56 protein-coding genes and 1 pseudogene (1 of these 57 cut by a window edge) are annotated in these 56115 nt (G+C 63.4%); 6 read left to right on the top strand and 51 right to left on the bottom strand.

Annotated features, from left to right (window positions below):
- The 3 genes from AC3WJP_RS10905 to AC3WJP_RS10895 form a co-directional block, all read right to left on the bottom strand.
- Nucleotides 1-756 carry the 5' portion of a substrate-binding domain-containing protein gene (locus AC3WJP_RS10905; RefSeq protein ID WP_493721274.1) on the bottom strand. Its footprint begins 24 nt before the window's first position, so the window shows 756 of its 780 coding nt (coding positions 1-756); the start codon lies at nt 754-756; its stop codon lies beyond the left edge, outside the window.
- A 130-nt stretch (nt 757-886) separates the two neighbouring features.
- Nucleotides 887-2182: an MFS transporter gene (locus AC3WJP_RS10900; RefSeq protein WP_493721273.1), complete on the bottom strand. Its 1296-nt coding sequence runs from the start codon at nt 2180-2182 to the stop codon at nt 887-889.
- A 286-nt stretch (nt 2183-2468) separates the two neighbouring features.
- Nucleotides 2469-3386: a DUF808 domain-containing protein gene (locus AC3WJP_RS10895; RefSeq protein WP_493721272.1), complete on the bottom strand. Its 918-nt coding sequence runs from the start codon at nt 3384-3386 to the stop codon at nt 2469-2471.
- Nucleotides 3387-3560: 174 nt separating this feature from the next.
- Between AC3WJP_RS10895 and AC3WJP_RS10890 the strand changes: the two genes are divergently transcribed.
- From AC3WJP_RS10890 to AC3WJP_RS10880, 3 genes are all read left to right on the top strand, one after another.
- Nucleotides 3561-4169, top strand: a complete 609-nt coding sequence (locus tag AC3WJP_RS10890) for a TetR/AcrR family transcriptional regulator (RefSeq protein WP_493721271.1) — start codon at nt 3561-3563, stop codon at nt 4167-4169.
- A gap of 170 nt (nt 4170-4339) precedes the next feature.
- Complete coding sequence (locus tag AC3WJP_RS10885) at nt 4340-5374, top strand: sulfate ABC transporter substrate-binding protein (RefSeq protein ID WP_493721270.1); 1035 nt, start codon at nt 4340-4342, stop codon at nt 5372-5374.
- 327 nt (nt 5375-5701) lie between these two features.
- Nucleotides 5702-7726 (top strand): acyltransferase family protein, encoded by a 2025-nt coding sequence (locus AC3WJP_RS10880; protein ID WP_493721269.1) that lies wholly within the window; start codon nt 5702-5704, stop codon nt 7724-7726.
- Nucleotides 7727-7828: 102 nt separating this feature from the next.
- On the opposite strand, the gene AC3WJP_RS10875 is transcribed toward AC3WJP_RS10880, so the two are convergent.
- The 3 genes from AC3WJP_RS10875 to AC3WJP_RS10865 form a co-directional block, all read right to left on the bottom strand.
- Nucleotides 7829-8464 carry a hypothetical protein gene (locus tag AC3WJP_RS10875; protein WP_493721268.1) on the bottom strand — a complete coding sequence of 212 codons (636 nt, stop codon included), beginning with the start codon at nt 8462-8464 and terminating at the stop codon, nt 7829-7831.
- 80 nt (nt 8465-8544) lie between these two features.
- A complete protein-coding gene (locus AC3WJP_RS10870; RefSeq protein ID WP_493721267.1) occupies nt 8545-9303 on the bottom strand; it encodes a molybdopterin-dependent oxidoreductase in 759 nt (252 codons plus the stop codon).
- Nucleotides 9296-9919 (bottom strand): cytochrome b/b6 domain-containing protein, encoded by a 624-nt coding sequence (locus tag AC3WJP_RS10865; RefSeq protein WP_493721266.1) that lies wholly within the window; start codon nt 9917-9919, stop codon nt 9296-9298. The genes AC3WJP_RS10870 and AC3WJP_RS10865 overlap by 8 nt, the downstream gene beginning before the upstream one ends.
- Before the next feature lie 173 nt (nt 9920-10092).
- On the opposite strand from AC3WJP_RS10865, the gene AC3WJP_RS10860 reads away from it, so the two are divergent.
- Nucleotides 10093-12126 (top strand): acyltransferase family protein, encoded by a 2034-nt coding sequence (locus AC3WJP_RS10860; protein WP_493721265.1) that lies wholly within the window; start codon nt 10093-10095, stop codon nt 12124-12126.
- Between the two features lie 151 nt (nt 12127-12277).
- Here the strand turns inward: AC3WJP_RS10860 and AC3WJP_RS10855 are convergent, their stop codons facing one another.
- The 10 genes from AC3WJP_RS10855 to ccmA all read right to left on the bottom strand — a co-directional run bounded on the left by AC3WJP_RS10855 (nt 12278) and on the right by ccmA (nt 19816).
- Nucleotides 12278-12673 (bottom strand): hypothetical protein, encoded by a 396-nt coding sequence (locus AC3WJP_RS10855; protein WP_493721264.1) that lies wholly within the window; start codon nt 12671-12673, stop codon nt 12278-12280.
- A gap of 179 nt (nt 12674-12852) precedes the next feature.
- A complete protein-coding gene (gene ccmI, locus AC3WJP_RS10850; RefSeq protein ID WP_493721263.1) occupies nt 12853-14064 on the bottom strand; it encodes a c-type cytochrome biogenesis protein CcmI in 1212 nt (403 codons plus the stop codon).
- Nucleotides 14061-14531, bottom strand: coding sequence for a cytochrome c-type biogenesis protein (locus AC3WJP_RS10845; protein ID WP_493721262.1), 471 nt, complete (start codon nt 14529-14531; stop codon nt 14061-14063). Before AC3WJP_RS10845 ends, ccmI begins: the two co-directional genes overlap by 4 nt.
- Nucleotides 14528-15064 (bottom strand): DsbE family thiol:disulfide interchange protein, encoded by a 537-nt coding sequence (locus AC3WJP_RS10840; RefSeq protein ID WP_493721261.1) that lies wholly within the window; start codon nt 15062-15064, stop codon nt 14528-14530. The genes AC3WJP_RS10845 and AC3WJP_RS10840 overlap by 4 nt, the downstream gene beginning before the upstream one ends.
- Nucleotides 15061-17034 (bottom strand): heme lyase CcmF/NrfE family subunit, encoded by a 1974-nt coding sequence (locus AC3WJP_RS10835; RefSeq protein ID WP_493721396.1) that lies wholly within the window; start codon nt 17032-17034, stop codon nt 15061-15063. The genes AC3WJP_RS10840 and AC3WJP_RS10835 overlap by 4 nt, the downstream gene beginning before the upstream one ends.
- Before the next feature lie 19 nt (nt 17035-17053).
- The gene (gene ccmE / locus AC3WJP_RS10830; protein WP_493721260.1) at nt 17054-17527 is read right to left on the bottom strand and encodes a cytochrome c maturation protein CcmE; all 474 of its coding nucleotides are present in this window, start codon (nt 17525-17527) and stop codon (nt 17054-17056) included.
- Nucleotides 17524-17700, bottom strand: coding sequence for a heme exporter protein CcmD (ccmD, locus tag AC3WJP_RS10825; RefSeq protein WP_493721259.1), 177 nt, complete (start codon nt 17698-17700; stop codon nt 17524-17526). The genes ccmE and ccmD overlap by 4 nt, the downstream gene beginning before the upstream one ends.
- A complete protein-coding gene (locus tag AC3WJP_RS10820) occupies nt 17697-18455 on the bottom strand; it encodes a heme ABC transporter permease (RefSeq protein ID WP_493721395.1) in 759 nt (252 codons plus the stop codon). The genes ccmD and AC3WJP_RS10820 overlap by 4 nt, the downstream gene beginning before the upstream one ends.
- Nucleotides 18456-18515: 60 nt before the next feature.
- Nucleotides 18516-19187 carry a heme exporter protein CcmB gene (ccmB, locus tag AC3WJP_RS10815; protein WP_493721258.1) on the bottom strand — a complete coding sequence of 224 codons (672 nt, stop codon included), beginning with the start codon at nt 19185-19187 and terminating at the stop codon, nt 18516-18518.
- Entirely contained in the window at nt 19184-19816 is a 633-nt protein-coding gene (gene ccmA, locus AC3WJP_RS10810; protein WP_493721257.1) for a cytochrome c biogenesis heme-transporting ATPase CcmA, read from the bottom strand. Before ccmA ends, ccmB begins: the two co-directional genes overlap by 4 nt.
- Nucleotides 19817-20149: 333 nt before the next feature.
- On the opposite strand from ccmA, the gene fliK reads away from it, so the two are divergent.
- Nucleotides 20150-21733 (top strand): flagellar hook-length control protein FliK, encoded by a 1584-nt coding sequence (gene fliK / locus AC3WJP_RS10805; RefSeq protein WP_493721256.1) that lies wholly within the window; start codon nt 20150-20152, stop codon nt 21731-21733.
- Nucleotides 21730-22077 carry an EscU/YscU/HrcU family type III secretion system export apparatus switch protein gene (locus tag AC3WJP_RS10800; RefSeq protein WP_493721255.1) on the top strand — a complete coding sequence of 116 codons (348 nt, stop codon included), beginning with the start codon at nt 21730-21732 and terminating at the stop codon, nt 22075-22077. Before fliK ends, AC3WJP_RS10800 begins: the two co-directional genes overlap by 4 nt.
- Before the next feature lie 19 nt (nt 22078-22096).
- Here the strand turns inward: AC3WJP_RS10800 and AC3WJP_RS10795 are convergent, their stop codons facing one another.
- The 35 genes and pseudogenes from AC3WJP_RS10795 to AC3WJP_RS10625 form a co-directional block, all read right to left on the bottom strand.
- Nucleotides 22097-22339 carry a cold-shock protein gene (locus AC3WJP_RS10795; protein WP_493721254.1) on the bottom strand — a complete coding sequence of 81 codons (243 nt, stop codon included), beginning with the start codon at nt 22337-22339 and terminating at the stop codon, nt 22097-22099.
- A 132-nt stretch (nt 22340-22471) separates the two neighbouring features.
- On the bottom strand, nt 22472-22864 hold the full coding sequence (locus AC3WJP_RS10790) for a DUF2802 domain-containing protein (protein ID WP_493721253.1): 393 nt from the start codon (nt 22862-22864) through the stop codon (nt 22472-22474).
- Nucleotides 22865-23344, bottom strand: coding sequence for a chemotaxis protein CheW (locus tag AC3WJP_RS10785; protein WP_493721252.1), 480 nt, complete (start codon nt 23342-23344; stop codon nt 22865-22867). It abuts the gene before it with no gap.
- Nucleotides 23345-23426: 82 nt separating this feature from the next.
- Nucleotides 23427-24527, bottom strand: coding sequence for a CheW domain-containing protein (locus tag AC3WJP_RS10780; RefSeq protein WP_493721251.1), 1101 nt, complete (start codon nt 24525-24527; stop codon nt 23427-23429).
- On the bottom strand, nt 24527-25315 hold the full coding sequence (locus AC3WJP_RS10775) for a ParA family protein (protein WP_493721250.1): 789 nt from the start codon (nt 25313-25315) through the stop codon (nt 24527-24529). The genes AC3WJP_RS10780 and AC3WJP_RS10775 overlap by 1 nt, the downstream gene beginning before the upstream one ends.
- 58 nt (nt 25316-25373) lie before the next feature.
- Complete coding sequence (gene motD, locus AC3WJP_RS10770) at nt 25374-26261, bottom strand: flagellar motor protein MotD (RefSeq protein ID WP_493721249.1); 888 nt, start codon at nt 26259-26261, stop codon at nt 25374-25376.
- Nucleotides 26262-26271: 10 nt separating this feature from the next.
- Nucleotides 26272-27012 (bottom strand): flagellar motor protein, encoded by a 741-nt coding sequence (locus AC3WJP_RS10765; protein WP_493721248.1) that lies wholly within the window; start codon nt 27010-27012, stop codon nt 26272-26274.
- Nucleotides 27012-28178: a protein-glutamate methylesterase/protein-glutamine glutaminase gene (locus tag AC3WJP_RS10760; RefSeq protein ID WP_493721247.1), complete on the bottom strand. Its 1167-nt coding sequence runs from the start codon at nt 28176-28178 to the stop codon at nt 27012-27014. The genes AC3WJP_RS10765 and AC3WJP_RS10760 overlap by 1 nt, the downstream gene beginning before the upstream one ends.
- A gap of 49 nt (nt 28179-28227) precedes the next feature.
- Nucleotides 28228-30477: a chemotaxis protein CheA gene (locus AC3WJP_RS10755; RefSeq protein WP_493721246.1), complete on the bottom strand. Its 2250-nt coding sequence runs from the start codon at nt 30475-30477 to the stop codon at nt 28228-28230.
- A gap of 45 nt (nt 30478-30522) precedes the next feature.
- On the bottom strand, nt 30523-31308 hold the full coding sequence (locus AC3WJP_RS10750; RefSeq protein WP_493721245.1) for a protein phosphatase CheZ: 786 nt from the start codon (nt 31306-31308) through the stop codon (nt 30523-30525).
- A gap of 22 nt (nt 31309-31330) precedes the next feature.
- Entirely contained in the window at nt 31331-31705 is a 375-nt protein-coding gene (locus AC3WJP_RS10745) for a chemotaxis response regulator CheY (protein ID WP_493721244.1), read from the bottom strand.
- A 213-nt stretch (nt 31706-31918) separates the two neighbouring features.
- The gene (gene fliA / locus AC3WJP_RS10740) at nt 31919-32662 is read right to left on the bottom strand and encodes an RNA polymerase sigma factor FliA (protein ID WP_226505728.1); all 744 of its coding nucleotides are present in this window, start codon (nt 32660-32662) and stop codon (nt 31919-31921) included.
- Nucleotides 32659-33492: a flagellar synthesis regulator FleN gene (gene fleN, locus AC3WJP_RS10735; RefSeq protein WP_226505729.1), complete on the bottom strand. Its 834-nt coding sequence runs from the start codon at nt 33490-33492 to the stop codon at nt 32659-32661. The genes fliA and fleN overlap by 4 nt, the downstream gene beginning before the upstream one ends.
- Nucleotides 33493-33613: 121 nt before the next feature.
- On the bottom strand, nt 33614-34936 hold the full coding sequence (gene flhF / locus AC3WJP_RS10730; protein WP_493721243.1) for a flagellar biosynthesis GTPase FlhF: 1323 nt from the start codon (nt 34934-34936) through the stop codon (nt 33614-33616).
- A gap of 12 nt (nt 34937-34948) precedes the next feature.
- Nucleotides 34949-37078: a flagellar biosynthesis protein FlhA gene (flhA, locus tag AC3WJP_RS10725; protein WP_493721242.1), complete on the bottom strand. Its 2130-nt coding sequence runs from the start codon at nt 37076-37078 to the stop codon at nt 34949-34951.
- Between the two features lie 183 nt (nt 37079-37261).
- Nucleotides 37262-38422 carry a flagellar biosynthesis protein FlhB gene (gene flhB, locus AC3WJP_RS10720; protein WP_493721241.1) on the bottom strand — a complete coding sequence of 387 codons (1161 nt, stop codon included), beginning with the start codon at nt 38420-38422 and terminating at the stop codon, nt 37262-37264.
- A 3-nt stretch (nt 38423-38425) separates the two neighbouring features.
- Nucleotides 38426-39202 carry a flagellar biosynthetic protein FliR gene (gene fliR / locus AC3WJP_RS10715; RefSeq protein ID WP_493721240.1) on the bottom strand — a complete coding sequence of 259 codons (777 nt, stop codon included), beginning with the start codon at nt 39200-39202 and terminating at the stop codon, nt 38426-38428.
- A gap of 6 nt (nt 39203-39208) precedes the next feature.
- Nucleotides 39209-39478 carry a flagellar biosynthesis protein FliQ gene (gene fliQ, locus AC3WJP_RS10710; protein WP_226505734.1) on the bottom strand — a complete coding sequence of 90 codons (270 nt, stop codon included), beginning with the start codon at nt 39476-39478 and terminating at the stop codon, nt 39209-39211.
- 30 nt (nt 39479-39508) lie between these two features.
- Nucleotides 39509-40261: a flagellar type III secretion system pore protein FliP gene (gene fliP, locus AC3WJP_RS10705; protein WP_493721239.1), complete on the bottom strand. Its 753-nt coding sequence runs from the start codon at nt 40259-40261 to the stop codon at nt 39509-39511.
- On the bottom strand, nt 40261-40722 hold the full coding sequence (gene fliO, locus AC3WJP_RS10700) for a flagellar biosynthetic protein FliO (protein WP_493721238.1): 462 nt from the start codon (nt 40720-40722) through the stop codon (nt 40261-40263). Before fliO ends, fliP begins: the two co-directional genes overlap by 1 nt.
- Nucleotides 40722-41189: a flagellar motor switch protein FliN gene (gene fliN / locus AC3WJP_RS10695; RefSeq protein WP_493721237.1), complete on the bottom strand. Its 468-nt coding sequence runs from the start codon at nt 41187-41189 to the stop codon at nt 40722-40724. The genes fliO and fliN overlap by 1 nt, the downstream gene beginning before the upstream one ends.
- Nucleotides 41190-41242: 53 nt before the next feature.
- The gene (gene fliM / locus AC3WJP_RS10690; protein ID WP_493721236.1) at nt 41243-42211 is read right to left on the bottom strand and encodes a flagellar motor switch protein FliM; all 969 of its coding nucleotides are present in this window, start codon (nt 42209-42211) and stop codon (nt 41243-41245) included.
- A gap of 9 nt (nt 42212-42220) precedes the next feature.
- Entirely contained in the window at nt 42221-42730 is a 510-nt protein-coding gene (gene fliL / locus AC3WJP_RS10685) for a flagellar basal body-associated protein FliL (protein WP_493721235.1), read from the bottom strand.
- 173 nt (nt 42731-42903) lie between these two features.
- Entirely contained in the window at nt 42904-44406 is a 1503-nt protein-coding gene (locus AC3WJP_RS10680; protein ID WP_493721234.1) for a flagellar hook-length control protein FliK, read from the bottom strand.
- An 85-nt stretch (nt 44407-44491) separates the two neighbouring features.
- Nucleotides 44492-44851, bottom strand: coding sequence for an Hpt domain-containing protein (locus AC3WJP_RS10675; protein WP_493721233.1), 360 nt, complete (start codon nt 44849-44851; stop codon nt 44492-44494).
- 59 nt (nt 44852-44910) lie between these two features.
- Nucleotides 44911-46614 carry an ATP-binding SpoIIE family protein phosphatase gene (locus tag AC3WJP_RS10670; protein ID WP_493721232.1) on the bottom strand — a complete coding sequence of 568 codons (1704 nt, stop codon included), beginning with the start codon at nt 46612-46614 and terminating at the stop codon, nt 44911-44913.
- An 8-nt stretch (nt 46615-46622) separates the two neighbouring features.
- Nucleotides 46623-46934, bottom strand: coding sequence for an STAS domain-containing protein (locus AC3WJP_RS10665; RefSeq protein ID WP_493721231.1), 312 nt, complete (start codon nt 46932-46934; stop codon nt 46623-46625).
- 106 nt (nt 46935-47040) lie between these two features.
- On the bottom strand, nt 47041-47490 hold the full coding sequence (fliJ, locus tag AC3WJP_RS10660; protein WP_493721230.1) for a flagellar export protein FliJ: 450 nt from the start codon (nt 47488-47490) through the stop codon (nt 47041-47043).
- Between the two features lie 6 nt (nt 47491-47496).
- Nucleotides 47497-48855, bottom strand: coding sequence for a flagellar protein export ATPase FliI (gene fliI, locus AC3WJP_RS10655; RefSeq protein ID WP_493721229.1), 1359 nt, complete (start codon nt 48853-48855; stop codon nt 47497-47499).
- Nucleotides 48856-49183: 328 nt separating this feature from the next.
- Nucleotides 49184-49924: pseudogene (fliH, locus tag AC3WJP_RS10650) on the bottom strand (flagellar assembly protein FliH); the annotation flags it as partial.
- A 151-nt stretch (nt 49925-50075) separates the two neighbouring features.
- Nucleotides 50076-51098, bottom strand: coding sequence for a flagellar motor switch protein FliG (gene fliG / locus AC3WJP_RS10645; protein ID WP_493721228.1), 1023 nt, complete (start codon nt 51096-51098; stop codon nt 50076-50078).
- Complete coding sequence (fliF, locus tag AC3WJP_RS10640) at nt 51091-52908, bottom strand: flagellar basal-body MS-ring/collar protein FliF (protein ID WP_493721227.1); 1818 nt, start codon at nt 52906-52908, stop codon at nt 51091-51093. Before fliF ends, fliG begins: the two co-directional genes overlap by 8 nt.
- Nucleotides 52909-52922: 14 nt before the next feature.
- Entirely contained in the window at nt 52923-53255 is a 333-nt protein-coding gene (gene fliE / locus AC3WJP_RS10635; protein WP_226505747.1) for a flagellar hook-basal body complex protein FliE, read from the bottom strand.
- Nucleotides 53256-53370: 115 nt separating this feature from the next.
- Nucleotides 53371-54804, bottom strand: a complete 1434-nt coding sequence (locus tag AC3WJP_RS10630; protein WP_493721226.1) for a sigma-54-dependent transcriptional regulator — start codon at nt 54802-54804, stop codon at nt 53371-53373.
- A gap of 5 nt (nt 54805-54809) precedes the next feature.
- Nucleotides 54810-56021 carry a sensor histidine kinase gene (locus tag AC3WJP_RS10625; RefSeq protein ID WP_493721225.1) on the bottom strand — a complete coding sequence of 404 codons (1212 nt, stop codon included), beginning with the start codon at nt 56019-56021 and terminating at the stop codon, nt 54810-54812.
- Between the last annotated feature and the right edge of the window lie 94 nt (nt 56022-56115).

Raw genomic sequence — 56115 nt, 5'->3', positions numbered from 1 at the left:
CAGCCCGGTGTCGCGCACTTGCGCCTGCACTTGCGGCGACGACAGGTACTCCAGCAGCGCCTTGGCTTCCTTGGGGTGCGGGGCGTTGGCGGGAATGGCGGCGGCAAAGCGCGTCACCGACTGCAGGGATTCGGGGATCTTGTCGACGAAGGTCGCGCCCTTGACCGGCAGCAATTCGCTGACCTGCTGCAGGCCCAGTTCATACTCTCCCGCCGCGACCTTCTCGGCCACCGGGGTGCGCTGGACCATGTGCTGTTTGTCCTTCATCTGCGCCGCGATGCCCATTTTGGCGAACATCTCCTTTTCCACATAGACACCGCTGGCGCTGTCCGAATAGGCCACCGACTGCGCCTTCAACAAGGCCGCCTTGAAGGCCGACGGGGTGTGGATATCCGGCTTGGGCGCGCCATCCTTGACCACCATGCCGATCCGCGAATCCGCCAGCTCGACCCGCGAGCCAGGGAGGATCTTGCCTTGCTTGATCAGGTCGTCGAGGGCATAGCCGACCATGATCACCACATCGGCCTGTTCCCCACGGGCCAGGCGGTTGGGAATGGCTTCGGGGGCCTTGCCCATGGACGGGCCGAGGATGGTGTCGAGGGTGTCACCACTTTTTTGCGCGTAGCCGGGGGCGAGGATCTTGTAGGCGGCGGTGAAGCCACCGGAGGTCATGACCTTGAGGTCGGCGGCCTGAGCGGCCACGGCAAGGCTGGCCGCCAGGGCGCCGGCAGCGAGTTTGAGCAATAAGGGTTTCATCGCAAGGTTCTCTTTTTTATTGTGAAGATGATGTAGCGAGGGGGCTTGCCCCCGATGGGCCTGACCTGCAATGCGCGGTGTCAGTACCGGCCTATCGGGGGCAAGCCCCCTCGCTACAGGGGACCGGATCTCAGGCAGCGGCGCTGAGCTGGGCGTTTTTGGCGCGGCGATAGATGTACAGCGTCGCGATCAAGGCACAGGCGGCGGCGAAGCTCATCCAGTAGCCCGGCGCGGCCTTGTCGCCGGTCTCGTGGATCAACCAGGTCGACATCGCCGGGGTGAAGCCGCCGAAGATCGCGGTGGCCAGGCTGTAGGCCAGCGAGAAGCCCGCCACGCGCACTTCCACCGGCATGATTTCAGTCAGGGCCACGACCATGGCACCGTTGTACATGCCATACAGGAACGACAGCCACAGCAGCACCACCAGCATGCGCGAGAAGCTCGGTGCGGCGGCCAGGTACGACAGCGCCGGGTAGGACGTGGCGATGGCCAGCACGGTCATGCCCACCAGCAGCGGTTTGCGGCCGATACGGTCGGACAGCGCGCCGCCGATCGGCAGCCAGATGAAGTTGGAGATGGCCACCAGCAAGGTCACCAGCAAGGCGTCCGAGGTGCTCAGGTTGAGCACGGTTTTGCCGAAGGTCGGTGCGTATACGGTGATCAGGTAGAACGCCGTGGTGGTCATGGCCACCATCAGCATCCCGGAAATCACCAGGCGCCAGTTGGTCAGCAAGGTCGCGAACACCTGCTTCATGGTCGGACGAACGGTGCGGTTCTTGAAGTCCTCGGTTTCGGCCAGCTTGCGACGCAGGATGAAGATGAACGGCACGATCACGCAACCGACCGCGAACGGAATCCGCCAGCCCCAATCGGCCACTACACTGGCGCCCATCCACTGGTTGATGCCATAGCCCAGAGCGGCCGCGACCACGATGGAGATCTGCTGGCTGGCGGACTGCCAGCTGACGTAGAAGCCCTTCTTGCCCGGTGTGGCCATTTCCGCCAGATACACCGACACCCCGCCCAGTTCCGCGCCGGCGGAGAAGCCCTGCAGCAGGCGACCCAGCAACACCAGCAACGGCGCTGCCAGGCCGATGGTGCCGTAGCCCGGCACCAGCACGATCAGCAAGGTACCGCTGGCCATGATGCTCAAGGTCACGATCAGGCCCTTGCGACGGCCGACGTCATCGATATAGGCGCCAAGGATGATCGCGCCCAACGGACGCATCAGGAAGCCCGCGCCGAACACGGCAAAGGTCATCATCAAGGAGGCGAATTCATTGCTCGACGGGAAGAACGCCGCGGCAATGTAGGTCGCATAGAAGCCGAACAGGAAAAAGTCGAACTGTTCCAGAAAGTTACCCGAGGTCACACGGATAACGGCACCGACTTTCGACGGGCTCTGGGTGGATGGGCTGGTGCTCATCAGGGGGTCTCCAACGCTGTTGTCTCGCACGCGGTCACGGGCGGGTTTTTATTGGGGTCGGATACTGGCGCAGTGCCTCAAAAATGATAAGTGCATATTTATTATAGATTGATGTTAAAAAACTATTAATAAATGTTTCAAACGACACCAATGACCGTCGCGCAAGGGCCAAAACGTCGCAGCCTGCGCTGGCTGCGGGCTGGCGGCCACCCTCAGAAACCGCGTCCCAGAGCGGCTGAGTCATCGGCTAAGAAATCTCGGGGCGGGGCCAGAAACGGTCAAAAATTTACCGACGAACGGTCTTTATCAGCTTGCCGCCCAAGGCGACGGCGCCCAGCACCACTGCGCCGGCGACGATTCCGAATAGCGCATTGACCAACGGTGGGACAACGCTGGCCAATATCCCGCCCAACCCAGCGCTGAATGCTTCGACGGCGTGATGCAACGGCCCGATGCCATGCACCAGTATCCCGCCGCCTACCAGGAACATCGCCGCCGTGCCTACCACCGAGAGGGTCTTCATCATGTAAGGCGCGGCGCTGAGGATCGCTCGGCCTATGCCCTGCGCCGCCGCGCCGGGTTTCCTGCTTAGCCACAGGCCCAGGTCGTCGAGCTTGACGATGCCAGCCACCAGACCGTACACGCCGATGGTCATGACGATGGCGATACCGCACAGCACGATGATCTGCTGGGTCAACGCCGAGTCCGCGACGATGCCGAGGGTGATGGCAATGATTTCCGCCGAGAGGATGAAGTCGGTGCGCACCGCGCCCTTGATCTTGTCCTGCTCGTAGGCCACCAGATCGACCTGCGGATCGGCCACTGCCTGAGCCAAGTGGCCATGGGCGGCCTGGTCTTCTTCAGCACTGTGCAGGTACTTGTGCGCCAGCTTCTCGAAGCCCTCGAAACACAGAAAGGCACCGCCGACCATCAACAGCGGCGTCACCGCCCACGGGATGAAGGCGCTGATGGCCAGAGCCGCTGGCACCAGGATCGCCTTGTTGCGAAACGAGCCCTTGGCCACGGCCCAGACCACCGGAATTTCCCGCTCGGCGCGCACACCGGTGACCTGCTGGGCGTTGAGCGCCAGGTCATCACCGAGCACCCCTGCGGTCTTTTTGGCGGCCAGTTTGGTCATCAGGGCCACGTCGTCGAGCACTGCGGCGATGTCGTCGAGCAATACCAGCAGGCTGCTTGCGGCCATAGAGATGAGGTCCTTTCAGGAGAATGCGCCAAAGGCGGAGCCTGCAAGCATACCGCGCCTGTGGATAAATCGCTGCCTTGAGCGCCGCGCGAGGCCGGTGCTACCATGCCGCTCCGTTCGCCAAGGCCCGGCGTTGCCGGGGCCGAGGCCACCGCCACAGGAATGCCGGGCCACATGAGCAGTATCCGCGAGCGCAATAAAGAGCTGATCCTGCGGGCGGCCAGCGAAGAGTTCGCCGACAAGGGTTTCGCCGCCACCAAGACCAGCGACATCGCCGCCAAGGCCGGGGTGCCCAAGCCCAACGTCTATTACTACTTCAAGTCCAAGGAAAACCTCTACCGCGAGGTGCTCGAAAGCATTATCGAGCCAATCCTGGCGGCATCGACCCCGTTCAACGTCGACGGCGACCCGAAAGTGGTACTCAGCGCCTATATCCGCGCGAAGATCCGCATCTCCCGCGACCTGCCCTTCGCCTCCAAGGTGTTCGCCAGCGAAATCATGCATGGCGCGCCGCACCTGGCCCCCGGCCAGGTCGAGCAGCTCAATGCCCAGGCTCGCCACAATATCCAGTGCATCGAGCGCTGGATCGAGCGCGGCGCCATTGCCCCGATCGATGCCCAGCATCTGATGTTCAGCATCTGGGCGGCGACCCAGACCTACGCCGACTTCGACTGGCAGATCGCCGTGGTCACGGGCAAGGCGCGTCTGGAAGAGAGCGATTACGAGGCGGCGGCGCAGACCATCATCCGCATGGTGCTCAAAGGCTGTGAGCCGGATAAGTGAACCCCTGTAGCGAGGGGGCTTGCCCCCGAAAATACTGTCCGATATTTCGTTGTGACAGGTATGCCGCCATCGGGGGCAAGCCCCCTCGCTACAGGGTTGTTAGAGGTTATAAGGACAGACGCTTTGGTTATTTCGGCCGCGCGTTCGCGGCGGCTATAGTCGCTGGCATAATGCTGCCACTTAACACCCACAAGGACGCCCCACCAGTGAACAAATTGTTAACTGCCACCCTGCTGGCCGCCGGACTCTCGCTCGCGGGCGTCGTCCAGGCCGCGCAACCAGCGCTGCTCAACGTTTCCTACGACGTGATGCGCGATTTCTACAAGGATTACAACGCCGCATTCACCAAGCACTGGAACGCCGAACATCCCGAGCCGGTCACCGTGCAGATGTCGTTCGGCGGCTCCAGCAAGCAGGCACGCTCGGTGATCGACGGCCTGCAGGCCGATGTCATCACCATGAACATGGCCACCGACATCAACGCCCTCGCCGACAACGGCGCACTGGTGCCCAAGGATTGGATCACCCGCCTGCCGAACCACAGCGCCCCGTTCACCTCGGCGACCGTATTCATCGTGCGCAAGGGCAACCCCAAAGGCCTCAAGGACTGGAACGACCTGGTCAAGGATGGCGTGCAGGTGATAGTGCCCAACCCCAAGACCTCGGGCAACGGCCGTTACACCTACCTGTCGGCCTGGGGTTATGAGCTCAAGCAAGGTGCCGACGAAGCGCATGCCAAGGACTTCGTCGCCAAGCTGTTCAAGAACGTGCCGGTGCTCGATACCGGCGGCCGTGGCGCGACCACGACCTTCATGACCAACCAGATCGGCGACGTGCTGGTGACCTTCGAGAACGAAGCCGAGATGATCGCCCGCGAATTCGGCCGCGATCAGTTCGAAGTGGTCTACCCGAGCGTTTCCGCCGAAGCCGAGCCGCCCGTGAGCATGGTCGACAAGGTGGTCGACAAGAAAGGCACCCGGGCCCTGGCCGAGGACTACCTGAAGTACCTCTGGTCGCCCGAAGGCCAGAATATCGCCGCCGAAAACTACCTGCGCCCGCGTGACCCGGCGGTGCTGGCCAAGTACAAAGACCGCTTCCCGAAAGTGGACTTTTTGTCCGTGGAAAAGACGTTCGGTGACTGGCCAACCGTGCAGAAGACCCACTTCGCCGACGGCGGGGTGTTTGATCAGATCTACAAGCAGTAACCGTGAATTCGGCTTGATCGCGATAGGGCCGTGATGGCCTCTTCGCGGGCAAGCCCTGCTCCCACAGGCGTACAACCCCGCATTGTGGGAGCAAAGCTTGCTTGCGAAGGCGTCAGAGCTGCCAACCTATCACCCCAGATACAATCACGTTACATATGGACAACACTGCCCGCCTGGGGTAAAAATTCGCTTACAACGCTCGACCCTTCTCGCACCACCCCCTTCTTCTCTACGAATCTCGTCAGGCGGTAGCCTGCCCGCGCGCCAGCCGTGTGCCTGCGCGCGCGATCATTCCTGTCCAGCACCACAGCCACGGGGCCGTCGCACATGAGCGCACGTCATCACCCTGCTCTGCACTATCGTCCGGAAATCGACGGCCTGCGCGCCTTGGCGGTGCTGCCGGTGATGTTGTTCCACGCGGGGTTCGGCCTGTTCGGGGGCGGCTTCATCGGGGTGGATATCTTTTTCGTGATCTCCGGCTACCTGATCACCACGATCATCCTCGCCGAGCTGCAGGCCGGGCGGTTTTCCCTGATCACCTTCTACGAGCGCCGGGCGCGGCGGATCCTGCCGGCACTGTGCGTGATGATGCTGGTGTGCGTGCCGCTGGCCTGGCACTGGCTCGACCCGCAGGATCTGAAATCCTTCGCCAAAAGCCTGATCGCCGTGCCGCTGTTCTCGTCCAACCTGCTGTTCTGGCGCGAAACCGGCTATTTCGACACCGGCGTCGAGCTCAAACCGCTGCTGCATACCTGGACCCTGGCCGTCGAAGAGCAGTACTACGTGCTGTTCCCGTTGCTGCTCATGGCCGGCTTCAAACTGGGCAGGCGCTGGATCGTACCGCTGCTGGTGCTGCTCGCGCTGATCAGCCTGGCCCTGGCGCAACGCGGCGCGCAAGCGGATTCCTCGGCGGCCTTCTACCTGCTGCATGCCCGCGCCTGGGAGTTGCTGGTGGGCTCGTTCATCGCCTTTCATTACGCACGCAACCCGCTCGCCCAGGATGCGCCCGTCACGGCGTGGCAGCAGTTGGGTGCCGTGGCCGGGCTGGGCCTGATTGCCTTCGGCGTGTTCGGTTTCGATCGCAGCACGGTGTTCCCCGGGCTCAACGCCTTGGTGCCGACCCTGAGCGCGGCGCTGGTCATCGTCTGCGCCCGGCAGCACACCTGGGTCGGCACGCTGCTGGCGAGCCGGCCGCTGGTAGCCATCGGGCTGATCAGCTACAGCGCCTACCTGTGGCATCAGCCGGTCTTCGCGTTTGCCCGCAACAGCAGCCTGGTGGCGCCCCCGCCGCTGACCATGCTGGCGCTGACCGGGTTGTCGCTGGTATTGGCGTGGCTGAGCTGGCGTTTCGTCGAGCGCGCCTTTCGTGATCGCCAGCAGGTCAGCCGCGGGCAAATTTTCCGCTACGGTGCCTTGGCGTCGGTATTGTTCATCGGCCTGGGCGCAAGTGGTTTTCTCGGCAACGGCTTTGCCAATCGCTTCAATGTCGACCCGGCGCTGATGAGCGCTTTCGACGACCCGGACATCCGCAGCGCCTGCGACGTCAACTACGACGGCCAGGGCTGGGGTATCGATTTCTGTTTTTTCGGTACGCCCAAGGCCCAGGCCAGCAGCGCGGTGGCGGTGTTCGGCGACAGCCACTCCGAAGCGCTGCTGCCGGCGTTCGACAGCGCCGGCAAACGCCTGGGCGTCAATATCGCCCACCTCGGCGTCGGTGGCTGCCCGCCGCTGCTGGGCGTGGACGTGGTGGTCGGCAACTACAGCCCCGGCGCCTGTGCCAATCTGGCCCAGCGCCAATACGACTACGTCAAGCGCAACGGCATCAAGAAGGTGATTCTGGTGTCGCGCTGGACGCTGTACACCGATGGCGATTACGACCATGAGCGCATGACCGGGTACTTTCTGGTCAGCCCCGACAGCCAGGCACGCAGCAAGCAAGCCTCGCGGGCGGTGTTCGCCAAGGCGCTGGAAGCCACCATCGATGCGTATCGGGCGCTGGGCGTGCAGGTGCTGGTGGTGGCGCAGGTGCCGCAGCAGTTGGCCAACCCGAAGAATCTGTATTACCGCCTGGCGCGCGAGACCGCCGAGAGTCCGGCCGAAAAACAGGCGACGGTGAACGCGCTGTCGGTGTCGCTGGACAAGCATCGGCAGCTGCAGCAATACACTCGTCAGCTGTTCGCCCTGGATGATCGACAGCGACGGATTCGCCTGGTGAGCCTGGATGACGCGCTGTGCCAAGGGCAAAGCTGCCTGATCGGCGATCAGGATTCGTACTACAAGGACTACAACCATCTAAGCGCCAAAGGCGTGGCGCGGGTGAGCGGGGACATTGCGCAGATGCTGACGCAGTAGCGGGCTTGCACTGTAGCGAGGGGGCTTGCCGCCGATAGCGGTCTTCAGCGACGGGGAGCCGCCGGCACGATTTTTCGGGGGCAAGCCCCCTCGCTACAGGTGTTACATCGGTGGCTTGACGCCATCCTTGCCCGCCGAGACGAACTTGGCGCTCAAGCTGCCATCGGCGTCTTTCTGCGCAAACAGGACGATCTTCACCCCCGGCTTGAGCAGGCTGCGATCACCAGGCAGCAGGTTGACGATCGGCACGTCTTCGGGGACGAACACCTTCTTGTCGCCGCCTTTGTAGGTCAGGGTCAAGGTGCGGCCGTTGGCAACTTTGAGGTCGCCGACGCTGCCGTTGGTCATGGTGCTGTCCTTGGTCAGGTCGAAGGCGCGGTGGCCATCGCCGGTACCGGCCATCGCTGGCGGGAACACGTGGACTTCAAGGGCCTTGAGGGTGCCATCGGGCTGCGGTATCGCCGCCGTACCGATATAGCTGCCTTGTTTGATCTCATCGATGCTGCCCAGGGTCACGGCGCGCACCTGCACATCGTCGCTCAGGTGCACGGTGAGGTCTTCGCCACGGGTGGTGTGGACCTTGAGGTCGTTGCCATCCAAAGCCGTGATCGCGCCGCGCACGCCTTGCGGCGCGGGTGCATCGGCGGCGCTGGCAAAGCTGCTGCCGAGCAAGGCGGTGGCGGTGAAGGCACACGCCAGGGCAGTCTTGTGAAACAGGGTTGAAAGCTTGGTTTGCATGAGGTTTGGACCTTCTTGGTTGAGTTTGAGAGCTTCGAGCATAGAGGCCGTACGCGCCCCTGGTGGTTCCATAGCCAACATCAGATACCGCTGAACCAGTTGTAGCCTTGATCCTCCCAATAGCCGCCGGGGTACTGGTTGGTGACGAAAATCTCGCCGATATGCTTGGGGTTCTTGAAGCCGAGCTTGGTCGGCACCCGCAAGCGCAGCGGATAACCGTAGTCCGGCGGCAACGCGACCTTGCCGAAGTCCAGCGCCAGCAGGGTCTGCGGGTGCAGCGCAGTGGCCATGTCGAGGCTCGAGTAATACTTGTCCGCACACTTGAAGCCGACGAAGTTGGCCGTCAGATCCGCGCCGATGTGCTCCAGAAAGGTTCGCAGCGGCACTCCGCCCCACTGGCCGATGGCGCTCCAGCCTTCGATGCAGATCAACCGGGTGATATCCGTGCGCTGCGGCAGAGTGCGCAACGCCTGCAGCGTCCAAGGCGCCTTGTCGCGCACCAGCCCCGAGACTTCCACGCGGTAGTCGTCCAGGTCGATATCCGGCACGTTGTACTCGGGATAGAACGCATTGAACGGGAACGGGTGGGTGATGCGCGCCTCGCTGTACACCGGCGCCAGGCGCTGACCGCTGAACAGCCAGGCCTGGACCTTGTCGTTCCAGCGCGACATGGCCCAGAGCAATTTGTCGACCTGATCGCCATCCTGCAGATTGCAGCCGCTGAGCATCGACAGCGCGCCCAGCGTCAGGCCGTTGCGCAGCAGCAAGCGGCGCTCGAGGTTGACCAGCTCGGTGCGCTGCGCCGGCTCCAGCTTGAGCGAGGGCTTGCGTTCAGTCATGGGCATGATCCTGGTCGACAGCGCCTGGCTGCCGGCCGCCGCTGATCATCGGCCAGAACGTGCGCGGCACCAGCAGCACCAACAGCAAGTGCACGAGGACGAACGCCGCCACGGCGCTCATGGCAAAAAAATGCACGTAGCGCGCCACGTCGAAACCACCGAACAGCGCCGCCAGCCAGTACAGCTGCACCGGTTTCCAGATCGCCAGCCCCGACGCGACCAGCAGCACGCCAGCGGCCAGCACGGCGCAATACATCAGGCGCTGCACGGCGTTGTACTGCCCCAGTCGATGACCCAGACGCAGGTGCAGCGCATCGTTGGCCTCGCGCAAGACGCTGCCCAGCGGCTGCAGGCGCAATGCCCGCCAATGACCGCTGGCCAAGGTATAGATGAGGTACAGCAAGCCATTGACCAGCAGTACCCACATCACCGCCAGGTGCCAGGCGATGGCGCCACCGAGCCAGCCGCCCAACGTGGCCCAGGCCGGAATATGGAAAGGGAACAGCGGCGAGGCGTTGTAGATGCCCCAGCCACTCATGAACATCCCGACCATCACCAGCGCATTGAGCCAGTGGGTCAGGCGAACAGGCAGCGGGTGGATACGGCGCACGCTCATGAGCTTTCCTTGGGTGTCGGTGCAGTGTGGACTGAAGCAATGGACAACTGAATACGCAACACGTCACCGCGACGCAATCTTCATGTTCGCCGTTCAAATTGAGCTGAAACCCTCACGCACTGCCTGAGCCGTAATGTGCCTCTCTCACTCTCTTCACAGAGCAGACCACAACCATGAGCGCTCTCAACCCCAACACCTTGGCCTATCGTCCGGAAATCGACGGCCTGCGTACCCTCGCGGTCATGCCCGTGATCCTGTTCCATGCCGGAATCGAGTTCTTTTCCGGCGGATTCGTGGGTGTGGATATCTTTTTCGTGATCTCCGGATACTTGATCACTTCGATCATCCTCGGCGAGCTGATGGCCGGCAGATTCTCGCTGCTGCGCTTTTATGAGCGGCGCGCGCGCAGGATTCTGCCGCCGCTGTTCCTGGTGCTGATGACCAGCCTGCCCCTGGCCTGGTGGTGGCTGGAGCCCGAGGCCTTGCAGGCATTCGCCAAGAGCCTGGTGGCGGTGCCGCTGTTTTCCTCCAACTTCGTGTTCTGGCGCGAAAGCGGCTACTTCGATACCGCCGCCGAACTCAAGCCGCTGCTGCACACCTGGACCCTGGCCGTGGAGGAGCAGTACTACCTGTTCTTCCCGCTGTTCTTGCTGCTGGCCTGGAAGCTGTTCGGGCGCCGCTGGATCTTCGCCATGCTGGGGGTGGCCACACTGACCAGCCTGGTTGTGGCCGAGCGCGGCGTGCTGCGCGAATCGCCGGCGGCCTTTTATCTGCTGCATTCGCGGGCCTGGGAGCTGCTGGTCGGGTCGCTGATCGCGTTCTACTTCTCGTGGCGACCGCGCAGTGGCCAGCACGCCGGGATGCTGGGCGAACTCGCCGGCCTGCTCGGTCTGGGGCTGATCCTCTACGCCATCTGCGCGTTCAGCCAGGCTACGCCCTTCCCCGGCCTCAATGCCTTGGTACCGACCTTGGGCGCCGGGTTGATCATCCTCTTCGTCAGCCCGCAGACCTGGGTCGGCAAGCTGCTGTGCCTGCGGCCCATGGTCGGCATCGGCCTGATCAGTTACAGCGCCTACCTGTGGCATCAGCCGGTGTTCGCTTTCGCGCGGCACATCAGCCTGCTGCCGCCCAGCCTGGCGACCATGCTGGCACTGACCGTGCTGTCCCTGCTGTTGGCGTGGCTGAGCTGGCGTTTCGTGGAGCGGCGTTTTCGCGACAAGCGCGTGTTCAGTCAGGCGCAGATCTTTCGCATGGGCGCCTGCGCCTCGCTGCTGTTCGTCGCGGTTGGCCTGGCCGGCACCCTCACCCACGGCTTTGCCGAACGCTACCCGCTGGATCAGACCAACCTCAACGCCTTCGATAACCCGAACATCCGCGCGACATGCGACGAGCACTACGACGGCAACGGCTGGGGTATCGATTTCTGCCGCGTCGGTGACGTCGACGGTGACCCGGCCGACGACATCGCCGTGTTCGGTGACAGCCATTCCGAGGCGATCCTGCCGGCCTTCGACGTCGCCGGCAAACAGCTGGGCATGGGCATCGTGCACATCGGCCTGGGTGGTTGCCCGCCGCTGCTGGGGGTCGATGTGGTGTCGCACAACTATGACCCGGGTGTCTGCGAAACCCTGGCCAGCCGCGAGTTCGAGTACGTCAAAAGTCATGGCATCAAGCGCCTGATACTGGTGGCGCGCTGGACGCAGTACACCGAGCCCGGGTACGACCGCGAGACCATGAACGACAACTTTCTGATCAGTCATGACAGCCACGAGTTGAGTCAGCAGGCGTCACGGGCGGTGTTCGAGGCGAGCATGGCGCGTACGGTCGCGGCGTATCGCGCGTTGGGAGTGAAGGTCGATGTGATTGCTCAGGTACCGCAGCAGCGCGCCGACCCCAAAAGCCTCTACTACCGCCTGGCCCAGGAGCGGGATGAAAGCGCAGACGACAAGCTGCAGGCGATCAGCGCGGTGTCGGTACCGATCGCGCGCCATGCGCAGCTGCAGCGCTATACCCGGCGGGTGTTCGAGGCGGAACAGGCGCAAGGCTTGATCACTCTGGTGAGCCTGGACGATGCGTTCTGCAAGAACGAGCGCTGCCTGATCGGCAATGCGGCGTCATGGTATCGGGACTACAACCATATCAATGCCAAGGGCACGGAGTTGGTGGCCGAGAGCGTGACGCAGTTGCTGGAGGGAAATCGGTTGTGACCCCGGCGCCCTGTAGCGAGGAGGCTTGCCTCCGAAAATCAGGCAAGCGGCCGGTATGCACCTGACACGCCCTGATCGCGGAAGGCGTGAGGCCTTCGGGGGCGAGCCCCCTCGCTACACCGCGAAAGGGTCGCCCACAGCAATGCGGCAGTCAGGGATGCAAATGCCCCAACCCCGGCGGTACGCCGGTGCTGTCAGTCGCTTCCCATGGGCCGCTGAGGCTGGTGGCCCAGGTCCAGCCGGCGTCCCAGCGGTAGTAGGTGCGCTGACGGTAGTAGACGTTCGGCACCGCATCCAGCACATAGACCCCCAATCGCTGGTCCCAGTGGCTGGCGCCGCCCGGTGGTGGGGCAAAGCTGGCCGAGGTGCGGGGCACCTGAGTGGCCGGCGCCGGTGTGCCGGGCGTGCTCGGTGGCAGCGGCTTGACCATCGGCGTGGAAGGTACGGTCTGCAGCGGCGGCAGGTCGGTATGCTGAGGTTGCTGCACCGCACAGGCACTCAACCCCAACACCAGGCTCAACAGGGAAAGACGAGCGTAAACAGGCATGAACGGTACTCTTGGTCAGGAGAAGCAAGTAATGGGCAACGATTGATCAGGCAAAGATCGAACACCGTAGCGAGCAGGCTTGCCTGCGAAATACAGCATCGCCGACATCGCTGCGTCTGACACATCGCCATCGGCGGCCCCCTCGCTACACGGCGAAGAGCCAGCGACAACACCCCGCGTTACAAATCCGGACTGTCGATCGTCAGGTGCTGAAGCGCCGTGGTATCGCTCGCCAGCGGCGCGCCGCGGCCGATCCATTCGCCTTTCACCGGTTGTCCGGCACGGGATACCCGCGCCATCAGTTGGACTTCTGGATAGCTCGACAGTTTCAGGTCCGGGCGCATCGCATCGGCGTCGGCCAGCTCCACCGTCACCGGCAGATCCGCCACCGTCAGACGCTTGACCGCCAAAGGAATCGGCGGGCCGTTGGTGGCACGGGCGAACACGAACACGGTGTCGCCAGCCTGCACCTTGGCCTTGAGCGCGTCGCCCAGATCGACCCGGACCTTGATGCCCACCGTAGCCGGCGCCTTGGCAACATCGGCCGAAGCCGCCACCTGCCCGCCACTGGCTAGCAGCCGCGCCTTGGCCTGATCGATACCGCCTTGCAGCGGCGCCCGCGAACCGTCATCGGCCGGCAATTGCACCAACAGGCGCTGCCAATAATCGATGGCGTCCTGGTAACGCTTGCCCTCGAAAGCCGAGATGCCCAGCAAGCCCAGGCTGGTCACTTCCTTGGGATCGGCCTTGAGCGCTTCGTCGGTCAAGGCCTGAATCTGCGCCGACCACTGCTTGCCTGCGGCAAAGTACAAGGCCTGCGCCCATTGCCCAAGCAGCTGCGGCTCACGTCCGGCCACGGCGGCGGTACGCTCGAAGATCCGCGCGGCGTCCGCGGGCCGGTTCTGCGACATATAGGCCCGACCGAGGAAAAACAGGCCTTGGGCGGAATCCGGCTGCGCGGCCACCACCCGTTCCAGGCGCTGGGTCATCTCTTGCACCGAGGTCGGCGGCTTCGCCAGTTCGCTGGTCAGCTCGACCTTGTCGCTGGCGCCAAAATGCAGGTACATGCCCATGGCCAGCACCGGCACCAACAAGGCGATCACCGCTGGTGCCGCCTTGCCCAGGCGCTGGTTGACCTTGGGCTGGGCGCCGTCGGTGTCGGCCAGCAGCTCGCGAGCGGCTTCGGCCTGAGCGCTGTCAAGCTGCTCGCGGCTGAGCACGCCTTCGTCTTGCTGCACTTGCAGCTCGGCCAGACGCTCTTCGTACAGCGCCACGTTCAGCGCGGTACGGTCTTCCTCCTGCTGCGCGCGGCGCTCGCGCAGCACCGGTATCAACAGAAACCCCAGGGCAATCAACAACAGCAGCCCGGCGGCCAACCAGAATTCAATCATGGGTGTTCTTTATCCAGCAGATGGGCGAGGCGCTGGCGCTCCGCATCGGAAAGGTCTTGCGGGGTAGCGGCCAGAGCCCGGCGGCGACGGCGCACGATCAGCAAAATGATCACCACCCCGCCCAGCAGCAACACCCAGGGGCCGAACCACAGCAGCGCGGTGCGCATCGTCAGTGCCGGCTTGTAGCGCACGAAGTCGCCATAGCGGTCGACCATGTAGCCGATGATCTGCTGGTCGTCCTTGCCCTCACCGAGCATGCGGAAGATCTCGCGGCGCAGGTCGGCGGCGATTGGCGCATTGGAGTCGGCGATGTCCTGATTCTGACACTTGGGGCAACGCAGCTCCTGGGTCAGGGTGCGGAAGCGCACGCGCTCGGCTTCGTTGGCGAACTCGTAGGTGTCGATGGCGGCGTGGGCGATACCGACCAGGCCCACGCACAGCAGCGCTGCAGCCAGCCAGCGCTTCATGGCTTGGCCTCGTCGACCAGGCCCTGATACAGGTGCGCCAGCTGATCGTGCCAGACCGCGTCGTCGATGATGCCGACGTGCTTGTAGCGAATCACGCCCTTGGCATCGATCAGAAAGGTCTCGGGCGCGCCGTACACACCCAGGTCCAACCCCAGAGAGCCCTGGGCATCGGCGATATTCAGCAGGTAAGGATTATGGAACTCGGTCAGCCACTTCTCGGCGGCGGCGTCCTCATCCTTGTAGTTGATGCCATAGATGACCACGCCTTGCTGCGCCAGCTTGTTGAGCACCGGATGCTCGACCCGACAGGCCACGCACCAGGTGCCCCAGACATTCACCAGCGCCGGCTTGCCGACGATATCGGCGCGGGTCAGGGTGCGGTTGTCCTGCACCGTGGGCAGGGAGAATTGCGGGAACGGCTTGTCGATCATCGCCGACGGCAAGGCCGACGGGTCCAGATACAGGCCACGATACAAAAATACCGCCACACCGAGGAACAGCAACAACGGCACGGCCAACATCCAACGCTTCATACGGCAGCTCCCGACAGCCCCAGGGCATCACGCACCTTGCTTTTGACTTTGACTCGATAGCGCCGATCCGTCGCCGCCAGCGCCCCGCCGAACGCGGTGAACAGGCCGCCGAACCAGATCCAGCGCACGAACGGCTTGACGTGCACGCGGACGGCCCAGGCGCCGTTCTCCAGCGGTTCGCCCATGGCCACATACAGGTCGCGACTGAAACCGGCGTCGATACCGGCCTCGGTCATCATCGACTGCTGCACGGTGTACAGGCGTTTTTCCGGGAACAGGCGCGTCACCGGTTGACCGTCACGGGTCACCGTCATGGTGCCGCGGTCGGCGCTGAAGTTCGGGCCCTCATAGTGGCGCGCGCCTTCGAAGGTGAAGTGGTAACCCGCCAGGTCCACCGACTCGCCCGGGGCCATGCGCAGATCGCGCTCGGCGTTGTTGTTGCTCGACAGCACCACGCCCAAGGCGCATATGGCGATGCCCAGGTGCGCCACGTGCATGCCCCAGTAGCTGCGGGTCAGGCTGCCCATGCCCTTGAGCAGGCCCTTGTGGCGGGTCTTGTCGAGCAGGTCACGCACACCGGCAAGCACGATCCACGCCGCCAGGGCGAAGACGGTCAGCACCTGCCAGTCGAAATCCCCGATCAGCACACCGCACAGCAGGGCCAGGACGGCACTGCCGATCAGCACCGGGGTGAGCATGTTGCCCAGCCATTTGACCGGCGTGTCCTTCCAGCGCACCAACACGCCCACCGCCATCACTGCCATGAGCAAGCCCATCAAGGGCACGAACAGCGCGTTGAAATACGGCGGACCGACCGACATCTTGGCGCCGCTGATGGCGTCCACCGCCAGCGGATAGAGGGTACCCAGGAGGATCATCGAAGCGACCACCACCAGCACCAGATTGTTGCTCAGCAGCAGGGTTTCCCGCGACCACAGGTTGAAACCCACGTGGCTCTTGACCACCGGCGCGCGCAAGGCAAAGAGCGTCAACGAGCCGCCGATGACGATCAGCAGAAATATCAGAATGAACACCCCGCGCGCCGGGTCGGAGGCGAAGGCGTGTACCGAGGTCAGCACCCCGGAGCGCACCAGAAAGGTCCCCAGCAGGCTCAACGAGAAGGCGGCGATGGCCAGCAGCACGGTCCAGCTCTTGAACACGCCGCGCTTTTCCGTGACCGCCAACGAGTGGATCAGCGCCGTGCCTACCAGCCATGGCATGAACGAGGCGTTTTCGACCGGGTCCCAGAACCACCAGCCGCCCCAGCCGAGCTCGTAGTAGGCCCACCACGAGCCCAGGGTGATGCCGAAGCCGAGGAAGGCCCAGGCGGTGATGGTCCATGGCCGCGACCAGCGCGCCCAGGCGGCATCGAGACGACCGCCGAGCAGCGCGGCGATGGCGAAGGCGAAGGCCACCGAGAAGCCGACGTAGCCCATGTAGAGCATCGGCGGGTGGACGATCAGGCCCGGGTCCTGCAGCAACGGATTGAGGTCGCGGCCGTTGCTCGGCACCTGCGGCAGAATGCGCGCGAAGGGGTTGGAGGTCAGGGTCAGGAACAGCAGAAAACCGATGCTGATCATGCCCATCACCGCCAGCACCCGGGCCAGCATCTCCTGCGGCAACTGGCGCGAGAACACCGACACGGCGAAGGTCCAGCCGCCAAGGATCAGGGTCCACAGGAGCAACGAGCCTTCGTGGGCGCCCCACACGGCGCTGAACTTGTAGTACCAGGGCAAGGCGCTGTTGGAGTTTTCGGCGACGTAGCCCACCGAAAAATCGTCGGTCATGAAGGCGTAGGTCAGGCAGCCGTAGGCGAACAGCAGAAACGCGAACTGGCCCCAGGCGGCGGGTTGCGCCAGGCTCATCCACAGGCGCTCGCCACGCCAGGCACCGACCAGCGGCACGGTGGCTTGCACCAGGGCGAAACACAGGGCGAGGATCATCGCCAAATGGCCCAGCTCGGGCATCATCAATGCAGCGTTCATGGCGTTACCCCTGATTGTCGCGGGCACTGCCCGGCATGGATTGGGGACCGGCCTGGCCGCTGTCCTTGAGTGCCTTGGTGACTTCCGGCGGCATGTATTTCTCGTCGTGCTTGGCCAGCACCTGGTCAGCGACCACCACGCCTTGGTCGTTGATCTCGCCCAGCGCGACGATGCCCTGCCCCTCGCGGAACAGATCGGGCAGGATGCCGCGGTAGGTGATGGGCACCGACTTGTCGAAGTCGGTCACCACGAAGCGCACGTCCAGCGAGTCGCTCGAGCGCTGCAAGGAGCCCTTGACCACCATGCCGCCGGCGCGGATGCGTTTGCCGTGGGGCGCTTCGCCGTTGGCGATCTGGGTGGGGGTGTAGAACAGGTTGATGTTTTCCTGCAAGGCACTCAGGGCCAGGCCCACGGCCAGGCCGACGCCGGCGAGCACGCCGACGATGATCAACAGGCGCTTTTTGCGCAGCGGGTTCACTGTGATTGCTCCCGGCGCAGACGGCGCGCCTCTTCCTGCAGATGACGACGCCGCGCCAGGATCGGCACGGCCAGGTTCCAGAGCACCGCCAGCAGGCAGATACCGTAGGCCGACCAGACATACAGGCCATGCCGGCCCATGGCGAGAAAATCGCCGAACGAGCTGAAACTCATGACCGGCCCTCCAATTGCGCCTGGATCTCGGCCTTGACCCAACTGCTGCGCGCCTCGCGCTTGAGCACCTCGAGGCGCATGCGCAGCAACAGCACCACGGCGAAGAAGCAATAGAACCCCAGCACCGTGAACAGCAGCGGCAGCCACATTTCGGCGGGCATCTTCGGGCGTTCGGTGAAGCTGAAGGTCGCGCCCTGGTGCAGGGTGCTCCACCACTCTACCGAGTACTTGATGATCGGGATGTTGATCACCCCGACGATCGCCAGCACCGCGCAGGCCTTGGCGGCGCTGTCGCGGTTGCTGATGGCCTGGCCGAGGGCGATCAGACCCAGATAGAGGAACAGCAGGATGAGCATCGAAGTCAGCCGTGCGTCCCAGACCCACCAACTGCCCCAGGTCGGCTTGCCCCAGATGGCGCCGGTCAGCAAGGCCACAGCAGTGAGGGAAGCGCCGATGGGCGCAGCGCATTGCAGCGCGACGTCGGCGATTTTCATCTTCCACACCAGCCCGACCACCCCGGCCACCGCCATCAGCACATAGCAAGACTGCGCCAGCATGGCGGTCGGCACGTGGATATAGAGGATGCGAAAGCTGTTGCCCTGCTGGTAATCCGGCGGCGCGAAGGCCAGGCCCCAGACCACGCCGATGGCCAGCAACAGCACGGCGGCCACGCTGAACCATGGCAGCAACCGGCCGCTGAGGCCGTAAAACCATTTGGGCGAGCCCAACTTGTGGAACCAGGTCCAGCTCAACACGCTGCTATTCATCACGGTGCATCCAAAGTCCTGGCTGGCCGTCTGCGCGGCCAGGCCTCGTTATTCGCCGACGCTGATCTTCAGCCCGGCGGCGATCGCAAAGGGTGTCAGGGTGACCGCGAGGGCGGTCAGGCTACCCAGCCAAAGCAGGTAACCCGTGGCCGGCAGCCCTTGCAGGGCGGCTTGCAGCGCGCCACTGCCGAGGATCAGCACCGGTATGTACAACGGCAAAATCAACAGCGCCAGCAACAGGCCGCCACGGCGCAGGCCGACCGTCAACGCCGCCCCCACTGCCCCTAGCAGGCTGAGGATCGGCGTGCCCAGCAACAACGAGGCCAGCAGCACCGCCAGGCAATCGCTCGGCAACCCCAGCATCAACGCCAACACCGGGGCCAGGATGACCAGCGCCAGGCCGGAAAAGGCCCAATGCGCGGCCACCTTGGCCAGTACCAGCAAAGGCAGCGGCTGGGGCGACAGCACCCATTGCTCCAGCGAGCCGTCCTCGAAATCGCTGCGGAACAGGCCGTCCAGCGACAACAGCACCGACAGCAACGCCGCCACCCAGATCAACCCCGGGGACAGCGTCTGCAACAACTGCGCGTCCGGGCCGACCGCCAGCGGGAACATCGCCACCACGATGGCGAAGAATACCAGCGGGTTGGCCAGCTCGGCAGGCCGGCGCGCCAGCAGACGCGCTTCGCGGCGCAGCAACAGACTGAAGACCTGGCTCATGGCGCGAAATGCCCTAGGTCGAGCTCGCGATACCCGCCGGGCTTGCAACTCAGGCTGTGGTGGGTGGTCAAGACCACCAGGCCGCCCTGTTCGCAATGCTGTGCCAGATGCTGCTCCAGTTGCGCCACGCCTTGTTTGTCCAACGCCGTGAATGGCTCGTCGAGGATCCACAGCGGCGGGCTGTCCAGATACAGACGCGCCAGCGCCACGCGCCGCTGCTGGCCGGCCGACAGGCTGTGGCAAGGCACATCTTCGAAACCGCGCAGGCCCACGGCGGCCAACGCCGTCCAGATGGCCTCGCGCGTGGCCGGGCGGTGCAAGGCGCACAGCCAGGCCAGGTTCTCTTCAGCGCTAAGCAAGTCCTTGATCCCGGCCGCATGACCGATCCACAGCAACTGCGCCGCCAGGGCCTGACGGCGCTCCCCCAGGGCCACGCCGTCGAGCAACACCTGACCGGCACTGGGCTGCATCAGCCCGGCCAACAGGCGCAGCAGGCTGGTCTTGCCGCTGCCATTGGGGCCGCTGATCTGCAGCATGTCGCCGGCGCCGAGTCGCAACTCGAGGTGCTCGAAAAGCACGCGCCAGTCACGCTCACACGCCAGCGCTACGGCTTCGAGATGAGGGGTCAATGCATTGCCTTATGGTTCAAATGTCGGTGCGTTGCCGTTCAAGTTGGCTCGGGCACGGCCGCTATAGTGAGTGCCGGGCCCTTCACGATCAAGGCTGGGCGCCTGCGTTAACGATGTTTTCATCTTTGCCGGCGCCCGCGGCGCGGCATTATACCCCTTGTGCCAGCGCTCTACCGAGGCAATTTGCCACTTGTGCTGACGAGATGTACCGGCCATGCCGACGCCTTCGCGAGCAAGCTTCGCTCCCACAGGGGTACGGCTTGGTGTGGGAGCAGGGCTTGCCCGCGAAGGGGCCGGGAGGCCTCGTACATAATTCACTGATGCAGGAATTGCATGACCAGCGAAATCAACAGTTTGCCCGCCACCGCTGCCCTGGCCGGCGCCACCCGCCAGGCGGCCGCCGTCGGCGAATTGATGAGCCTGCTGACGCCCGCCGCCGATGTCGTGCCCAGCGGCGAGACCGTGCAGGCCCAAGTGGTCGCGCTCAAGCAGGCCGCCACCGACTTCCTCCTGACCCTGCGCCTGACCTTGCCAAGCGGTCAGCAGAGCAGCGTCCAGGTCAGCAGCTCCCAGCCCTTCAGCCAAGGCACCCTGCTGCTGGTCAGCCAGACCAGCAGCGATGCCCTGACCGTAGCGGTGGCCCAGGCCCGTGCCAGCAATCTGACGCAACTGGACACGCAGAAAGTCCCGGTCGGCACCCTGCTGCAGGCCAAGGTCGTCACCAGCCAGTTGCTGCCCGCCGAACCGACCACAAGCAACACGCCCGCCACCGCGGTCTATCGCTCGCTGGTCACGGTCCTCAACAGCGCGCTGGTGGGGCAAACCCTTACCATCGACAGCCCGCAGCCGCTGCGGATCGGCAGCCTGCTCAGCGCCCAGGTGCAAGGCAGCCAGGAGCTCGACTTCGTGCCACTGAGCGGGCGCCTCGATCAGCTCGCGGTAGCTGGCCAGTTGAACGCCCAGCAAAGCCGCCAGGGTTCACTGGAAGGTTTGCTCAATCTGCTGCAGGACCTCGACGCCAGCGGCTCGCTCAGTGCCGACCTGCAGAGCGCCGCCAGCCGCGTGCTCAACCAACTGCCCGACATCCGCCAGTTGAGTGATCCGCGCGGGGTCGCCCTGGCGCTGCAGGACAGCGGCCTGTTCATGGAGCCGCGCTTGCTGCAAGGCCTGCCGCCCACCGATCTGAAGACCGCCCTGTTGCAACTGGTCAGCCAGTTGACCACGGCCCTGCCGAACACCGGCGGGCAGCCGTTCAACCCGGCCAATGCCGCGATCATCCTCGCCCAGACCCTCCCCGGCTACGTGCGCAGCGCCCTGGGCATGCTCGGCCAGGTCGGCGCCAAGCCACAAATGGGCGGCTTCCCCCTGCCCTCGCGCCTGCTGCCGGCGATGGACGGCGAAAACGATCTGCAACACCTGTTGCGCCTGGCCACCGCGGCGTTGTCGCGGCTGCAAAGCCACCAACTGGCGAGCCTCGATGAAAGCGGCAGCGATGCCGATAACAAACTGCAGACCACCTGGCAGCTGGAAATCCCCATGCGCGACATGGCCAATATCGTGCCCTTGCAGGTGAAGATTCAGCGCGAGGACCCACCGCCGCAAAAACAGGAGCAATCGGAGCGCTCCGAGTCCGTGAACACTCCCCAGGAGCGCATCTGGCGCGTGGAACTGGCCTTCGACCTGTCACCGCTCGGCCCACTGCAAGTGCAGGCGCAATTGCACCGCGGCAGCCTCAGCAGTCAACTGTGGGCCGAAGTTCCCGGCACCGCGCAGATGATCGCCGCGCAGCTCGGTTACCTGCGCGAGCAACTAGTGAGCGCCGGCCTGCAGGTGGCTGATCTGGACTGCCATCAAGGCGTGGCGCCGCGGGGCAAACGCACACATCTGGAACATCGCTGGGTGGACGAAAACGCATGAAACAGCCAACACCGCGTCAGGCCATCGCCCTGAGCTACGACCGCCAGAACGCCCCGACCCTGACCGCCAAGGGTGACGACGAACTGGCCGAAGCCATTCTCGCTGTCGCGCGGGAATACCAAGTGCCGATCTACGAGAATGCCGAATTGGTGAAGATGCTCGCGCGCCTGGAACTGGGCGACAGCATCCCGCAGGAGCTGTACCGCACCATTGCGGTGATCATCGCGTTCGCGTGGCGGTTGCAGGGCAAGAAGCCGGCGGATTTCGTCGAGCCGGCAGGGCCCGAGGAGCGGGATATCAGCCCAGCTCCACGGGCGGCGATTGGTAGATCAGATCCGTTCTAGCAATGAACAAGCGTAGGACTCAGGGCCACTGGAAGCCGTTGTCCTCAACACTTACTTCATAAGCCTGAGGATTACCACCGGGGGCTCGCCTGACAATGAACGAAACAATCTGCCAAGGTCGCAGCGTCTTGAATCCTGGATCTACGATGTGGGAAAAATGGACGGACGTAGCCAAGCCGCTACCGCTCTTGATCCAGCCCCAGCCCTTTTCATCGTCAAACGATTCGACACATCCTAGATAGCGCTTTTCAGGTTCTGTCATGAGTAGTTGCTCCCTTTGATACCGGTCTCCTGACCCCAGGATGGGGAAAGCTCGACCTGGCAGGAACATCATGTGCGAGGGCGCGCGAGCGCATAACTATCAGAACTGATAGTTGCCAGCCTCGCGTGAAGCTCAAGACCGATGCAGCTTCTTCATCAACTCCGCCTCAGCCTGGGTCAACCCACATGCCTGAGTCAGTTCATCGATGGAAGCCCCCATGCCCACCAGCTTCGCCGCCTGGGCAAAGGACAGGCTGTCCGGGTCGCGCTGTTCAAGCTGCAGCAGCTTGTCCGGCAACGGCGCAACCACCGCGCGCAGTTCATGCAGGGCATCACCCATGCGCACGGTGCCTTGCTGGTAGTCGTCGATGCGCTTGGCCAGCTCGCGGATACGCAGGTCGCGTCGGGCATCCAGCTCCAGGCGCTGCAGCTCCTGGCTTTTCTGTTTGCGGGTGTAGGACAGCAACATCGCCACGGTCCCAACCCATAACAGGGCCAGGACAATGACCGCGATCTCGGCGAACAATCAGATATTCTCCAGGTCCGACCACTCTTCTTCGCTCATCATCTTGTCGAGTTCGACCAGGATGAGCAGCTCGCCGTTCTTGTTGCACACGCCCTGGATGAACTTGGCGGACTCTTCGTTACCGACGTTCGGCGCGGTCTCGACTTCGGACTGACGCAGGTAGACCACTTCAGCCACGCTGTCGACGAGGATGCCGACCACTTGCTTGTCGGCCTCGATGATGACGATGCGGGTGTTGTCACTGATTTCGCTGGAGTCGAGGCCGAAGCGCTGGCGGGTGTCGATGACCGTCACCACGTTGCCGCGCAGGTTGATGATGCCCAGCACATAGGACGGCGCGCCGGGAACCGGGGCGATCTCGGTGTAGCGCAGCACTTCCTGGACCTGCATCACATTGATGCCGTAGGTCTCGTTGTCGAGCTTGAAGGTGACCCACTGCAGAATCGGATCTTCGGAACCCTGTGCAGACGACTTATTCATACCCCTAACCTCTCGAAAACCGCCTGCGGCGGTGTGTGTTCAGTGCAACCTTCGGTGGCGCCGAGGCTCATGCCCCGTGCCGTTATCTTTTCGCCCTGGCAGCCGGTTTGGCTGCAGCCTTGGCGGCCTTCCTGGCCGCGGCTTCCATCTCTTTGGCGCCGCCGCTGGCAATCAGCTCGGCCAGCGCCGCGACGTCGAGCAAGGCGCACATGTGTTCGATCACGGTGCCCGCCAACCACGGCCGCTGGCCACGCTGGGAGCGCCATTTGATTTCGTTCGGGTCCAGGCGCAACGAGCGACTGACCTGATGCACCGCCAGCCCCCACTCGTAGCCTTGCACCGAAATCACATACTGCAGGCCCTGCTTGAAATCTTCCCGATAGCGGTCCGGCATCACCCAGCGGGCGGTGTCCAGCACCTTCAGGTTGCCGCTGAGGCTGGGCAGAATGCCCAGGAACCACTCCGGCTGACCGAACAACGGCGTCAACTCCTGGCCCGCCAAAGCATAGATCGACCCCAGGCACACCAGCGGCACCGCCAGCGTCAGGCCGGCGACGTCGAACAACAGGCATTCGAACGGCTCGCTGGCCCACAACGGACGGCCATCGGCGCCGAGCGCCGGTGGGCCATCAGTACTGGCGTTATGCTTGTTATCGGTGACGGGCGCCTGGACTTGAGCACCGCTCGGCAACTTATGCACATCGACCAACGCGTCGACCCGGTCAAGCGGCGCTTGGGCCGCTGCCAGGGCCAATTCGAAAGGCTCGGCGGCGCAGGCCAGTTCGGGCACCGGCAGCTCCAGCTGCAGATCCGGCTCGTCCAGCTCGAACAGCGGCGGCTCGCTCGGCAGCAACAACGGCTGCGCCACCCGGGGCTCAGGCTCGGCCCAGCGACTTAGCGCGGTGACCGGCTTGTCGTTGAGAGACGGCTGCGCCACGGCTGGCGCCGGCGCCTGCCTGTCTTTGGCGGCATCGCGCACCTGCTCTTCGAGCACCGCAGCCTGAAACTCGTCGATGACGGCTACAGGGGCGCTTTCAGGAGCGCTTTGCGGAGCAACCGTCGGCGCCTCGAGACGCTCGTCGTTGCTGGGTGGCAATTCTTCGGTGATGTCCTGCAGCAAGGCATCCAGATACGACTGCAAGGCCAGTTGGGGGCGCGAGGTACGATTCGAAGGACGATTCATCACGCCACCTGCGTTACGAGCAGTTGCGTCAACAGATGCTTGAGCAAGGCACGGTATGCCACCACACCGCGGCTTTTGCCGTCGAACTGTGAAGGCGTCAAGCCTGCCCGGCTGGCGTCGCGCAAACGCGTGTCGACCGGGATATAACCCTGCCAGACCTGCTCGGGCCAGGCATCGCGCAACACTCGCAGGGTGCCCAGCGAGGCCTGGGTGCGTCGGTCGAACAGCGTCGGCACGATGCTGAACGGCAGGGGCTGCTTGCGCGAGCGATTGATCATGGCGAGGGTGCTGACCATGCGCTCCAGGCCCTTGACCGCCAGATGCTCGGTCTGCACCGGAATCACCAGTTGCTGGCTCGCCGCCAGGGCATTGACCATCAGCACGCCGAGCAAGGGCGGGCTGTCGATGATGGCGTAGTCGAAGTCCTGCCACAGTTGCGCCAGACTCTTGGCGATCACCAGGCCCAAGCCACCGTGGCCGGGGGACTGACGCTCCAGCGTGGCCAGGGCCGTGCTCGACGGCAGCAACGAGATGTTCTCGTGGCTGGTCGACTGCAGCAGCTGCCCCGGCAAGCCGTCAGGCACGCCGCCCTTGTGCAGGAACAGATCGAAACAGCTGTGTTCGAGTTCGTCCGGGTTATAGCCGAAATAACTGGTCATCGACCCATGGGGGTCGAGATCGACCACGACCACGCGCTTGCCGCCTTCGGCCAGCAAGCCGGCAAGGGCGATCGAAGTGGTGGTTTTGCCGACGCCACCTTTCTGGTTGGCTACTGCCCAGACTCTCATTGTGCGGCTTCCTCCCGGCTGCACTCACGGCGCAGCCCGAGATCCAGGTGTGGATGACTCACGGCTTGGGTGACGGGCTTTTGACGGCACCGCTCTTCGCCGGTGGATTTGTCGTAGCCGGTGCACTTTGTGTGCCAGCCCGACGCAATGCCGCATCCGGCGTCGCGCCCGAGGTGCCGGACCCGGTCAGACTGCGCCGCACATCGAGGTTGCGCGAGATCACCAACACCACTCGGCGGTTGTGGCCGCGACCATCGGCGGTGGTATTGGTGTCGATCGGCTGGAATTCACCATAGCCCACCGCAGCCATGCGCTGCGGGGCGATGCCGTCGATGGCGAGCATGCGCACGATACTGGCGGCCCGCGCCGACGATAGCTCCCAGTTGGTCGGGTACTGCGCCGTGCGGATCGGCTGGTCATCGGTGAAGCCCTCGACGTGCACAGGGTTGTCGAACGGCTTGAGGATGCCCGCCACCTTGTCGACGATGGTGAACGCCAGATCGCTGGGGATCGCATCGCCGCTGCCGAACAGCAGCCCGGACTTGAGCTCGATCTCGATCCACAGCTCGTTGCCGCGCACCGTCAGTTGATTGGAAGAAATCAGATCGCCAAAGGCGTTGCGCACGTCGTCGGCGATGGTCTGCAGGGCATCGACCTTGCCCATCGCCGCTTCGGTCTGGTCGGCATCCTGCACCAGCGGCTGGGCCGGGGTGACGGTCTGCGGGCGGTCTTCGCCGATGTTGATCGGCTTGGTGGTCTTGGCCTGATCGTTGAACACCCCGACCAGCGTCTCGGACAGCACCTTGTACTTGCCCTCGTTGATCGAGGAAATCGAGTACATGACCACGAAGAAGGCGAACAGCAAGGTGATGAAGTCCGCGTAGGACACCAGCCAGCGTTCGTGATTCTCGTGTTCCTCGGGTTGTCGATGGCGGCGGCGAGACATGGCTACTCCATCACTCCATGAAGCCTTGCAGCTTCAGTTCGATGGACCGCGGGTTCTCACCCTCGGCGATGGACAGGATGCCTTCGAGCATCATTTCCCGGTAACGGGCCTGGCGATGGGCGATCGCCTTGAGCTTGTTGGCCATGGGCAACAGCACCAGGTTGGCACTGGCCACGCCGTAGATGGTGGCGATGAACGCCACGGCAATGCCGCTGCCCAGCTGCGACGGATTGGCAAGGTTGCCCATCACGTGAATCAGGCCCATCACCGCACCGATGATGCCGATGGTAGGCGCATAACCGCCCATGCATTCGAACACCTTGGCGGCCTGGATATCGCGGCTTTCCTGCGTCAGAAAATCGACTTCGAGAATACTGCGAATGGCTTCCGGCTCGGCGCCGTCGACCAGCAGTTGCAGGCCTTTGCGGGCATAGGGATCGAGCTCGGTGTCGGCCACCGATTCGAGGCCCAGCAGGCCGTCCTTGCGCGCGATCAGGCTCCAGGTCACGACATTGTCGATCCCCCGGGCGAGGTCGATGCGCGGCGGGAAGATGATCCAGCGAATGATCGCCAGCGAGCGTGCGAAAGCGCTCAGGGGCGTCTGCAACAGCGCGGCGGCCAAGGTACCGCCGATGACGATCAGCGCTGCCGGGCCATTGAGCAAGGCGCCGATGCTGCCGCCTTCGAGAAAGTTGCCGCCGACGATTGCGACGAACGCCAGGATGATCCCTATCAGGCTCAACACATCCATCAGACGCAGGCCTCCGTCAGGTGCCGACCGATGTCGTCGAGGCTGTAGATGGCATCGGCCAGGTTGGCTTTGACGATCGCCATGGGCATGCCGTAGATCACGCAGCTGGCTTCGTCCTGGGCCCAGATCTGGCTGCCGCCCTGCTTGAGCAGGCGCGCGCCTTCACGGCCATCGGCGCCCATGCCGGTCAATACCACCGCCAGCACCTTGTCACCGTAGGACTTGGCCGCGGAGCCAAAGGTGATATCCACGCACGGCTTGTAGTTCAGGCGCTCGTCGCCGGGGAGAATTTTCACCGTGCCGCGGGCGTCGACCATCATCTGCTTGCCGCCAGGGGCCAGCAATGCCAGGCCGGGGCGCAGCACGTCACCATCCTCGGCTTCCTTGACCTGAATCTTGCAGAGCTTGTCGAGACGCTCGGCGAAGGCCTTGGTGAAGGCCGCAGGCATGTGCTGGACCAACACGATCGGCGCCGGAAAATGCGCCGGCAGTTGCGTCAGCACGCGCTGCAGGGCGACCGGGCCGCCAGTGGAGGTGCCGATGGCGACGAGCTTGTAGGATTTGCGCTTGGGCGGCGGCGACAGGGCTTGTGCCGGGGCGTCGGCGCCGGGGCGGGCCGGGCTGCGTACTGCCGGGGCAGGCGCTGCGCTGCGGGTGGCGCCTTCGCGGGCAGGCCTCGCTCCCACCGGGGCAGGGGTTGCGGGGCGTGTGTTTTCGGGGGCAAGCCCCCTCGCTACAGGGGGTGGAGCGGCAGGGCTGCTGCGGCGGTTGCTGCGTGCGAGGGTGTGGATCTTCTCGCACAGCATTTGCCTGACTTTCTCGGGGTTGCGCGAGATGTCTTCGAAATTCTTGGGCAGGAAATCGGTGGCCCCAGCGTCCAGCGCGTCGAGGGTCACCCGGGCGCCTTCGTGGGTCAGCGAGGAGAACATCAATACCGGCGTCGGACAGCGCTGCATGATATGCCGCACGGCGGTGATGCCATCCATCATCGGCATCTCGTAGTCCATGGTGATGACGTCGGGCTTGAGCGCGATGGCCTGATCGATGGCTTCACGACCATTGGTGGCGGTGCCGACGACCTGGATAGTGCTATCCGAGGCAAGAATTTCCGAGACGCGGCGGCGGAAGAAACCGGAATCATCCACCACCAGGACCTTGACTGCCATAAACACTCCATTAGGCCGAGCAGCGCACGGGGCGCCGCCCGGCCGTTATTCAGATACGCCGCGCCGCATAGCGCTTGAGCATGCTCGGTACGTCGAGGATCAAGGCGATGCGGCCATCACCGGTAATGGTGGCACCCGACATGCCTGGCGTGCCCTGGAGCATCTTGCCCAGTGGCTTGATCACCACCTCCTCCTGACCCACCAACTGGTCGACCACGAAGCCGATGCGTTGCGTGCCCACGGACAGAATCACCACATGGCCTTCACGTTGTTCTTCATGCGCGGCCGAGGACACCAGCCAGCGCTTGAGGTAGAACAGCGGCAGCGCCTTGTCGCGCACGATCACCACTTCCTGACCATCGACCACGTTGGTGCGCGACAGATCGAGGTGGAAGATCTCGTTGACGTTGACCAGCGGGAAAGCGAACGCCTGATTGCCGAGCATGACCATCAAGGTCGGCATGATCGCCAGCGTCAGCGGTACCTTGATGACGATCTTCGAGCCCTGGCCCTTGGTCGAGTAGATATTGATGGTGCCGTTGAGCTGGGAGATCTTGGTTTTCACCACGTCCATGCCCACGCCGCGACCCGATACGTCGGAGATCTCGGTCTTGGTCGAGAAACCCGGGGCGAAGATCAGGTTGTAGCACTCGGTGTCGCTCAGGCGATCGGCGGCATCCTTGTCCATGACCCCGCGCTTGACCGCGATGTTGCGCAGTATCTGCGGGTCCATGCCCTTGCCGTCGTCGGAGATCGACAGCAGGATGTGGTCGCCCTCCTGCTCGGCCGAGAGCACCACCTTGCCGCCGCGGGGCTTGCCCGAGGCTTCACGTTCTTCCGGGGTTTCGACGCCGTGGTCGACGGCGTTGCGCACCAAGTGGACCAACGGATCGGCCAGGGCCTCGACGAGGTTCTTGTCGAGGTCGGTCTCTTCGCCCACCAGCTCCAGGTTGATCTCTTTCTTGAGCTGACGCGCCAGGTCGCGAACCAGCCGCGGGAAGCGTCCGAAGACCTTCTTGATCGGCTGCATGCGGGTCTTCATCACCGCGGTCTGCAGGTCGGCGGTGACCACGTCGAGGTTGGACACGGCCTTTTGCATCGACTCATCGGCGCTGTTGGCACCCAGGCGCACCAGACGGTTACGCACCAGCACCAGTTCACCGACCATGTTCATGATTTCGTCCAGCCGTGCGGTATCGACCCGTACGGTGGTTTCCGTTTCGCTGGCGGCCGGTTTTTCGCCGCTCGCAGCGGGTGCACGGGCAGGTGCCGGGGCAGGCGCCTTTGCAGGTTCGGCCTTGGCCGGCGGCTCGGGCTTGGCCGCTGGCGCTGCTGCAGGCTTGGCCGCCACTGGCGCTGGGGCTTTCGCCGGAGCTGTGGCTACGGCGGCTTCGCTGAACTTGCCTTTGCCGTGCAGCTCATCGAGCAGGGATTCGAATTCGTCGTCCGAGATCAGGTCAGCCGAACCGGCCGGCACGGCGCTGGCTGCGGGTGCAGCGGATGCCGCGGCAACCGGCGCAACGGCGTCAGGCGCAAAGGTGCCTTTGCCATGCAACTGATCGAGCAGGGCTTCGAATTCGTCATCGGTGATTTCATCGCCGGGCGCGGCATTGCCTGGCGCTGCGGCCGCGGGGCTGACCGGGGCAGCGGCCGGCGCAGAGAACTGCCCTTTGCCGTGCAGCTGGTCGAGCAGCGACTCGAACTCATCGTCGGTGATTTCGTCACCGGCCGCGGCCGCAGCCACAGGGGCTGGGGCTGGGGCAACGGGCGCCTGGCCCTGGGCTTCAGCTTCGGCTTTGGAAGCGCTGAGGCTGTTGAGCAGGGATTCAAATTCATCGTCGGTAATGTCGACAGGCTCTTCGGCAGCCACCTCGACCGGCGCGGGCGCCGCGGCGACTTCGTCGGCACTGGCCGGCTCGGCCAAGCGCGCCAAGGCTGCCAGCAGCTCGGGCGTGGCCGGCGTGACTTCGGTGCGCTCGCGCACTTCGCCGAACATGCTGTTGACGGCGTCGAGTGCTTCAAGCACCACGTCCATCAGTTCCGAGTCAACGCGCCGCTCACCCTTGCGCAGGATGTCGAAGACGTTTTCGGCGATGTGACAGCATTCGACCAGCTCATTGAGCTGGAGGAAGCCGGCGCCGCCTTTTACAGTGTGGAATCCGCGAAAGATTGCATTGAGCAAGTCCGCGTCATCTGGCCGGCTCTCGAGCTCTACCAGTTGTTCGGAGAGTTGCTCGAGGATCTCGCCGGCCTCTACCAGGAAATCCTGAAGGATTTCTTCATCGGCGCCGAAGCTCATGTGGGTGCTCCCTGGAAATCGTTAACCGTCATCAGTTTCTGGAAACTAGAAACCCAGGCTGGACAGCAGATCGTCGACGTCATCCTGTCCGGATACGACGTCTTCACGTTTATCGGCATGAATCTGCGGACCTTCACCCCTGGTGGGATGTTTTTCTTTATCTTTTTCGTCGCGCAGCTGCTGATGGTCGTGTTGGATCCCAGCGAAACGGTCAACCTGACTGGCCATGAGCACCAGTTTGAGCAAATTGCTTTCGACTTCAGTGACCATTTGCGTGACCCGCTTGATCACCTGACCGGTAAGGTCCTGGAAATCCTGGGCCAGCAATATGTCGTTGAGGTGCCCCGACACCTGCTTCGCATCGGCTTCGCTGCGAGTCAGGAAGCCGTCGACACGCTTGACCAGCTCGCGAAACTCGTCGGGCGACGTTTCGCGACGCTGGAAGCGCTGCCAGTCCTGGCGCAGGCTGGCGGCATCGTCGGCGAGCGACCCCAGTACCGGCGTGCTCTCCTCCACCAGGTCCATGGTGCGGTTGGCGGCGGCATCGGTGAGACGCACCACGTAGGAGAGGCGTTCGGTGGCGTCGGTTATCTGCGACACCTCTTTGGCCTGTGGCATGTTCGGGTCGATCTGGAAGTCTACGATTGCACTGTGCAGCTCACGGGTGAGCTTGCCGATCTCCTGGTACAGGCCGCGATCACGGGTCTGGTTCAATTCGTGGATCAGCTGCACGGCTTCGCCGAACTTGCCTTGTTCCAGGCGTTCGACCAACTCCTGGGCATTCTTTTTCAGGGTCGACTCGAAGTCACCCAAACTGGATTGCTTGTCCATACTGCTGCCCCCGTGGCGTCATTCAGCTGTTGACGCGCTCGAAGATCTTCTCGATTTTTTCTTTCAACACTTGCGCAGTGAAAGGCTTGACCACATAGCCGTTCACGCCGGCCTGGGCAGCTTCGATGATCTGTTCACGCTTTGCTTCGGCCGTCACCATCAATACTGGGAGGCTTTTGAGACGGTCATCGGCGCGAACCTGACGCAGCAGGTCGATGCCGGACATGCCGGGCATGTTCCAGTCGGTCACCAGGAAGTCGAAGGCGCCGCTTTGCAGCATCGGCAACGCGGTAACGCCGTCGTCGGCTTCCGAGGTATTGGTGAACCCCAGGTCGCGCAGCAGGTTCTTGATGATCCGCCGCATCGTCGAAAAGTCGTCGACGATGAGGATTTTCATGTTCTTGTCCAAGTAGACCTCCAAGCAGTCTTTAACGCACCCAGCACCTGGGTGCGCGATCAATCAAAACCAGTTATGTGTGTAGCAAGTGGTGAGGGGGCTTGCTCCCGAGGGGCCATTGCTGACTCACCGCGGTGTTTCAGTTCGGGCCTCTCGGGAGCAAGCCCCCTCACCACAGGTATCGCGTTGTTCAATTACGGCCCAACTGCTTGTTTACCTTGCCCGCCACTCACCCAGGCGACTGCGCAGACGCGCCGCGCACTGGCTGTGCAACTGGCTGACCCGCGATTCGCTGACCCCCAGCACTTCGCCGATCTCCTTGAGGTTCAGTTCCTCGTCGTAGTACAGCGACAGCACCAGTTTTTCCCGTTCAGGCAGGTTGGCGATGGCATCGGCCAAGGCCGCCTGGAAGCGCTCGTCTTCCAGGCCGCGCGATGGCTCGGGGCTACCGCTGGCGCCCTCCTCGTGCAGCCCTTCATGCTCACCGTCCTGCAGCAGGTCGTCGAAGCTGAACAGGCGACTGCCCAAGGTATCGTTCAGAATCCCGTAATAATCATCCAGACTCATCTGGAGTTCGGCCGCAACCTCGTGATCTTTAGCGTCGCGGCCAGTTTTTGCTTCGATAGCGCGAATGGCATCACTGACCATGCGGGTATTGCGATGCACCGAACGCGGTGCCCAGTCACCTTTGCGCACCTCGTCGAGCATGGCGCCACGGATGCGGATACCGGCGTAGGTCTCGAAACTGGCGCCCTTGCTGGAGTCGTATTTGGTCGAGACTTCGAGCAGGCCGATCATCCCGGCCTGGATCAGGTCCTCGACCTGCACACTGGCCGGCAGACGCGCCAGCAGGTGGTAGGCAATACGCTTGACCAGCGGTGCGTAGGTCTCGATCAGCTGATACTGCTGAGACTCGCGCGAGGCCTTGTTGTACATCCGATATCCGCTTGCGCTCATGAGACAGGTCCCGCACTGGTTTGCTGAACCAAACGTTCGACGAAGAACTCCAGGTGCCCGCGTGGATTGGCGGGCAACGGCCAGGTGTCGACCTTTTGGGCGATCGCCTTGAAGGCCAGCGCGCATTTGGAGCGCGGGAAGGCCTCGTAGACGGCACGTTGTTTCTGCACAGCCTTGCGCACCGATTCGTCGTACGGCACGGCGCCCACGTACTGCAGGGCCACGTCGAGGAAGCGGTCGGTCACCTTGGTCAGCTTGGCGAACAGATTGCGGCCTTCCTGCGGGCTCTGGGCCATGTTGGCCAGGACCCGGAAGCGGTTCATGCCGTAGTCGCGGTTGAGCAGCTTGATCAGCGCGTAGGCGTCGGTGATCGAGGTCGGCTCGTCGCACACCACCAGCAGCACTTCCTGGGCTGCGCGCACGAAGCTGACCACCGAGTCGCCGATGCCGGCGGCGGTATCGATCACCAGCACATCGAGGTTGTCGCCGATGTCGCTGAAGGCCTGGATCAAGCCGGCATGCTGGGCGGGCGTCAGGTGCACCATGCTCTGGGTCCCGGAGGCGGCCGGCACGATACGGATCCCGCCGGGCCCCTGCAGGAGCACGTCACGCAGCTCGCAGCGCCCTTCAATGACGTCAGCCAGGGTGCGTTTAGGCGTCAGGCCGAGCAACACGTCGACGTTGGCCAGACCGAGGTCGGCGTCCATCAACATGACTCTGCGGCCAAGTTCCGCCAGCGCCAGTGAAAGGTTCACTGACACGTTGGTCTTGCCGACGCCACCTTTACCGCCGGTTACGGCGATCACCTGTACGGGATGCATGCTACCCATGTTCGTTCTTTACCTTGTCACTTAGACCGAGGCCACACGACTGACTGCGCTTCATCTTCTGAAGATTGCCTGGCAGACCATCGATGCAGGTGGATTGCAACGTTTTCATTGTTTGTTTCCCTCAGCCCGCGCGCTTGCCAGGGCTGTGGTAGAGATCAGCGAACATATCGGCCATGGCCTCTTCGCTGGGCTCCTCTTGCAGTTGCATGTTCACCGCGCGGGTGACCAATTGATGTTTGCGCGGCAGATGCAGGTCGTCCGGAATGCGCGGGCCATCGGTCAGATAGGCCACGGGCAGGGCGTGGTGGATGGCCAGGCTCAACACCTCGCCCAGGCTGGCGCTTTCGTCCAGCTTGGTGAGGATGCAGCCCGACAGGCCACAACGCTTGTAACTGTGATAGGCCGCGGTCAGTACCTGCTTCTGGCTGGTGGTGGCCAGGACCAGGTAGTTGCGCGCCTTGATGCCACGACCGGCCAGACTCTCCAGTTGCAGGCGCAGGGCCGGATCGCTGGCTTGCAGGCCGGCGGTATCGATCAACACCACGCGCTTGCGCAACAGCGGCTCCAGCGCCTGACCCAGGGACTGGCCGGGGTCGACGTGGGTGACCGAGACATTGAGAATCCGCCCCAGGGTCTTGAGTTGCTCCTGGGCACCGATACGAAAACTGTCCATGCTCACCAGCGCGATGTTCTGCGCGCCGTACTTGAGCACGTAACGTGCGGCCAGCTTGGCCAGAGTGGTGGTCTTGCCCATGCCGGCCGGGCCGACCATGGCGATCACACCGCCCTCTTCGAGCGGCTCGACCTCCGGGGTGACGATCATCCGGGTCAGGTGCGCGAGCAGCATGCGCCAGGCTTGACGCGGTTCTTCGATGTCGCCGGTGAGGGCCAGCAGGTCGCGCGACAGCGGACCGCTGAGGCCGATGCGCTGCAGGCGGCGCCACAGGTTGGCCTGCTGCGGGCGGCTGCCCTGCAGCTGGGTCCAGGCCAGCGAGCCGAGTTGCACTTCAAGCAGTTCACGCAGGCCGTTGAGCTCCGAACGCATGGAGTCGAACAGACGCTGGTCGACGCCAGGCTGGGCCGGTGCCGCAGGCGCTGCCGGACGCGCCGGCTCTTCGAAGCGTGGTTCGATCAGGGGCTCGGCGGCGGTCAGCGGCAGGCCGGCGAACAGCTGGCGATTGGTGTGCGCGACGCTGTCGCCGCGCTGGCCGAGTTCGGCCTGGGCGGTGACGATGCGCGACTGGGTCTTGCGCAGCTCGTCTTCGAGCTCGACGTTAGGCACCCGCGGCGCCAGCGCCGAGAGCTTGTAGTCCAGCGCGGCAGTCAGTTCCACACCGCCGGCAATCCGACGGTTGCCGATGATCGCGGCTTCGGCGCCCAGCTCGTCGCGGACCAGTTTCATGGCCTGACGCATATCGGCTGCGAAAAAACGCTTAACTTGCATAACCCATCACCCTCAGCCGTTGGGCCCTACTGTCGCGACGATCGTAACTTGCTTGTTGTCAGGAATTTCCTGATACGCCAGTACATGTAAATTCGGCACCGCCAACCGGCCAAAGCGCGACAACATCGCTCGAACCGGCCCGGCCACCAGCAGAATCGCCGGCTGGCCTTGCATTTCTTGACGCTGGCAGGCTTCGATCAACGAACGCTGGAGTTTCTCCGCCATGCTTGGCTCCAGCAAAACGCCGTCTTCCTGACCCATACCCGCCTTCTGCAGACTATTGAGCAAAATCTGTTCCAACCTTGGCTCCAGGGTGATAACAGGCAACTCGGACTCAACGCCCACAATGCTTTGCACGATGGCGCGGGACAATCCGACCCGCACCGCGGCCACCAGCGCGCCGGTATCTTGACTCCGGCCGGCGTTGTTGGCGATGGCTTCGGCAATGCTGCGGATATCGCGCACCGGCACCTGTTCGGCCAGCAGCGCCTGCAGGACCTTGAGCAGCGAAGACAACGACAGCACACCCGGCACCAGTTCCTCGGCCAGCTTGGGCGAACCCTTGCCCAGCACCTGCAACAGCTGCTGAACTTCTTCATGGCCGATCAGCTCATGGGCGTGCTTTTGCAGAATCTGGTTCAGGTGAGTGGCCACTACTGTACTGGCATCGACGACAGTGTACCCCAATGACTGCGCCTGGCTACGCAAACTGAGCTCGATCCACACCGCTTCCAGGCCAAAGGCCGGGTCCTTGGCGTTGATGCCGTTAAGCGTGCCGAACACCTGGCCGGGGTTGATCGCCAGTTCCCGATCGGGGTAGATCTCCGCTTCGGCCAGGATCACGCCCATGAGCGTCAGGCGGTAGGCGCTGGGCGCCAGGTCGAGGTTGTCGCGGATGTGCACGGTCGGCATCAGGAAGCCCAGGTCCTGGGAGAGCTTCTTGCGCACCCCTTTGATCCGCGCCAGCAGCTGCCCACCTTGGTTGCGATCAACCAGAGGAATCAGGCGATAGCCCACTTCCAGGCCGATCATGTCGATCGGGGTGACATCGTCCCAGCCCAGCTCCTTGGTTTCCTGGTTGCGTGTTGGCGAGGGCAGCAAGTCTTGTTGACGCTGCGCCTCTATGACCGCCAACTCCTTGACCTCGTTCTGTTTTTTCCACAACAGCCAGGCACCGCCGGCCGCCACGGCAGCCAGGCTGATGAACGCGACGTGGGGCATGCCGGGCACCGAGCCCATGACCAGCATCAAACCCGCCGAGACCGCCAGGGCCTTGGGCGAGCCGAACATCTGCCGGTTGATCTGCTTGCCCATTTCTTCCGAGCCGGAGGCGCGGGTCACCATGATCGCGGCGGCGGTGGACAACAGCAGCGACGGCAACTGCGCCACCAAACCGTCACCGATGGTCAGCAAGGCATAGACCTTGCCCGCATCGGCGAACGTCAAGCCGTGCTGGAACATGCCCACGGCCATGCCGCCGAGCAGGTTGATGAACAGGATCAACAGGCCGGCGACGGCGTCACCGCGCACGAATTTGCTGGCGCCGTCCATCGAGCCGTAGAACTCGGCCTCGGCGGCCACTTCGGAACGACGGGCCTTGGCACCGGCCTGGTCGATCAAACCGGCGTTGAGGTCGGCGTCGATCGCCATCTGTTTGCCCGGCATGGCGTCGAGGGTGAACCGCGCGCTCACTTCGGAGATACGCCCGGCACCCTTGGTCACCACCACGAAGTTGATGATCATGAGGATCGCGAACACCACGATACCGACCACATAGTTACCGCCGATCACCACCTCGCCGAAGGCCTGGATCACCTTGCCCGCCGCCTCGTGACCGGTATGACCGTGGAGCATCACCACCCGTGTCGACGCGACGTTGAGCGCCAGACGCAGCAAGGTGGCCACCAGCAGGATGGTCGGGAACACGGCAAAGTCGAGCGGGCGCATGGCGTACACGCACACCAGCAGGACGACGATGGACAGCGCGATGTTGAAGGTGAAGAACACGTCCAGGAGGAATGGCGGCACCGGCAGCATCATCATGGCCAGCATCACCAGCAGCAACAGCGGCACGCCGATGTTGCCGCGGCTCAGGCCGACGATGTTGCTGCGGGCGGTGTTGATAAGTTGGGAACGGTCCACCGGTCTTCCTCATGATCGCAAGCAAACTTTTGACGCCTGGGCGGGCGCCATAGTGCTTGTGCAAGAAGCCTTCCAACTTTCAAGATCCCCCGGTAGCGGGGGGGCTTGCCCCCGAAAAACTGTCGACTCAGTGATGGGGTCTGGCCGATTTTTCGGGGGCGAGCCCCCTCGCTACAGGAGTCGTCATGAGAGAGAGTCGGGATCCGGATCGGCATCGCGCTTGAGTTCGTCCGGAATCGGCAGATCGTCGAGGGGCTTGGGACGCTTGCCACGGCCGGCACGATGCTGGCGAATCTGATAGACGTACGCCAGTACCTGAGCGACCGCCATGTACAGGCCGGCGGGGATCTGCGCATCGACCTCGGTGGAGTAGTAGATCGAGCGCGCCAGTGCCGGCGACTCCAGCAGCTGGATCTCGTGCGCCACAGCGATCTCGCGGATTTTCAGGGCGACGAAGTCCGTACCCTTGGCCAGCAGTACCGGCGCCCCGCCCTGCTCCGGATCGTACTTGAGCGCCACTGCATAGTGAGTCGGGTTGGTGATGATCACGTCCGCTGTAGGCACGTTGGCCATCATGCGCCGCTGCGATGCCTCGCGCTGCAGCTGGCGGATGCGGCCCTTGACCTCCGGGCGCCCTTCGGCGTCCTTGTACTCGTCGCGGACCTCCTGCTTGGTCATCAACAGCTTCTGCCGCCCCTGGTAGATCTGGATCGGCACATCGATTGCCGCGATGATCAACAGCCCGGCGGCCATCCACACCGAACTCCAGCCCACCACCTGCACGCTGTGGATGATGGCCTGATCCAGCGGCTCCTTGGCGATCGCCAGCAGTTCCAGCTGATCCTTGCGCAGCACGACCAAGGCAACCACGAGGATCACTACGAACTTGCCGATTGCCTTGAGCAGCTCGATGACGGAGTTGATGGAAAACATGCGCTTGATGCCGCTCAGCGGGTTCATGCGACTGAACTTGGGGGCCATCCCTCCCGCGGCGAACAACCAGCCGCCCAGCGCCAAGGGACTGAGCAGCGAAGCGAGCAGCAGCGCCAATAGAATCGGCTGAGTCGCGAGGTAGGCATCCTTGGCCGCCTGCAGAAGGAAGATCTGCATGTAGCGCTCTTCCATGATCACTTCGCGCGGCAGGGTGAAACTCTTCTGCATCAGCGTCAGGAAGGTGTGCGCCAAGGCGCCGCCATAGGCCAGGCAGGCGCCGGTGCCCGCCAGCATCACGGCCACGGTGTTGAGCTCCTTGGAGCGGATGACCTCACCTTGTTCGCGCGAATCCCGCTTGCGCTTGTCTGTGGGGTCTTCTGTCTTGTCGGCGCCGCTCTCGCTCTCTGCCATGGCTCATTGTGCCCTGATCATGCCGCGCAGCCACTGCAGCGCGTTGGCGGCGATCGGCTGATACTGACTCAGAAGATCGGCCATGCTGATCCACAGGATCACCAGGCCCATCACCAGGATCAGCGGAAAGCCGATCGAAAAGATGTTCAACTGCGGCGCCGCCTTGGTCATCACCCCGAAGCAGATGTTGACCACCAGCAACGCCGTGATCGCCGGCAGCACCAGCAACAGCGCCGAGCCCAGCACCCAGCCCATGCGCAGTACCAGTTCCCAGATGTTGCTGGTGAACAGCGCGTGCCCCACCGGCAGTGTGGTGAAGCTCTCGGTCAGCACCTCGAACACCACCAGATGGCCGTTCATCGACAGAAACAGCAGGGTCACCAGCATGGTGAAAAACTGCCCGACCACCGCCGATGACACACCGTTGGTGGGGTCGATCATGGACGCAAACGACATGCCCATCTGCACCGCCAGGATCTGCCCGGCGATGGTGAATACCTGGAACAGCATCTGCAGCGACAAGCCCATCATGGCGCCGACGATGATCTGCTCGGCGATCAGCAGCATGCCGCTCGGGCCCAGAGGATTGACCTGCGGCATCGGCGGCAGCCCCGGCACGATACACACAGTAATGGCCACGGCGAGGTACAGGCGAATACGCCGCGACACGGTGTTGGCGCCGAAGATCGGCATGGTGGTCAGCAGTGCGGCCACCCGGAACAGCGGCAGAATGAAGGTCGCCACCCACGTGCTGATCTGCAGATCGGTCAGTTGCAGCACCGCGGGTCAGCCGATCAACTGCGGAATGCTGGTGTACAGGCGCGTGATGTAGTCCATGAAGGTCTGCACCACCCAAGGCCCACCGACGATGACGGTGACCAGCATCACCAGCAGGCGCGGCAGAAAGCCCAGGGTCTGTTCGTTGATTTGCGTGGCGGCCTGGAACATCGCCACGATCAGCCCGACGATCAGACTCGGCAGCACCGAAAAGGACACCATCACCACGGTCAGCCACAGAGCATCGCGAAACAGGTCAAGGGCGACTTCTGGAGTCATGGAGCGATTCTCCTGCAATCGACAAGGGCGTCAGACACCGCCGAAACTGCCAGCCAAGGTGCCGATGATCAGGGCCCAGCCGTCGACCAGCACGAACAGCATGATCTTGAACGGCAACGAAATGATCAGCGGCGATAGCATCATCATGCCCATGGCCATGAGGATACTGGCGATCACCAGGTCGATGACCAGAAACGGAATGAAGATCATGAAGCCGATCTGGAAGGCGGTCTTGAGCTCGGAGATCACGAACGCCGGCACGATGATGGTCAGCGGCGCCTGGTCCGGCCCAGTGATGTCGGTGCGCTTGGACAAGCGCACGAACAGGTCCAGGTCGCTCTGGCGAGTCTGGGCGAGCATGAAATCCTTCAGCGGTACCTGGGCTTTGGCCAAGGCATCCTGGGCGCTCATCTTCTCGGCCAGATAGGGTTGCAGCGCGTCGTTGTTCACCCGATCGAATACCGGAGCCATGATGAACATGGTCAGGAACAGCGCCATGCCGGTGAGCAACTGGTTGGACGGGGTCTGCTGCAGGCCCAGGGCCTGACGCAGGATGGAGAAGACGATGATGATCCGCGTGAAGCTGGTCATCAGCATGACGCCCGCGGGGATGAAACTCAGCGCGGTCATGATCAGCAGGATCTGCAGGCTGACCGAATATTCCTGCTGGCCGTTGGCACCATTGGACAGGGTGATGGCCGGGATCGACAGCGGATCGGCGGCCAGCGCCATGGGCGCCGCGACCACCAGCAACAGCGTCAAGAGGATGCGCACGGCGCCCATTACTTCTTATCCTTCTGGTCCTTGCCCAGCAGTTCCATCAGGCGCTGAGCGAATTCCGGCGTGGCCTGCTCGCTGCGAGCGGGGCTGCGCACGGGCTCCTTCATGACGTGCAGCGAGGTGATGCGGCCCGGGCTGACGCCCAGCAGGACCTGCTCGTCACCGACCTGAACCAGCACCAGGCGATCGCGCGGCCCCAAGGCCCGGGCACTGACGATATCGATGACCTGGCCACCCCGGGGCGCCGCCTGTTGCACGCGGCGAACCACCCAGGCCAGGGCGACGATGACCGCCAGCACCACCAGCAGGCCCAGCATCAACTGTGTCAGTTGCCCCGCCATGCTGCCGCCAGTCGCTGTCGCGACCGTCGCCGCCGGGCCCGCTTCGTTGGTTGCCGGCGCCCCTACGGTGGCGGCCAGGGCCGACAACGGTAGCGCGGCGAGCACCATCAGCCAGCGCTTCATCAGCGCAGCTTCTTGATACGTTCGCTGGGGCTGATCACGTCCGTCAGGCGGATGCCGAACTTCTCGTTGACCACCACCACCTCGCCATGGGCGATCAAGGTGCCGTTGACCAGCACATCGAGGGGCTCGCCGGCGAGGCGATCGAGTTCGATCACCGAACCTTGGTTGAGCTGCAGCAGGTTGCGGATGTTGATCTCGGTAGCGCCGACTTCCATGGAGATGGTCACCGGGATATCCAGGATCACGTCCAGGTTCGGGCCTTCGAGGCTCACCGCATGGTTGGCCTTGGGCACCGAGCCGAACTCTTCCATGGGCAGGCGCGTACCCTGCGGCTTGGACGCGGCATCGGCCGCCAGCAGGGCGTCGATATCGCCTTGGCCGCCTTCACCGGATTCACCCAGGGCAGCGGCCCATTCATCGGCGAGCGCCTGGTCTTCTGCGGAGATTGTTTCGTTTTCGTCAGCCATGAGGGTCCTCGACGGGCAAAGATTCAGTGATTACAGGCCTGATGGCGCGCTTTTCAGCGACGCTCTATCGGCTCGATGACTTGCAGTGCCAGGTTGCCCTTGTGGGAGCCCAGCTTGGCCTTGAACGACGGCACGCCATTGGCGCGCAGGACCAGTTCATCCGGCAGTTCTATCGGGATCACATCCCCCGGCTGCATGTGCAGGATATCCCGCAACTTGAGCTGGCGACGGGCTACCGTCGCGCCCAGCGGCACGCTTACATCCAGCACGTCTTCGCGCAGCGCCTTGCTCCAGCGCTCGTCCTGATCGTCCAGGTCGGACTGGAAGCCGGCATCGAGCATCTCGCGCACCGGCTCGATCATCGAATACGGCATGGTCACGTGCAGGTCGCCCCCACCACCATCGAGTTCGATGTGGAAGGTGGACACCACCACCGCCTCACTAGGACCGACAATGTTGGCCATGGCCGGGTTCACTTCCGAGTTGATGTACTCGAAGTTGAGATCCATGATCGCCTGCCAGGCTTCCTTCATGTCGATGAACACCTGGTCCAGCACCATGCGCACGACACGCAACTCGGTAGGCGTGAATTCACGGCCTTCGATCTTGGCGTGACGGCCATCGCCGCCGAAAAAGTTGTCCACCAGCTTGAACACCAGCTTGGCGTCGAGGATGAACAGCCCGGTACCGCGCAGGGGCTTGATCTTGACCAGGTTGAGGCTGGTGGGCACGTACAGCGAATGCACGTACTCGCCGAACTTCATCACCTGCACCCCGCCCACCGCCACATCGGCGGAGCGCCGCAGCATGTTGAACATGCTGATGCGGGTATAGCGGGCGAAGCGCTCGTTGATCATCTCGAGGGTCGGCATACGCCCCCGCACGATGCGGTCCTGGCTGGTCAGGTCGTAGCTTTTGACCGAGCCCGGATCGCCATTGCTTTCGGTTTGAACCAAGCCATCGTCGACGCCATGCAGCAGCGCGTCGATTTCATCCTGGGAGAGCAGATCCTGCACGGCCATGTCGTGCTCCTACTGCAATACGAAATTGGTGAACAGCAACTGATCGACGACCAGCTTGCCGACTTCTTTCTGCGCCACTTCCTGCACACTCGCGGTGGCTTTCTGACGCAACATCTCCTGACCGATCGGGGTCGCCAGGGCATCGAAGCTCTGCCCCGAGAACAGCATCACCAGGTTGTTGCGGATCACCGGCATGTGCACCTTGAGGGCATCGAGGCCCGCCTGGTCGCGGGTCATCAGGGTGATGCTGACCTGCAGGTAACGCTGGCGACCATTTTGATCGAGATTGACCACGAACGCCGGCGACATCGCTTCATAGATGGCTGGAGCCTTGCCGGCCGGAGTCGCGGCCACGGCGGGATGGTCTTCGGTCTTGGCCATGGATTTGTGCAGGAAGAACCAGGTCCCGCCCACCGATCCGCCGATGACCACCAGCATGGCCACGACGATGATGATAATGAACTTGAGTTTGCCTTTGCCTTTGCCTGCGGGGTCTTTCGCTTCTTCGCTCTGCGCCATGCCAATAATCCGTCGCTAATCGGTTTTAAACTACCGCACGATTAGGGGAGAGCAAGTGTTATGCCAGAAGTCGAAAAGCCGTAGCGAGGTGGCTTGCCACTTATGGCGGTGCAGGCCAAAGGGAGAGGATCCGCGCAGCGGATCGGGGGCAAGCCCCCTCGCTACAGGGGTTGTCAGGCGTAGTAATCCACCGCGCTGGTGCCGATCACCGAGGTGCTGTGGATAACTTGCGCAACATCGCTGGCGCCACTGTCGCTGTCGATGCCATCGCTGCGACCGAGGCGCCCACCACTGCCGCCAGAGGTTTGCTGGGCCTGCGGCTGGCCATTCTGCTGCTGTTGGCGTGACTGGTCGGACACGTTGACATCCATCTGCCCGAGGCCCTGCTGGGCGAACATCTCCTTGAGCCGCCCTTGCTGGTTTTCCAACGCCTCGCGCACGCCAACGTGGGAGCTCATGAAGGTGACCTGGGTCTGCTGGTCGTTGTTCATGGTGACCTTGATGTCCAGACGTCCCAGCTCGGCCGGTGACAACTGAATATCGGCGGACTTGAGATTCTGGCTCGACAGGTACATGACCCGGTTGACCACGCCCTCGGTCCAGCCCGACTGGTTCATGGCCAGCGGCGAGGCCGGTGGCGTAGCGGGCGCACTGCTCACGGACTTGCCGGTGGCCTGGGTCAAGGCGCTCAGACGATCGCCGAAGCTGTTGGCGCCGGCATCGCCGACCCCGCCTTTGATGCCGTTGACGCCAGTCTCGGCGCTGGCCGCACCCAGGCCCTTGTCACTGCTGCCGGCCTTGCCTTCAGCAGCGGTCTGTTGCTGGATGAGTGTGGTCAAGCCTGCTACGGCGGCATTGTCGTCAGCCTGCTGGGTCGCATTGGCCGCCTGATTGTTATCAGCCGCATGGGCCGAGGTCGTGCCTTGCGCCTTGGCGTTCTGCTCGAGGGCGAGGCGCAGTGCGGGCATATCGGCAAGCGGATCGGCGTTCGGATCGAAATCGTCGTCCGACTTGCCGGTGTCTTTGGCGCCATCCTTGGCAGCGGTGGCCGATGGCGCGACCATGGCCAGCAGGTTCGGGTCTACCGCGGGCGTGGCGGCAGCGGGCGCAGCGGCAGCGACCGCAGGATCGACGGCAGGCTTGAGCAAGGAGGGATCAAGGGCAGGGTCTGCCGCCAAGGCGGCCGTATCGGTCGCCTTGGCGTCGTCATTGGCCGCAGCCTCACTGGCCTTGTCGCTCTTGCCAGCCTTGGTGTCATCGGCCTTCGCGGCGTCGTCCTGGTCCTTGTCCTTGCTGGCGACTTTCTTGTCGTTACCCTTGGTGCTGTCGACCTTGTTGCTGTCGGTCTTGGTGCTGTCGACTTTGTCGTTGTCCGCCGCCGGTTTCGCCTTGGCAGGCAGATCCTTGCCGCTATCGGCAACGACAGGTTTGGCGGGATTGGCCTGATTGGCAAACGACGACTTGTTGGCGGCAGCATTGGCCAGCTTGTCGGCATAGGCCTGAGCGGCGTCAGCTTTCTGCGCATAGTCAGCCTGACTTTGGCGTGAATACACCGAAGCAAAGCTGTCGGCGCCCGAAGGCGCTGCCTCTTGCGTCTTGCTGGAAAGCAGGGCGTTGGCGGTGGACGTCTGGGTGGCAGACGCAGGTTGCAGTAACGGATTTGAGGCAACAGGCATGGCAAGGTCTCCGCTGCGCGGCAATCAATGGCACAGATGGCAGAGACAAAGCAAAAGCCGGGCCAACGCGGCCTGGCTTGAAGAATCAGGCGGAATATCGCTCGCGTTCGCGCTCGTAGACTGGCTTCACGACATGGAATTCGTCATAGATATCTCGAAGCAATTGCTGGATATCGCAACAACCGAGCTGGTTGGCGCATTGTTCGAGCTGCGAGCACAACTGCGCCAACACTGTCGCGCCCATATTGCTGCTGCTGCCCTTGAAGCTGTGCGCAGCCTGGCTGATCTGCTTGGGGTCGGATGCCGCCTGCAATGCCTGAAGGCGATCCTGGGAGTCGCTGAGGAAGGTATCCAGCAGTTCTGGATAGGCCTCTTCCATCACTTCCCGCAGGGAGCGAAGCACTTCGGGATCGACGTGGGGCTGGATTGCTGCTTCGATTATCACTTGTTCGCTCCTTGATCAAGCTGGGTATTCGGCTTGCTACCCGCTGGAAAATCACCGGTTCAATTGCCGACCGGACGCTGCCAGGAAAATTCGACACACACGCTACGCCCATCTTCGTCCCAGACCGCCCGCTCGCTGAGCTGCCGCACCAGGCTCATGCCGCGCCCGGACAGGCCCTGGGACGGCGTAGGCCGAGCGAGGATCTCGGGGACATCGAAACCGCTGCCGCTGTCTTCCACGCGAATGGTCAGTCGACCACCGCCCTGCCCGTCGGGCGACACCCGCAACTGCAGGCGGATGAAGCCGTCGACCAGCGCGTCGAGACGCTCGTTGCGCTGGCGATAATATTGGGCAAAACCTTGAGCATCTCGCTTGAGCGCCGAATCCAGCCCCAATACACCGTGTTCCAGCGCATTGGAGTATAGCTCTGTCAGCACGCTATAGAGGGCACCGCTCTGCGTACGCAGACCATGCACTTCCTGCAGCGACTGCAGCAGGTACGGCAGCGGGTTGAAGCGGCGCAAGGTTTCGCCACGATATTCAAAAGCGGCCGACCAGTCCAGCGGACTCGACTGGCCGCTGTCGGAAAAAACCACCGGGGTGTGCGGCAGGCTCGCCGGCTCGACCACAAAGATCTGCACCATGCTGACGTCATCCCGTGACTCACCACGGAATTCGTCCAGCGCGGTCTGTATTTCCTCGAACAATCGATGGGGCCAGCGGTTGTTGCGCAGCACCGCATCGAGCCGCTCGGCGCCGAACAGCTGGTCCTCGCCGTTGGCCGTGTCGATCACGCCATCGGACAACAGGAACAACTGGTCGCCCTGGCTGAGCGAGTGCACCTCGGTCTTGTCGTTGAAACCTTGGCGCGACAGCACACCGAGGGGCAGATGGCGGGATTGCAGGGCGATCCGCTCACCGCCCTGGCAAAGAATGTAGCCATCCGGCAGGCCGCCGTTCCAGACCTCGACCTGCAAGCGCTGAAAGCTGACGTTGAGCATGGTGGCGCAGCAGAACATGTCCACCGGCAGGATGCGTTTGAGCTTGGCGTTCATTTCTCGCAGGATTTCCGCCAGGCCATAGCCCTTGGCGGTCATGCCATAGAAGACTTCGGCCACCGGCATGGCGCCGACGGCGGCCGGCAGGCCATGACCGGTGAAATCGCCGAGCAACACATGCATGTCACCGGACGGGGTGAAGGACGCCAGCAGCAAGTCACCGTTGAACAGGGCATAAGGCGATTGCATGTAGCGAATATTCAACGAGCTGAGGCAACCGGAGTGGGCGATCTGATCGAACACCGCCTTGGCCACTCGCTGCTCGTTGAGCAGGTATTCATGGTGCTGGGAAATCTGGTTGCGCTGTTCCAGGACCGTGGCCTGCAGGCGGCGCAGGCGATCCATGGCGGTGATCTTGGCGGCGAGTATCACCTGGTTGTAGGGCTTGGCCAGAAAGTCGTCGCCACCCGCTTCCAGGCACGCCACCAGCGCCTGCTCCTCGCTCATGGAAGTCAGGAAGATGATCGGTACCAGCTCTTCACCGGCCATGGCCTTGATCCGCCGCGCCGCTTCGAAGCCATCCATCACCGGCATCATCGCATCGAGCAGCACCAACTGCGGACGCTGGGTTTCGAACACCCGCACCGCTTCTTCGCCGTTTTCGGCCTGCACCACGTAATGGCCCTGACGGCGGACGATGGAAGACAGCAACATGCGGTCGGTCATGTTGTCGTCGGCGATCAACACCGTCAGCGGGTCAGGCACGGGCAGAGTCAAGAGATGTCGAACAGCTTGTCGAAGTTGGAGATGGCCAGGATCTTGCGAACATCGGGCGAGCTGTTGGTGATGTTCACCTCCGCGGCTTCGCCACCGGCATAGTCGCGCAAGAGCAACAACATGCCCAGCGCCGAGCTATCGAGGTAGGTCGCGTCCTTGAGGTCGATGACGAAGGCTTTAGGCTTGGGAAAAACGCTTTCGTATTGTTCTCGAAACTGCTGGTGAGCGCCGAAGTCGAAACGGCCCTTGATCGCGATGGTCAACTTTTTCCCATCGTCGTCTTTCGTGGCAGTTACTTCTGTGGTCATGGGATATTCCTTTAGGATTATTGCCAACACTGACAAAGGTTTAGCATCGGCACGCGCCTACAGCAACCCCGGCAGGCGGTGAAAATAGTTTTATCCTTGCCTGGCCTCAGTATTGCTCGCGCTGCGGCAGGCGCTGCGACAGTTCGTCAAGCAAGCGCTGTTCGCGGCGATCCTCAAGCCGGCGCGCTTCCTCAGCATAGCGCAGCACCAACTTGCGCAGGCCTTCGACGCGGGCATAGGCTTTCTGCCACACGTTGCGGGCGCTGTTGAGGTTGCCCTGGTGCCAGGCCAGGCTCTTGTGCTGCTGGGCCACGGCGGTTTCCAGTTGATTGAGGAAGCGTTGATAGTTCATCAGCCACTGCCCCGAGACACCACGACTGCCCTGAGTCATCCATTGCTGCTGATAGTCGCTGCGAAACTTTTCCAGCTCCGCGAGCTTGGCGTGGGACAGGTTGACCTGGCCCTGAAAGTGGCCAAGCCGCTGCGCCGCCTTTTTTTCGACGCTCTCGGCCATCTCCACCACAGGCGCCAGACGCGCCGCTCGACTCATCGCCATGATCTATCAGCCCGGCGCCACAGGCGCGAAAACCGCCGCGAGACGATCGCGGCTGTCCTGCAGGCTTTCGTTCTCTTGCAGGCCCTGGCGCAGGTAACGCACCAACGCAGGCTGCAGAGAGATCGCCAGGTCGGTCTCGCGATCACCACCGGCAACGTAGGCCCCCACACTGATCAGATCACGGCTCTGTTGATAGCGTGACCACAACTGCTTGAACTGCTGGGCCTGCCCCATGTGCTGCGGGCTGACCACCGAAGGCATGACCCGGCTGATCGAGGCTTCGATGTCGATGGCGGGATAATGCCCCTCCTCCGCCAATCGCCGGGACAGCACGATGTGCCCGTCAAGTACGCCCCGCGCCGAGTCGGCGATCGGGTCCTGTTGGTCATCGCCCTCGGACAGCACGGTGTAGAAGGCGGTGATCGATCCGCCACCGGCTTCAGCGTTACCGGCGCGCTCCACCAACTTGGGCAGCTTGGCGAACACCGACGGCGGGTAACCCTTGGTGGCGGGCGGCTCGCCGATGGCCAGGGCAATCTCGCGCTGGGCTTGGGCATAGCGGGTCAGGGAGTCCATCAGCAACAGGACGTTCTTGCCCTTGTCGCGGAAATATTCGGCGATACGGGTGCAGTACATGGCGGCGCGCAGGCGCATCAGCGGCGCGTCATCCGCGGGCGAAGCCACCACCACCGAGCGCTTGAGGCCCTCGGGCCCCAGGCTGTGCTCGATGAACTCCTTGACCTCGCGCCCCCGCTCACCGATCAGCCCGACCACGATGATGTCCGCCTCGGTAAAGCGCGTCATCATGCCCAGCAGCACGCTCTTGCCCACCCCGGTGCCGGCGAACAGGCCCAGGCGCTGGCCGCGACCGACTGTGAGCAAGCCGTTGATGGAGCGGATGCCCACGTCGAGCGGCTGGCTGATAGGGTCGCGCTTGAGCGGGTTGATGGTAGGGCCGTCCATCGGCACCCAGTCTTCGGCCTTCATGCCGCCCTTGCCGTCCAACGCGCGGCCGGCGCCATCCAGTACCCGTCCGAGCATGGTCATGCCCATCGGCAGGCGTCCGGTATCGGCCAATGGCACCACGCGGGCACCTGGGGCGATGCCGGAGACACTGCCCACCGGCATCAGAAACACCTTGCTGCCGGAGAAGCCCATGACTTCGGCCTCGACCTCGACGGCGTCATAGCTGACGTCGTTGATCACCCGGCAGCGGCTGCCCATGGCGGCGCGCAGACCCTCGGCTTCGAGGGTCAGGCCGACCATGCGCAACAGCCGGCCTTCGACGACCGGCTGGCGTGGCAGGTCTATGGCCTGTGGATAACTCGACAGGCGCTTGAGGAAGCTGGTGCGATCAAGACGCATCGCCGGGCTCCGACGGTTTGGCCTTGGGCTTGGCCCGTGACCTGGTTTCAGGCTTGGCCTGTTCGGCGGCGGTCTCGTCGGCCGCCGCTTCGGGCGCGGCGTCAGAGGAAGTGTCTGCATCGAGCTCGGCATCGAGCTGCGCCAGATCGGCGGCCAATTCGCTATCCAGGTCGACGGCGCCACTGCCATCGGCGTCGAGGTCGGCATGCGCCTCGGCCGCCGCGGTAATCGGCTCGGGCGCTAGCGGCTCGACGATTTGTGCCTGTCGGGCGGCGGCTGCGGCTCTGATCTGGGCCTGATGATGCAGGTTCTGGGCCTCGACCGCCGCCAGGTCGATGGCGATGTCCGACTCGGCGGGATGCATGCCCTGCTCGTGCAATTGCCCGAACATCATGGCGATGGCCTGGGTGATGCGTGTCTCGATGGTGGCATCGATACGGCTGTGTTCGGTCTCGACCCGGCAGCCACCTGGCATGAGCGCCGGATCCTCGAGAATGCGCCAGTTCTCTTCATGACGCTCGCGCAGCGCCTTGACCTGCACGAAGTCCTGGGGATTGACGAAGATCCGTACATTGTTGGCACCCATGGGCAGCAACTTCAAAGATTCGCGCAACACGGTTTCGATCAGGCTTGAGTCGATGGCGAGTTCACGTTGAATGACTTCGCGAGCGATATGCCCGACCAGCTCCACCATGGACTTTTCGATCTGCGCATCCTGCTCGGCGATGGGCAGGAACAGATGCACCATGACTTGTTCAAGGGCAGCCAGTTTCGCGGCGAGGGCGATTTCGGCCTCCTGGCGAACCTTGATCTGGGTGCTGTGGAAACCCTCACGCTCGCCCACCGCGAAGCCCTCGTTGTAGGCCTCCTGGCGGATGCTTTCGAGTTCTTCGAGGGTCAGCGGCTGGACTTCGTCGAGGGGGACTTCTTCAATCTCCTCGATCACTTCAGGCACCGGCTCCGGTTCCGGCAGCTCGGGATCGAAACTGGGCAGTGACCAGACGTCGAAGCCTCGCAGGTCTTCGGCGCGGATCAGTTCACTGGCGGGTTCATTGCTGGGGCGCGACATGCTTTTATCCTGATGCTGGGTTCCAGACCCTGTAGCGGGGGGGCTTGCCCCCGAAAACTGTTCGCTCCACCACATCATTGGCCGATTGCAGATTTTTCGGGGCAAGCCCCCTCGCTACAGCGTCAGCTGTGGCCTCTTCATACACCGGTGATCAGATCATCTCCTCGCCACCTTTGCCACCCAGCACGATCTCGCCGGCTTCGGCCATACGGCGGGCAATGGTGAGGATTTCCTTCTGCGCGGTCTCGACGTCGCTGACCCGTACCGGGCCCTTGGCTTCGAGGTCGTCGCGCAGCAGTTCCGAGGCACGCTTGGACATGTTCTTGAAGATCTTTTCCTTGACCCCGTCGTCGGCGCCCTTGAGCGCCACCACCAGCACATCCGAAGACACTTCGCGCAGCAGCGCCTGGATACCGCGGTCGTCGACGTCCTTGAGGTTGTTGAAGACGAACATCAGGTCTTCGATCTGACCGGACAGATCCTCGTCCACTTCGCGGATCGAATCCATGAGCTGGCCTTCGACCGAACTGTCGAGGAAGTTCATGATATCCGCGGCACGCTTGATACCGCCCAGGGTGGTCCGCGAGGTGGTCGAGTTGCCAGCGAACTGCTTCTCGAGAATGGTATTGAGTTCTTTCAACGCCGCTGGCTGCACGGTGTTGAGCGACGATACCCGCAGGATGATGTCCAGGCGCACCTTGTGGTCGAAGTGGCCCAGCACCTCGCCCGCCTGGTCCGGGTCCAGATAGGCGACTACGATCGCTTGAATCTGCGGGTGCTCGAAACGGATGACATCGGCCACGGCACGCGGCTCCATCCATTTCAGGCTGTCCAGGCCACTGGTGTTGCCGCCCAGGAGGATGCGGTCGATCAGGCCGTTGGCCTTGTCTTCGCCCAGGGCCGAGGTCAGCATCTTGCGGATGTAGGTGTCCGAACCGACGCCGAGGCTGGTCTGATCGCCGACGCTGGCGACGAACTCGCTCATCACCTGCTCGACCTGCTCGCGGTGCACGTTGCGCATCTGCGCCATGGCCACGCCCACCCGTTGCACTTCCTTCGGGCCCATGTGCCGCAACACTTGCGCGGCGTCGGTTTCACCCAGCGAAAGAAGGAGAATGGCGGCCTTGTCGACCTTGGTCAGTTTGGGGGCCGCAACGGCCTGATTGCTACTCATCGGCGTTAATCCACTCTTTCACGACCTGGGCCACACGGCCCGGGTCTTCGGCCACCAGACTCTTGATTGCATTCAACTGCGCGTCATAACCCTCGCTCGGGCTTGGCAGCAGAATGCTCTGCGGCCCGCCGAGGCTGACGCGATCGTCGGCCACATCACCCATCAGACCACCGGCCATACCGCCACCGGCCATACCTGCGCCCATCATCGCGCCGTCAGCACCGCCGGAAGCCGCGAGGCCTTTGCCGCCCTTGCCGCCACCGGTGATGTTGTTGAGCACCGGACGCAGTACACCGAATACCAGCACCAGGATGAACAGCACACCCAGCGCCTGCTTGACCACATCCCAGAACCAGGGCTGCGAGTAGAACGGAATGCTCGGGATGACTTCACCGGTGTCCGGCGCGAAGGCCGAGTTGATCACCGTCACGCTGTCGCCACGGCTGGCGTCGTAACCGACGGCGTCCTGTACCAGACGCGTGAAGCGCGCCAGATCTTCGGCGCTCCAGGGCGTGTGAGTCACTTCGCCATTTGCGGCGTTGACCTTGGCCTGATCGTCGACCACCACCGCCACCGACAGACGCTGCAAGCGGCCCTGCTGCTGACGGGTGTGGCTGATGGAGCGATCGAGCTCGAAGTTCTTGGTCGACTGCTGACGCTTGTCGGCCGGATACGGCGCCAGCATCGGCTGACCTGTGGCCGGATCCATGATCTGTTGACCGTTGGCATCCACCAGCGGTTGCCCCGGCTGAATCGCCGCAGCTGCGCCCGCTGCCCCGCCCGCAGTGGTCTGCGGGGCGGTCGCCGGTGCCGGTGGCTGGTTGCTCAAGGCACCCGGCACACCCGATGGACCGCTGCTGCTGGAGCGCTGCTCGGTGGTCGACTGCTCGCTGCGCAACGCCGGTTGATCCGGGTTGAACTGCTCGGAGGTGGACTCCACCGCGCTGAAATCGACGCTGGCCGAGACTTCAGCCTTGTAGCGGTCATTGCCCAGCACCGGCGCCAGAATGCTCTGCACCCGCTGGGTAAGCATGCTTTCCATGCGCCGGGTGTAGTCGAATTGCTTGCCGGCCATGGTCAACTCGGAATTGCCGGTCTGGTCGGACAGCAGGTTGCCCTTCTGATCCACCACGGTAACGCCGGACTTGTCCATTTCCGGAATGCTGGTGGCGACCAGGTTGACGATCGCCATCACCTGACCCGGATCGAGGGTACGGCCGCCGTACATTTCCACCAGTACAGATGCAGTCGGTTTGCGCTCGTCACGGACGAACACCGAGCTTTTCGGAATGGCCAGGTGTACGCGCGCGGCCTTGATCCCGTTGAGGCTGGAGATGGTACGCGCCAGCTCGCCTTCCTGGCCGCGACGGTAACGGGTCGCCTCCATGAACTGGCTGGTGCCCAGGCCTTGGTCCTTGTCGAGAATCTCGAAGCCGACGTTGCCGTCATTCTGCGTCACGCCCGCCGAGGCCAGGGCCAGACGCGCCCGGGAGAGATCTTCGGACTTGACCAGCAAGGCGCCGGAGTTGGGCTCGACGTTATAGCTGATATTGGCGGTGGCCAGGGTGTCCATCACCTGTTTGGTGTCCATACCGGCCAGACTGCTTACCAGCGGACGATAATCCGGCTGTTGCGACCACAGGACCACGGCAAAACCGATGGCCACACTGGCGGCCAGCCCGACCAACAGGCCGACCTGCCGGAGCACCGGCATCTTGGTGATGTTATCCAGGAAATTCAGGCCCGGCAGGGAGCTCTTGCCCCCCGCGCCACCTGTTTTTGCCGGTACGTTATCCACTGCTTCAGCCATGACTCAATTCGTCCTCAGACCGGCATCTGCATGATGTCTTGGTAAGCTTGAACCAGTTTGTTGCGCACCTGGGTGAGCGCCTGGAAGGAAACCTGAGCCTTCTGCGACGAAATCATGACATCGGTGATATCCACACCGCTCTTGCCGATCTCGAAGGCGTTGGACAGCTGATTCGAGGCCTGCTGCGTTTCGTTGACCTTGCCAACGGCATTGCCGAGCAGATCGGCAAAGCTGCTGCCACTGACTTCCGGCACGGCGGTCGCGGCCTTGGCCGACGAGCCCATGGCTTCGGCCTGCATGGCACGCATGTCCATCATCAAACGGTTGAATTCAATACCTTGGCTCATGGACGTCTCTCTCCGCCGGTCCGCAATTTTTTGACACTGAAACAGCTTCTGTCAGTAGAGGTAGCAACAAGGGTGCCAGCTCTCTGTGACAGCGATACAAATCCGATACGAATCGTTAGCTAGCGAACAAAAACGCTTCGACGTCCATGCCCGCGTCGCGCATTTGCGCCAGCTTGTAGCGCAAGGTCCGAGGGCTGATGCCAAGACGCTCGGCTGCCTCCTTGCGCCGCCCGCGCTCGGTGCGCAGGGTATCGATGATCACCTCGAATTCGCGCCGGCGCAGATCGTCGCCCAGGCCACTGAGGGCCTGCGGCTCATCTTCCGCCTTGCTTGTCGGGATTGAAACATTGGGGGCGCGCAACAGGGCGGGTGCGCCGACCGGTGGCAAATGCACGCTGCCGATAGGGCCGGCCAGGCAGAAGTCCTCGGCGCGAATGACGCCGCCTTGCTGCAGGATCAGCGCGCGCTGGATGGCGTTGTCCAGTTCCCGCACGTTACCGGGCCAGGCATAGCTCACCAGGCAGGCTCGAGCGTCTTCACACAGACGCACCGGGGCATGCTTCATTTTATTGACGTGCTTGGCCAGCAGGCGCTCGGCCAGCGGCAGAATGTCGGCGGTGCGCTCGCGCAAGGGCTTCCAGGCCAGGGGAAAGACCGACAGGCGGTAGTAGAGGTCTTCGCGAAAGCGCCCGGCGGCCACTTCCCCGGCCAGATCGCGGTTGGTGGTGGCGATGACGCGGATGTCGAGGGCGATCGGCTTGCGCCCGCCTACGCGCTCCACTTCCCGCTCCTGCAGCACCCGCAGGAGCTTGGCCTGCAGCCCCAGGGGCATTTCGGAAATCTCGTCGAGCAGCAAGGTGCCGCCGTCGGCCTGCTCGAACTTGCCCGCCTGGGCGGCGATGGCACCGGTGAACGAGCCTTTCTCATGGCCGAACAAGGTGGCCTCTAGCATGTTGTCAGGGATGGCCGCGCAATTGATCGCCACGAACGGCTGGCTCGCACGGCGCGATTGCAGATGAATGTACCGCGCCAGTACTTCCTTGCCGGTGCCCGACTCGCCGGAAATCAGCACGGTCGAATCGCTGCGCGCGACCCGTGCGGCCAGCTCCAGCAGTTGCGCACTGGCCGGCTCCTGCGCCACCGGGCCGTCATTGTCGTTGCCTTGCGCGCCGCCCAAGGCATGGCGCGCCACCAGATCGAGCAACGCCCGGGGCTCGAACGGTTTGACCAGATAGTCCGCCGCGCCTTGGCGCATGGCGTCGACGGCCCGCTCGACCGCGCCGTGGGCGGTCATCAGCAATACCGGCAGTTGCGGCTGCAAGGCGCGCAACCGCGCCAGCAGTTGATGGCCATCCATGCCGGGCATGTTGACGTCGCTGACCACCAGTGCGAAGGGTTCGCGGGTGACCGCCTCCAAGGCTTCCTCTGCACAGCTCACCGCACGGTAGGCGCAGCCGCCCAGTTCGAGGGTATCGCCGAGGGCTTCGCGCAGCGCGCGGTCGTCCTCGACCAGCAATACCTTGATTTCTCTCTGGCCTGTGGCTTGCATCGACCTTACTCCTGAGTGGCGAACAGCGGCAGCGTCACCATGGCGCAGGTACCGCGACCTGGGCGGGAGCGCAGTTGCAGCTCGCCCTGGTGCGCCCGCGCCACCGCCTTGACGACCGCCAGCCCGAGGCCGGTGCCGGTCGTCTTGGTAGTAAAGAAGGGTTCGCCGAGGCGCGCCAGGGTTTTGGCATCGATACCGCTGCCGCTGTCGGTGACGCACAGGCGCAGGGTGTCGGCGCGACGGTACAGATGCAACTTGATGCGCGCCTGACCACCACTGGCCTGAACGGCGTTTTCGATCAGATTGAGCACCGTGCCCACCAGGGTATCGCGATTGCACAGCAGCTCGCCGCGCACGGTATCGCACTGCCAGCGCACCTGCTGGCCCTCGAGCTGCACATGGGCGGCTTCCTGCAGCGCTTGGAACAGCGCAACCGGCGTCAGACGGTCGTTGAGGGGCAACTCGCCGCGGGCAAACACCAACATGTCGCGCACCTGGTGCTCGAGCTCGTGCAGGCGCTCCTTGAGACGGCCGGCGAAACGCTGCTGGGTCTCGGCCGGCAGGATCTGCTCGGTCAGATGACTGGCGTACAGCAAGGCGGCCGACAGTGGCGTGCGGATCTGATGAGCGAGGGAAGCGACCATGCGCCCCAACGAGGACAAACGCTCATGACGAGCCAGTTCGCCTTGCAGCCGACGGGTTTCGGTGAGGTCGTTGAGCAGCACCAGTTGACCCGGCTCGGCATCCAGCGAGCGGGTGGCGATCGACAGACGGCGACCGTCCTTGAGGGAAATCTCGTGACCGTCGTCCTCGCGCGGGGCGAAGCAGCGGCTGATCACATTGCGCCACAATTCACCCTCCAGAGGCTCCCCGAGCAAGTCGGCCGCCGCCGGATTGGCCTCGCGCACCTGACCATGGGAGTCGATGACGATAACCCCACCCGGCAGCAGGTTCAGCAAGCTCTGCAGGCGGTTGGCGATGACTTCTTTCTCCGCCAGTTCGGCCATGCGCTGAGCGCTCACCACTGCAAGCTCGCCCTTGAGTTCGGCTACCCGTGTCTCCAGCAGGCTGTAGGACTCGCTGAGCTGGCTGGACACCTGGTTGAACAGGGCAAAAGCCTGCTCCAGGCTTGGCCGTTCGGCCGTCTGAGGATCAGGGGTGACGTTAGCTGCAAAGGCAGCTGGCGGGGTCGATGACATGGGGGCGGCCTGGGACATCTTGCTCTCTCATGTGGGCTCACCGTCAAAAACGGTATCGTCCTTGAGACATAGCAATAGCCGTGCCGGAACATTTGCACTGTGACGGGGTTCG

The sequence above is a fragment of the Pseudomonas sp. GW821-FHT01A09 genome (genome assembly GCF_058986725.1).
This window is presented reverse-complemented; position numbering and strand designations above follow the sequence as displayed.

Excerpts from the sequence above, each read along its gene's own strand:
- fliI (WP_493721229.1), bottom strand. The coding sequence starts at position 48,855 with ATGCGTCTTGATCGCACCAGCTTCCTCAAGCGCCTGTCGAGTTATCCA.
- fliA (WP_226505728.1), bottom strand. The coding sequence starts at position 32,662 with ATGAGCGCAAGCGGATATCGGATGTACAACAAGGCCTCGCGCGAGTCT.
- AC3WJP_RS10785 (WP_493721252.1), bottom strand. The coding sequence starts at position 23,344 with ATGAATAAGTCGTCTGCACAGGGTTCCGAAGATCCGATTCTGCAGTGG.
- AC3WJP_RS10680 (WP_493721234.1), bottom strand. The coding sequence starts at position 44,406 with ATGCCTGTTGCCTCAAATCCGTTACTGCAACCTGCGTCTGCCACCCAG.
- AC3WJP_RS10900 (WP_493721273.1), bottom strand. The coding sequence starts at position 2,182 with ATGAGCACCAGCCCATCCACCCAGAGCCCGTCGAAAGTCGGTGCCGTT.
- AC3WJP_RS10840 (WP_493721261.1), bottom strand. The coding sequence starts at position 15,064 with ATGAAGCGTTGGATGTTGGCCGTGCCGTTGTTGCTGTTCCTCGGTGTG.
- ccmB (WP_493721258.1), bottom strand. The coding sequence starts at position 19,187 with ATGAGCCAGGTCTTCAGTCTGTTGCTGCGCCGCGAAGCGCGTCTGCTG.
- AC3WJP_RS10875 (WP_493721268.1), bottom strand. The coding sequence starts at position 8,464 with ATGCAAACCAAGCTTTCAACCCTGTTTCACAAGACTGCCCTGGCGTGT.
- AC3WJP_RS10890 (WP_493721271.1), top strand. The coding sequence starts at position 3,561 with ATGAGCAGTATCCGCGAGCGCAATAAAGAGCTGATCCTGCGGGCGGCC.
- AC3WJP_RS10755 (WP_493721246.1), bottom strand. The coding sequence starts at position 30,477 with ATGAGCTTCGGCGCCGATGAAGAAATCCTTCAGGATTTCCTGGTAGAG.
- AC3WJP_RS10870 (WP_493721267.1), bottom strand. The coding sequence starts at position 9,303 with ATGACTGAACGCAAGCCCTCGCTCAAGCTGGAGCCGGCGCAGCGCACC.
- flhF (WP_493721243.1), bottom strand. The coding sequence starts at position 34,936 with ATGCAAGTTAAGCGTTTTTTCGCAGCCGATATGCGTCAGGCCATGAAA.
- fliM (WP_493721236.1), bottom strand. The coding sequence starts at position 42,211 with ATGGCCGTGCAGGATCTGCTCTCCCAGGATGAAATCGACGCGCTGCTG.
- AC3WJP_RS10845 (WP_493721262.1), bottom strand. The coding sequence starts at position 14,531 with ATGAAGCGCTGGCTGGCTGCAGCGCTGCTGTGCGTGGGCCTGGTCGGT.
- AC3WJP_RS10775 (WP_493721250.1), bottom strand. The coding sequence starts at position 25,315 with ATGAGAGTCTGGGCAGTAGCCAACCAGAAAGGTGGCGTCGGCAAAACC.
- ccmI (WP_493721263.1), bottom strand. The coding sequence starts at position 14,064 with ATGATTGAATTCTGGTTGGCCGCCGGGCTGCTGTTGTTGATTGCCCTG.
- AC3WJP_RS10795 (WP_493721254.1), bottom strand. The coding sequence starts at position 22,339 with ATGACAGAACCTGAAAAGCGCTATCTAGGATGTGTCGAATCGTTTGAC.
- AC3WJP_RS10630 (WP_493721226.1), bottom strand. The coding sequence starts at position 54,804 with ATGCAAGCCACAGGCCAGAGAGAAATCAAGGTATTGCTGGTCGAGGAC.
- fliQ (WP_226505734.1), bottom strand. The coding sequence starts at position 39,478 with ATGACTCCAGAAGTCGCCCTTGACCTGTTTCGCGATGCTCTGTGGCTG.
- AC3WJP_RS10860 (WP_493721265.1), top strand. The coding sequence starts at position 10,093 with ATGAGCGCTCTCAACCCCAACACCTTGGCCTATCGTCCGGAAATCGAC.
- AC3WJP_RS10765 (WP_493721248.1), bottom strand. The coding sequence starts at position 27,012 with ATGGATGTGTTGAGCCTGATAGGGATCATCCTGGCGTTCGTCGCAATC.
- AC3WJP_RS10800 (WP_493721255.1), top strand. The coding sequence starts at position 21,730 with ATGAAACAGCCAACACCGCGTCAGGCCATCGCCCTGAGCTACGACCGC.
- motD (WP_493721249.1), bottom strand. The coding sequence starts at position 26,261 with ATGTCTCGCCGCCGCCATCGACAACCCGAGGAACACGAGAATCACGAA.
- AC3WJP_RS10750 (WP_493721245.1), bottom strand. The coding sequence starts at position 31,308 with ATGGACAAGCAATCCAGTTTGGGTGACTTCGAGTCGACCCTGAAAAAG.
- AC3WJP_RS10665 (WP_493721231.1), bottom strand. The coding sequence starts at position 46,934 with ATGACCACAGAAGTAACTGCCACGAAAGACGACGATGGGAAAAAGTTG.
- AC3WJP_RS10895 (WP_493721272.1), bottom strand. The coding sequence starts at position 3,386 with ATGGCCGCAAGCAGCCTGCTGGTATTGCTCGACGACATCGCCGCAGTG.
- AC3WJP_RS10780 (WP_493721251.1), bottom strand. The coding sequence starts at position 24,527 with ATGAATCGTCCTTCGAATCGTACCTCGCGCCCCCAACTGGCCTTGCAG.
- AC3WJP_RS10835 (WP_493721396.1), bottom strand. The coding sequence starts at position 17,034 with ATGATGCCCGAGCTGGGCCATTTGGCGATGATCCTCGCCCTGTGTTTC.
- fliN (WP_493721237.1), bottom strand. The coding sequence starts at position 41,189 with ATGGCTGACGAAAACGAAACAATCTCCGCAGAAGACCAGGCGCTCGCC.
- fliJ (WP_493721230.1), bottom strand. The coding sequence starts at position 47,490 with ATGGCGATGAGTCGAGCGGCGCGTCTGGCGCCTGTGGTGGAGATGGCC.
- fliO (WP_493721238.1), bottom strand. The coding sequence starts at position 40,722 with ATGAAGCGCTGGCTGATGGTGCTCGCCGCGCTACCGTTGTCGGCCCTG.
- AC3WJP_RS10885 (WP_493721270.1), top strand. The coding sequence starts at position 4,340 with ATGCTGCCACTTAACACCCACAAGGACGCCCCACCAGTGAACAAATTG.
- AC3WJP_RS10855 (WP_493721264.1), bottom strand. The coding sequence starts at position 12,673 with ATGCCTGTTTACGCTCGTCTTTCCCTGTTGAGCCTGGTGTTGGGGTTG.
- fleN (WP_226505729.1), bottom strand. The coding sequence starts at position 33,492 with ATGGGTAGCATGCATCCCGTACAGGTGATCGCCGTAACCGGCGGTAAA.
- fliF (WP_493721227.1), bottom strand. The coding sequence starts at position 52,908 with ATGGCTGAAGCAGTGGATAACGTACCGGCAAAAACAGGTGGCGCGGGG.
- AC3WJP_RS10625 (WP_493721225.1), bottom strand. The coding sequence starts at position 56,021 with ATGTCCCAGGCCGCCCCCATGTCATCGACCCCGCCAGCTGCCTTTGCA.
- fliP (WP_493721239.1), bottom strand. The coding sequence starts at position 40,261 with ATGGGCGCCGTGCGCATCCTCTTGACGCTGTTGCTGGTGGTCGCGGCG.
- AC3WJP_RS10745 (WP_493721244.1), bottom strand. The coding sequence starts at position 31,705 with ATGAAAATCCTCATCGTCGACGACTTTTCGACGATGCGGCGGATCATC.
- fliG (WP_493721228.1), bottom strand. The coding sequence starts at position 51,098 with ATGAGTAGCAATCAGGCCGTTGCGGCCCCCAAACTGACCAAGGTCGAC.
- AC3WJP_RS10865 (WP_493721266.1), bottom strand. The coding sequence starts at position 9,919 with ATGAGCGTGCGCCGTATCCACCCGCTGCCTGTTCGCCTGACCCACTGG.
- AC3WJP_RS10760 (WP_493721247.1), bottom strand. The coding sequence starts at position 28,178 with ATGGCAGTCAAGGTCCTGGTGGTGGATGATTCCGGTTTCTTCCGCCGC.
- fliL (WP_493721235.1), bottom strand. The coding sequence starts at position 42,730 with ATGGCGCAGAGCGAAGAAGCGAAAGACCCCGCAGGCAAAGGCAAAGGC.
- AC3WJP_RS10880 (WP_493721269.1), top strand. The coding sequence starts at position 5,702 with ATGAGCGCACGTCATCACCCTGCTCTGCACTATCGTCCGGAAATCGAC.
- flhB (WP_493721241.1), bottom strand. The coding sequence starts at position 38,422 with ATGGCAGAGAGCGAGAGCGGCGCCGACAAGACAGAAGACCCCACAGAC.
- fliK (WP_493721256.1), top strand. The coding sequence starts at position 20,150 with ATGACCAGCGAAATCAACAGTTTGCCCGCCACCGCTGCCCTGGCCGGC.
- fliE (WP_226505747.1), bottom strand. The coding sequence starts at position 53,255 with ATGAGCCAAGGTATTGAATTCAACCGTTTGATGATGGACATGCGTGCC.
- ccmD (WP_493721259.1), bottom strand. The coding sequence starts at position 17,700 with ATGAGTTTCAGCTCGTTCGGCGATTTTCTCGCCATGGGCCGGCATGGC.